The organism is Acinetobacter sp. MYb191 (assembly GCF_037572605.1).
Classification (GTDB): Bacteria; Pseudomonadota; Gammaproteobacteria; order Pseudomonadales; family Moraxellaceae; genus Acinetobacter; species Acinetobacter johnsonii.
Map to the genome: position 1 here is coordinate 57,672 of NZ_JBBGZP010000007.1, position 57,671 is coordinate 115,342.

General features: G+C 41.3%; 49 protein-coding genes, 1 tRNA gene and 3 pseudogenes (2 of these 53 cut by a window edge). 17 read left to right on the forward strand and 36 right to left on the reverse strand.

Annotated features, from left to right (window positions below; translation table 11 throughout):
• Nucleotides 1-866, forward strand: the 3' portion of a protein-coding gene (locus WH214_RS02825; RefSeq protein WP_279744882.1) for a lipopolysaccharide biosynthesis protein. Its footprint begins 64 nt before the window's first position; 866 of the gene's 930 nt are visible here — the last part of the coding sequence; the start codon falls outside the window, past its left edge; its stop codon occupies nucleotides 864-866.
• Nucleotides 867-903: 37 nt separating this feature from the next.
• Here WH214_RS02825 and WH214_RS02830 read toward each other — a convergent pair whose 3' ends face one another.
• From WH214_RS02830 to WH214_RS02845, 4 genes are read right to left on the reverse strand one after another with little or no spacing between them, the layout of a single operon-like run.
• Nucleotides 904-1,827 (reverse strand): glycosyltransferase family 32 protein, encoded by a 924-nt coding sequence (locus WH214_RS02830; protein ID WP_339422180.1) that lies wholly within the window; start codon nucleotides 1,825-1,827, stop codon nucleotides 904-906.
• 43 nt (nucleotides 1,828-1,870) lie between these two features.
• A complete protein-coding gene (locus tag WH214_RS02835) occupies nucleotides 1,871-2,629 on the reverse strand; it encodes a glycosyltransferase family 25 protein (protein WP_339422179.1) in 759 nt (252 codons plus the stop codon).
• On the reverse strand, nucleotides 2,626-3,609 hold the full coding sequence (locus WH214_RS02840) for a Stealth CR1 domain-containing protein (protein WP_339422178.1): 984 nt from the start codon (nucleotides 3,607-3,609) through the stop codon (nucleotides 2,626-2,628). Before WH214_RS02840 ends, WH214_RS02835 begins: the two co-directional genes overlap by 4 nt.
• Nucleotides 3,610-3,644: 35 nt before the next feature.
• On the reverse strand, nucleotides 3,645-4,415 hold the full coding sequence (locus WH214_RS02845) for a glycosyltransferase (RefSeq protein WP_279747004.1): 771 nt from the start codon (nucleotides 4,413-4,415) through the stop codon (nucleotides 3,645-3,647).
• A gap of 174 nt (nucleotides 4,416-4,589) precedes the next feature.
• On the opposite strand from WH214_RS02845, the gene WH214_RS02850 reads away from it, so the two are divergent.
• Nucleotides 4,590-5,759, forward strand: a complete 1,170-nt coding sequence (locus tag WH214_RS02850) for a nucleotide sugar dehydrogenase (RefSeq protein WP_339422177.1) — start codon at nucleotides 4,590-4,592, stop codon at nucleotides 5,757-5,759.
• 54 nt (nucleotides 5,760-5,813) lie between these two features.
• Here the strand turns inward: WH214_RS02850 and WH214_RS02855 are convergent, their stop codons facing one another.
• From WH214_RS02855 to WH214_RS02885, 7 genes and pseudogenes are all read right to left on the reverse strand, one after another.
• Nucleotides 5,814-6,740, reverse strand: coding sequence for a branched-chain amino acid transaminase (locus tag WH214_RS02855; protein WP_004697706.1), 927 nt, complete (start codon nucleotides 6,738-6,740; stop codon nucleotides 5,814-5,816).
• A 33-nt stretch (nucleotides 6,741-6,773) separates the two neighbouring features.
• Nucleotides 6,774-9,518 (reverse strand): bifunctional [glutamate--ammonia ligase]-adenylyl-L-tyrosine phosphorylase/[glutamate--ammonia-ligase] adenylyltransferase, encoded by a 2,745-nt coding sequence (glnE, locus tag WH214_RS02860; protein WP_339422176.1) that lies wholly within the window; start codon nucleotides 9,516-9,518, stop codon nucleotides 6,774-6,776.
• 81 nt (nucleotides 9,519-9,599) lie between these two features.
• Nucleotides 9,600-10,868: a sensor histidine kinase gene (locus WH214_RS02865; protein WP_339422175.1), complete on the reverse strand. Its 1,269-nt coding sequence runs from the start codon at nucleotides 10,866-10,868 to the stop codon at nucleotides 9,600-9,602.
• A gap of 502 nt (nucleotides 10,869-11,370) precedes the next feature.
• Nucleotides 11,371-12,606, reverse strand: a pseudogene (locus tag WH214_RS02870) (type I restriction enzyme endonuclease domain-containing protein); the annotation flags it as partial.
• A 170-nt stretch (nucleotides 12,607-12,776) separates the two neighbouring features.
• The gene (locus WH214_RS02875) at nucleotides 12,777-12,905 is read right to left on the reverse strand and encodes a hypothetical protein (RefSeq protein WP_339422174.1); all 129 of its coding nucleotides are present in this window, start codon (nucleotides 12,903-12,905) and stop codon (nucleotides 12,777-12,779) included.
• A 237-nt stretch (nucleotides 12,906-13,142) separates the two neighbouring features.
• Entirely contained in the window at nucleotides 13,143-13,535 is a 393-nt protein-coding gene (locus WH214_RS02880; RefSeq protein WP_339422173.1) for a DUF2750 domain-containing protein, read from the reverse strand.
• 212 nt (nucleotides 13,536-13,747) lie between these two features.
• Nucleotides 13,748-14,062: a hypothetical protein gene (locus WH214_RS02885; RefSeq protein ID WP_339422172.1), complete on the reverse strand. Its 315-nt coding sequence runs from the start codon at nucleotides 14,060-14,062 to the stop codon at nucleotides 13,748-13,750.
• Between the two features lie 189 nt (nucleotides 14,063-14,251).
• Here WH214_RS02885 and WH214_RS02890 point away from each other — a divergent pair, with 189 nt between their 5' ends.
• A complete protein-coding gene (locus tag WH214_RS02890; RefSeq protein ID WP_339422171.1) occupies nucleotides 14,252-14,521 on the forward strand; it encodes a hypothetical protein in 270 nt (89 codons plus the stop codon).
• Nucleotides 14,522-14,556: 35 nt separating this feature from the next.
• Here WH214_RS02890 and WH214_RS02895 read toward each other — a convergent pair whose 3' ends face one another.
• Both WH214_RS02895 and WH214_RS02900 read right to left on the reverse strand, forming a co-directional pair.
• Nucleotides 14,557-15,864: a tyrosine-type recombinase/integrase gene (locus tag WH214_RS02895; protein ID WP_339422170.1), complete on the reverse strand. Its 1,308-nt coding sequence runs from the start codon at nucleotides 15,862-15,864 to the stop codon at nucleotides 14,557-14,559.
• Between the two features lie 187 nt (nucleotides 15,865-16,051).
• Nucleotides 16,052-16,138 (reverse strand) — tRNA-Leu (locus WH214_RS02900).
• Nucleotides 16,139-16,322: 184 nt separating this feature from the next.
• Here WH214_RS02900 and queA point away from each other — a divergent pair.
• From queA to secF, 7 genes are all read left to right on the forward strand, one after another.
• Nucleotides 16,323-17,363: a tRNA preQ1(34) S-adenosylmethionine ribosyltransferase-isomerase QueA gene (gene queA, locus WH214_RS02905; RefSeq protein ID WP_184118594.1), complete on the forward strand. Its 1,041-nt coding sequence runs from the start codon at nucleotides 16,323-16,325 to the stop codon at nucleotides 17,361-17,363.
• Between the two features lie 9 nt (nucleotides 17,364-17,372).
• Nucleotides 17,373-18,401 carry a hypothetical protein gene (locus tag WH214_RS02910; RefSeq protein ID WP_339422169.1) on the forward strand — a complete coding sequence of 343 codons (1,029 nt, stop codon included), beginning with the start codon at nucleotides 17,373-17,375 and terminating at the stop codon, nucleotides 18,399-18,401.
• A 25-nt stretch (nucleotides 18,402-18,426) separates the two neighbouring features.
• A complete protein-coding gene (locus WH214_RS02915; RefSeq protein WP_004983531.1) occupies nucleotides 18,427-18,996 on the forward strand; it encodes a LemA family protein in 570 nt (189 codons plus the stop codon).
• Between the two features lie 315 nt (nucleotides 18,997-19,311).
• Nucleotides 19,312-20,442, forward strand: coding sequence for a tRNA guanosine(34) transglycosylase Tgt (gene tgt, locus WH214_RS02920; RefSeq protein ID WP_339422168.1), 1,131 nt, complete (start codon nucleotides 19,312-19,314; stop codon nucleotides 20,440-20,442).
• 104 nt (nucleotides 20,443-20,546) lie between these two features.
• Nucleotides 20,547-20,876: a preprotein translocase subunit YajC gene (yajC, locus tag WH214_RS02925; RefSeq protein WP_004697692.1), complete on the forward strand. Its 330-nt coding sequence runs from the start codon at nucleotides 20,547-20,549 to the stop codon at nucleotides 20,874-20,876.
• A 55-nt stretch (nucleotides 20,877-20,931) separates the two neighbouring features.
• Nucleotides 20,932-22,833 carry a protein translocase subunit SecD gene (gene secD, locus WH214_RS02930; protein ID WP_339422167.1) on the forward strand — a complete coding sequence of 634 codons (1,902 nt, stop codon included), beginning with the start codon at nucleotides 20,932-20,934 and terminating at the stop codon, nucleotides 22,831-22,833.
• A gap of 8 nt (nucleotides 22,834-22,841) precedes the next feature.
• The gene (secF, locus tag WH214_RS02935) at nucleotides 22,842-23,816 is read left to right on the forward strand and encodes a protein translocase subunit SecF (RefSeq protein ID WP_005401700.1); all 975 of its coding nucleotides are present in this window, start codon (nucleotides 22,842-22,844) and stop codon (nucleotides 23,814-23,816) included.
• A 32-nt stretch (nucleotides 23,817-23,848) separates the two neighbouring features.
• Here the strand turns inward: secF and WH214_RS02940 are convergent, their stop codons facing one another.
• The 20 genes and pseudogenes from WH214_RS02940 to WH214_RS03035 form a co-directional block, all read right to left on the reverse strand.
• Nucleotides 23,849-24,523, reverse strand: coding sequence for a 4'-phosphopantetheinyl transferase family protein (locus WH214_RS02940; RefSeq protein WP_339422166.1), 675 nt, complete (start codon nucleotides 24,521-24,523; stop codon nucleotides 23,849-23,851).
• 90 nt (nucleotides 24,524-24,613) lie between these two features.
• Nucleotides 24,614-26,023 carry a ribosome biogenesis GTPase Der gene (gene der / locus WH214_RS02945; protein WP_004697684.1) on the reverse strand — a complete coding sequence of 470 codons (1,410 nt, stop codon included), beginning with the start codon at nucleotides 26,021-26,023 and terminating at the stop codon, nucleotides 24,614-24,616.
• A gap of 169 nt (nucleotides 26,024-26,192) precedes the next feature.
• Nucleotides 26,193-27,339: pseudogene (bamB, locus tag WH214_RS02950) on the reverse strand (outer membrane protein assembly factor BamB).
• Complete coding sequence (locus WH214_RS02955; protein WP_005401704.1) at nucleotides 27,336-28,034, reverse strand: YfgM family protein; 699 nt, start codon at nucleotides 28,032-28,034, stop codon at nucleotides 27,336-27,338. The pseudogene bamB and the gene WH214_RS02955 overlap by 4 nt, the downstream one beginning before the upstream one ends.
• A 27-nt stretch (nucleotides 28,035-28,061) precedes the next feature.
• Nucleotides 28,062-29,357 carry a histidine--tRNA ligase gene (gene hisS, locus WH214_RS02960; protein WP_339422165.1) on the reverse strand — a complete coding sequence of 432 codons (1,296 nt, stop codon included), beginning with the start codon at nucleotides 29,355-29,357 and terminating at the stop codon, nucleotides 28,062-28,064.
• Nucleotides 29,354-30,469: a flavodoxin-dependent (E)-4-hydroxy-3-methylbut-2-enyl-diphosphate synthase gene (ispG, locus tag WH214_RS02965; protein WP_339422164.1), complete on the reverse strand. Its 1,116-nt coding sequence runs from the start codon at nucleotides 30,467-30,469 to the stop codon at nucleotides 29,354-29,356. The genes hisS and ispG overlap by 4 nt, the downstream gene beginning before the upstream one ends.
• Before the next feature lie 18 nt (nucleotides 30,470-30,487).
• Nucleotides 30,488-31,264 (reverse strand): helix-turn-helix domain-containing protein, encoded by a 777-nt coding sequence (locus tag WH214_RS02970; protein ID WP_339422163.1) that lies wholly within the window; start codon nucleotides 31,262-31,264, stop codon nucleotides 30,488-30,490.
• Nucleotides 31,255-32,010, reverse strand: a complete 756-nt coding sequence (pilW, locus tag WH214_RS02975; protein ID WP_279745532.1) for a type IV pilus biogenesis/stability protein PilW — start codon at nucleotides 32,008-32,010, stop codon at nucleotides 31,255-31,257. The genes WH214_RS02970 and pilW overlap by 10 nt, the downstream gene beginning before the upstream one ends.
• A 61-nt stretch (nucleotides 32,011-32,071) precedes the next feature.
• Entirely contained in the window at nucleotides 32,072-33,307 is a 1,236-nt protein-coding gene (gene rlmN, locus WH214_RS02980) for a 23S rRNA (adenine(2503)-C(2))-methyltransferase RlmN (protein ID WP_130235009.1), read from the reverse strand.
• 122 nt (nucleotides 33,308-33,429) lie between these two features.
• A complete protein-coding gene (gene ndk, locus WH214_RS02985; protein ID WP_004983508.1) occupies nucleotides 33,430-33,861 on the reverse strand; it encodes a nucleoside-diphosphate kinase in 432 nt (143 codons plus the stop codon).
• Between the two features lie 110 nt (nucleotides 33,862-33,971).
• A complete protein-coding gene (gene iscX, locus WH214_RS02990) occupies nucleotides 33,972-34,172 on the reverse strand; it encodes a Fe-S cluster assembly protein IscX (protein WP_339422162.1) in 201 nt (66 codons plus the stop codon).
• 90 nt (nucleotides 34,173-34,262) lie between these two features.
• Nucleotides 34,263-34,814, reverse strand: coding sequence for a phosphatase PAP2 family protein (locus WH214_RS02995; protein ID WP_004697666.1), 552 nt, complete (start codon nucleotides 34,812-34,814; stop codon nucleotides 34,263-34,265).
• A gap of 192 nt (nucleotides 34,815-35,006) precedes the next feature.
• On the reverse strand, nucleotides 35,007-36,287 hold the full coding sequence (locus WH214_RS03000) for a glycosyltransferase family 4 protein (RefSeq protein WP_339422161.1): 1,281 nt from the start codon (nucleotides 36,285-36,287) through the stop codon (nucleotides 35,007-35,009).
• Nucleotides 36,288-36,427: 140 nt separating this feature from the next.
• On the reverse strand, nucleotides 36,428-36,844 hold the full coding sequence (locus WH214_RS03005; RefSeq protein ID WP_004983505.1) for a hypothetical protein: 417 nt from the start codon (nucleotides 36,842-36,844) through the stop codon (nucleotides 36,428-36,430).
• Nucleotides 36,845-36,857: 13 nt separating this feature from the next.
• Nucleotides 36,858-39,161, reverse strand: coding sequence for a fimbria/pilus outer membrane usher protein (locus tag WH214_RS03010; RefSeq protein WP_114837677.1), 2,304 nt, complete (start codon nucleotides 39,159-39,161; stop codon nucleotides 36,858-36,860).
• Between the two features lie 20 nt (nucleotides 39,162-39,181).
• The gene (locus WH214_RS03015) at nucleotides 39,182-39,886 is read right to left on the reverse strand and encodes a fimbrial biogenesis chaperone (RefSeq protein WP_126035290.1); all 705 of its coding nucleotides are present in this window, start codon (nucleotides 39,884-39,886) and stop codon (nucleotides 39,182-39,184) included.
• Between the two features lie 73 nt (nucleotides 39,887-39,959).
• Nucleotides 39,960-40,472 (reverse strand): hypothetical protein, encoded by a 513-nt coding sequence (locus WH214_RS03020; protein WP_004983496.1) that lies wholly within the window; start codon nucleotides 40,470-40,472, stop codon nucleotides 39,960-39,962.
• A 1,003-nt stretch (nucleotides 40,473-41,475) separates the two neighbouring features.
• Entirely contained in the window at nucleotides 41,476-42,492 is a 1,017-nt protein-coding gene (gene ilvC, locus WH214_RS03025; protein ID WP_004983494.1) for a ketol-acid reductoisomerase, read from the reverse strand.
• Nucleotides 42,493-42,597: 105 nt separating this feature from the next.
• Nucleotides 42,598-43,089 carry an acetolactate synthase small subunit gene (ilvN, locus tag WH214_RS03030; RefSeq protein ID WP_004697653.1) on the reverse strand — a complete coding sequence of 164 codons (492 nt, stop codon included), beginning with the start codon at nucleotides 43,087-43,089 and terminating at the stop codon, nucleotides 42,598-42,600.
• The gene (locus tag WH214_RS03035; protein ID WP_339422160.1) at nucleotides 43,086-44,813 is read right to left on the reverse strand and encodes an acetolactate synthase 3 large subunit; all 1,728 of its coding nucleotides are present in this window, start codon (nucleotides 44,811-44,813) and stop codon (nucleotides 43,086-43,088) included. The genes ilvN and WH214_RS03035 overlap by 4 nt, the downstream gene beginning before the upstream one ends.
• Nucleotides 44,814-45,603: 790 nt before the next feature.
• Here WH214_RS03035 and WH214_RS03040 point away from each other — a divergent pair.
• From WH214_RS03040 to WH214_RS03070, 7 genes and pseudogenes are all read left to right on the forward strand, one after another.
• Complete coding sequence (locus WH214_RS03040; protein ID WP_445206346.1) at nucleotides 45,604-45,951, forward strand: DUF4124 domain-containing protein; 348 nt, start codon at nucleotides 45,604-45,606, stop codon at nucleotides 45,949-45,951.
• Between the two features lie 134 nt (nucleotides 45,952-46,085).
• Nucleotides 46,086-48,707: pseudogene (leuS, locus tag WH214_RS03045) on the forward strand (leucine--tRNA ligase).
• Nucleotides 48,708-48,854: 147 nt separating this feature from the next.
• A complete protein-coding gene (locus tag WH214_RS03050; protein WP_005401714.1) occupies nucleotides 48,855-49,364 on the forward strand; it encodes an LPS-assembly lipoprotein LptE in 510 nt (169 codons plus the stop codon).
• A 12-nt stretch (nucleotides 49,365-49,376) separates the two neighbouring features.
• Nucleotides 49,377-50,366: a DNA polymerase III subunit delta gene (holA, locus tag WH214_RS03055; RefSeq protein ID WP_005401715.1), complete on the forward strand. Its 990-nt coding sequence runs from the start codon at nucleotides 49,377-49,379 to the stop codon at nucleotides 50,364-50,366.
• 115 nt (nucleotides 50,367-50,481) lie between these two features.
• Nucleotides 50,482-51,816 carry a MacA family efflux pump subunit gene (locus WH214_RS03060; RefSeq protein WP_339422157.1) on the forward strand — a complete coding sequence of 445 codons (1,335 nt, stop codon included), beginning with the start codon at nucleotides 50,482-50,484 and terminating at the stop codon, nucleotides 51,814-51,816.
• 2 nt (nucleotides 51,817-51,818) lie between these two features.
• Complete coding sequence (locus WH214_RS03065; RefSeq protein ID WP_339992830.1) at nucleotides 51,819-53,810, forward strand: MacB family efflux pump subunit; 1,992 nt, start codon at nucleotides 51,819-51,821, stop codon at nucleotides 53,808-53,810.
• A gap of 9 nt (nucleotides 53,811-53,819) precedes the next feature.
• Nucleotides 53,820-55,229 (forward strand): efflux transporter outer membrane subunit, encoded by a 1,410-nt coding sequence (locus WH214_RS03070; RefSeq protein WP_339422155.1) that lies wholly within the window; start codon nucleotides 53,820-53,822, stop codon nucleotides 55,227-55,229.
• 24 nt (nucleotides 55,230-55,253) lie between these two features.
• On the opposite strand, the gene WH214_RS03075 is transcribed toward WH214_RS03070, so the two are convergent.
• The 3 genes from WH214_RS03075 to WH214_RS03085 all read right to left on the reverse strand — a co-directional run.
• Nucleotides 55,254-55,670 (reverse strand): hypothetical protein, encoded by a 417-nt coding sequence (locus tag WH214_RS03075; RefSeq protein ID WP_339422154.1) that lies wholly within the window; start codon nucleotides 55,668-55,670, stop codon nucleotides 55,254-55,256.
• A gap of 445 nt (nucleotides 55,671-56,115) precedes the next feature.
• Nucleotides 56,116-56,919, reverse strand: coding sequence for an enoyl-ACP reductase FabI (locus WH214_RS03080; RefSeq protein ID WP_004983469.1), 804 nt, complete (start codon nucleotides 56,917-56,919; stop codon nucleotides 56,116-56,118).
• Between the two features lie 144 nt (nucleotides 56,920-57,063).
• Nucleotides 57,064-57,671, reverse strand: the 3' portion of a protein-coding gene (locus WH214_RS03085; protein WP_004697636.1) for a Bax inhibitor-1/YccA family protein. 127 nt of this gene lie beyond the right edge of the window; 608 of the gene's 735 nt are visible here — the last part of the coding sequence; its start codon lies beyond the right edge, outside the window; the stop codon is at nucleotides 57,064-57,066.

The following is a 57,671-nucleotide window of genomic DNA, read 5'->3' on the forward strand; positions in this document are numbered from 1 at the left end:
ATAAAGTCGTTTACAAACTGAGTCATTCAAATCAATACAAACATAATCGCCGTTTTTGGCCGTATTATCAGGTTGAACGTGATACTGAAAATGGCTTACAAAAACTTTTTTTCAAACAGAAGTTAGTCGTCGATAATACGCAAGCCGTTTGTACAAAAAACAAGCTATGCATGATGATTGCAACTGGGCCATCAGTCCAACAGATCCCTCCCGAAGCTTTTACCCGCTCCGATATAGATTATGTTGGATTAAATGGCGCAATTTCGATGCCTAATGTTGTGTTTAAGCATTATGTCATTATTGACCACAATTTCGTTGAGAGCCGTTTTGATTTGGTGTTGAAAGTTCTCAATAGCAATTGTACGTTTTACACTACGCCACGTTGTTTAGATCTGATTTTACGAAAAGTTTTATTTCAGGATATCCAATGCAGCATTAGAGTCGTAGAACCTATTACTCGCGGTGAAATTGAACCAATCTTACAGCCTAAAAAAGCTGTCGACATGCAAAAAAATTATTTCTTTACCCACAATGAATTGGGCTTTTCAACTCAAATATATACCGCAATCTTTGATTATTTTACTGTGGCCTATGTTGCACTACAGATTATTCATTCACTCCGCTATCAAGAAATTTACTTAGCTGGCTTAGATATGAATAATTTTACCCAACCGCGTTTCTATGAGAGTGCTGAAAATAAACAACCAACCCTTTTAGACAGATCATTAGATTTCACCTTACCAGCCTTCGACTTAGCAGCACAGTTCTTTAAGGCTCAAGGAATTACCGTATATAACCTTTCCGAACATAGTGCTGTGGAGGCATTTCCAAAAGTAAATGCAAAGGATTTATTTAAATCCCCATAAAATACTTCAAATGTAAGGTTATTTTTACGAGTACTGACTAAAAATCTAAAAGTGAGTTCTCAAAATATTGCCCTCGAGTAAAATGCCTATCCAGTATTTTACGCTCTTTCCCTGCTAGCTTTATAAGATTCGGGTATTCCTCTGGAGCCTCACAAATAGCCAGATCAATTAGGGTCTTTTCCTTGACCCATTTATTCTTCACTTGATAGAAAAATGCATTCTCATCACAATTGATTAAAACCATACTCGGCGATATATCACGCATCACTTTCTGACATGCAACATAAGCCACGAGGTATTCTAAGCGACCTATATGCTGGAAATAATCTTGAGAATTATCATAGTTAGATTGAATATATTGAATATATTGTTTTGGCCCGATTTCAATAGCGCTAAAGAGTTCCTTAAACCATAATTGATAAAATGGATTGTGTGCTACGCTAGCCAGCAACCAGTTTTCGATTACTGGATAATCAGCTAATATGGTATTTTTTTTCCGATAATAGGCAAAACTTTGCGTTTGTGTTTGCTGGATGAGCTTTTCAATCCAATCTAATTTTTTATAAATAATAATACTCGCATCTAACCAAATCCCACCATAATGATAAATTAGGTCGAACCGAATTAAGTCTGCACGTTGTTGAGATGTTGCCTTCTGCAAAATAGGTGAAGTTAAATCAAAACTTATAAAATCCGCAACATTCTTTGGATTTAATAAATTCACGGTATAGTCAGGATGTAATTTCTCAATACGATCAATACAATGCTGAACCAAAGCTGGCATATTCCCTTCCCAATAGATCCATATCTTTTTAGGTAATTGAACGCCTTTATTCTCAGGCTTGGCCTGTAAAACAAGCAGATCTGCATAGTTGTCTATGTCATCACATTTATATCGTTGCTTTAAGTTAAGCAGTGTATAAAACTTTAAAATATAAAATATTTTTTTAAAAATTTTCATTTTAGTCGATCATTTAGCCTTGTACCAAAACACCCGAAGACAATTAAAAATATTTATGCTTCACCGCATAAAACTTATCACGCCACATCCGTTTTTGTTTTTTGATGCCATAAGAAATATCTCGACCTTCTTTTTCTTTGCGAGAAATGCCCTGTGCTGCCACAGTTCCTAAAATATCACTGTCTAAACCAGCGGGCCTTACCAAGGCTGGCCATACACTCAAACCTTTACCATTTTTACTGAGCCAGGTTTGGAAGAAAATATCGACAGGCATAGTCATTGTTTTTCCTACCTGTATAAAAGCTTGAGCACCTTGGCGTGACCACACCAAACCTAAACCACGGATGGGGAAATAATAAGCATGCCATAAACTCATGCCATCAATATCAGTAATATCTTTGCTCAATTTTTTCTTTTTGGCTGCAATGTTAATCAGATACCAATCCAGCTCTTTATGCTGATCGAGATACTCAATCATACCATTAAGTTTGTCTTTGAAGTCTTGGTTGATTTTCATATCATCTTCAAGTACCACCAAATAATCAGCATCCGTGCTTAAAAATTGTTCCGCACAGCCATAATGACTTAAATAGCAGCCCAATTCTGAATTCATCAATCTGCGACCGAGTACGTCGTTCGCCCCTTGATCATCGTAGTTTGCAAATTCAGTTAAATCTTTACCACGACCATCGACTGCAGAAAAGCGCTCAAAAGGCCAGTTGACTTGATTCAGCTGCTGCGTTGCTCGCTCAAGTCGTTCTTGACTGCCATCCAAATTAATCAAATAAGTAACAACTTTCATGATGGACTCTTAAAAGCAATAGATTTAGGTAAATAGTCTTTAAATTTCAAATTCAAAGCTGATGATATTTTTTGAAATTGTTTCTCTTCAAATTGATCTAAACTTTGGATACAACCAAATTTAACATTAGAATTATTCAAATTTTTTAAAAATAATTCAATTGATGTTTCATTTTTCAAATATGCAATTTCGATATCATTAAAAAGCTCAGCTTGTTTGTACTTAATTTTTAAATGATTATTGAGCCCTACAGGTAAAAACTGTAAGGCACTACGAAAACGATAAGAAATTTGCTTTTCTAAAACAGCTGGGTGGGCTTCAAAGTATTTTTGAAATAATATTTTATCTAAAACATGTGGACGATGATGAATCTCAAAATAACGGCTCATCCCACACAACTCCGCACTCAACACCTGAGCAATCGTATATTTAGGCATTAAGGGTTTAGCAAAATATTTATTCAGCTCTTTACGTATATTAAATTTAGTCTTAATTAATAAATTATTAGCCCAGTGTCCATAAATTTTAATACAATCATCCACCAAGAAATCACTGATTTTAGAAGGTGCATTAAAGAAAAAATCGTCATTTAAATAAATGAAATATTGCGATAAGTTTGGAATATTCCAAAGCATCGTTTCAATTGTCAGTGAATTGAACGTAGGTAAATACTGCTGGTAATTTCTAAAGATTTCTTGATGATCAACCACTTGAATTTGACCAGGGCTACAGAGTCCTTGTGCTTCAAATTCCCCAACAAAACTAGGTTGTTGATGATCCGTTATAATGTATATTGTCCCGCAATAAGGAACATATTTCAGAATTGAAGCAATCGAAAAATAGATTTCATCATTATGGGCAAATCGAGTGTCTTCCGCGGCACCTTTTACAACATTTTCAGGCTGAAATTTCTGACGTTTCAATCGATGACTTTCATCACTTCCATCAACCCAGGCAATAACAAAATCTAGTTTTTTCATAATTTTCTAATCAAAAGTAAACCAACATTGGGTTTTTAATGCCAAGCCTCTTTAATCCAATCTGATGGCAATACATAACGATACCATTTACCACCACCACCATTTACTGCATCAGGTGGGTTAATTTCCCCATGGAAAACAATAATTTTTGCACCTTCGGGTTTTACTGGTGCTTTAAAGTACGCCAAAGGTATTTTTTGCAAGCAATGATACTTATAACTTTTACACCAACTGTCAGGCCAGTAAGAGAGCTTTTTCTCTTGATCGACATACCAAGACAAATAAGCTTGCTCATTGCGGAACTTTTGACGAATTTCATCAAAATGCTCACGAAAATATGGCATCAATCCAGGAAAAGCACCCAACTTAAAACGGTAAACTGAACTATTCCCCGTAATACGCCAAGGACGCTTCCAGTCGTGAATAATCAGAAAATCCCCAGAATGGGTAAAGAAACTATCGATGTTATCAACAATCACGACATCCAAATCTAAAAAGAGCGCATTGCCTTGTAAACCATAAAGATCTGGCTCAAACGTAGACAATTTATTCCAGCCGCGTTCAGGACTCCCCTCTGGAAGTGCTAATGGAGGAATAGGAAAACACTGTACAGCAGGATCAATACCATCGGTACGGTCAGTTAAACACACCATTTTAAAGTCAATAGTAGTATGGCGTTTTACCATGTTATACAAACGATTAACGTAGTCCGAACCATATTTGGTTCCCCACTTCATACACAGCACAATATTCTGATTTTGTTGCTCTGTCGTATTTAAAACGTCATCATTTTCATGTAAAGACATGCTTGAAACTACCGATCTACATAGTATTTTGCATCATAACATAGTCTCGGTTTGATTAAAGATTAGAGCCATAAAATCCCAAGTAATTACACGGTAATTAAACTGAAATGTATTGTTCATTTACATGACATCTTGTTCCTGCACCGTAATAAAAAATAATTCAGAATCAACAGAATGAAAATTACAGTGGTCGGTTTAGGCTATGTTGGACTCTCTAATGCTTTGATTTTAGCGCAGCAGCACTGTGTCACTGCATTTGATCTCGATGAAAATCGTATTCATCAGTTAAATCAAAGAATCTCCCCAATTCAAGATAAAGACATCTCATTATTCCTAGAAAATGACAAGCTTCATTTTAAAGCAACATCAAATAAAATAGACAGTTACATCAATGCTGAGGTTATTCTAATTGCAACGCCCACCAATTACGACACCATTACCAATCAATTTGATACTTCAAGTGTGGAGCAAGTCATTCACGACATCCAACACACCAACCCGCTTGCGACCATAATCATTAAATCAACAGTGCCTGTCGGTTTTACACAAAGAATGCGACTGCGATTTAACACAAACAATATTATTTTTTCACCAGAATTCTTACGTGAGGGCAAAGCACTTCAGGATAATCTTTACCCTTCTCGAATTATTATAGGAGAGCAATCGGAACGTGCTGAAACATTGGCACAACTCTTTCTTAATAGTGCTATTAAAAAAGACTGCCCTGTACTATTTACTCACTCGACTGAAGCAGAGGCTATCAAATTATTTGCCAATACTTATCTCGCCATGCGTGTCGCTTATTTCAATGAACTTGACACCTATGCACAAGTTTTTGATTTAGATACTCGTCAAATTATTGATGGCGTGTGCCTTGATCCGCGTATTGGAAAGTTTTACAACAACCCTTCTTTTGGCTATGGTGGATATTGTCTCCCTAAAGACACTAAACAACTTTTAGCAAATTATGAGCAAGTCCCAAGTAACTTAATTCAAGCGGTTGTAGATGCAAATAGGACCCGTAAGGATTTCATTGCTGAAACGATTATTCATAAAAATCCCAAAGTGGTTGGTATCTACCGGTTGGTCATGAAATCAGGATCTGATAATTTCCGCTCATCCGCAATTTTAGGGATTATGCGCCGAATTAAGGCGCAAGGCATTAAAGTGATTATTTACGAGCCAAATATTTCAGAAAAAAAATTTGCTAATAGTAAAGTTATTCGCGATCTAAAAAAATTTAAGCAAGTAGCTGACTTAATTATTAGCAATCGTCAAACATCAGAACTAAATGACGTCCAAAATAAACTCTACACTCGCGATATTTTCGGTATCGATGACTAAACTACAGAGCAACAAAAAAGGGCTCCAAAGAGCCCTTTTTTTTCATCGAACCACTTATTTTACATAAGTCAACCAGTGTGCGTATTTCGGGTCTTTACCCTTAACCGCATTAAAGAATGTGGTTTGAATTTGTTCAGTAATAGGACCACGCGTACCTGAACCAATTTCACGGTCATCATATTCACGAATAGGCGTCACTTCAGCAGCTGTACCTGTAAAGAATGCTTCATCTGCAATGTAGAATTCATCACGTGTAATACGACGCTCAACCACCTCATATCCCAAGTCTTTTGCGATGGTAATAATGGTTTGACGCGTAATACCATCAAGTGCACCACCTGCAATGTCAGGTGTATGTAAAACACCATCTTTCACCAAGAATACGTTTTCACCAGAACCTTGGCATACATAACCTTGAGGGTCGAGCAACATTGCTTCGTCATAACCTGAATGTGCCACCTCTTGGTGAGCTAAAATCGACAAGGTATAGTTACCTGACGCTTTTGCTTTACACATCGTCACGTTTGGATGATGGTGAGTAAATGATGAGGTCTTCACACGAATACCTTTCGCCATTGCTTCATCACCGAGGTATGCACCCCAGCTCCATGCCGCTACTACTGCATGAATCGTATTGTCTGTTGCAGCAATACCTAATTTTTCCGATCCAATAAAAATAATTGGACGCAAGTAGCAAGACGCTAATTTATTTTCACGAACCACATCAATTTGAGCTTGCTCTAGTGTTGCTTGATCAAATGGAACTTTCATTTGATAAATTTTTGCAGAGTTCAATAAACGCTTAGTGTGTTCTTTTAAACGGAAAATAGCCGTGCCATTCGGTGTTTCATAGGCACGGACACCTTCAAACACACCCATGCTGTAGTGCAAGGTATGTGTTAGTACGTGAGTTTTTGCCTCACGCCAGTCAACCAATTGTCCATCTTGCCAAATAAAACCATCACGATCAGCCAAATTCATGACACACACTCCAAATTTATATATACAGTCATGTTACCCAATGCTCAAGATTGAGCTTGGATCAATTAATCTTTGCCATAATTTGCAAACGATCACTCGGGTATCGCGCCAGTCCGCAGCATTTACTTGCATGGATTGATTCGCAAGGGCTAAACGGTGGCTCTCGGCTCGTTCACTGAGATAAGCTTGAATCAATGCAGTCGCATCGTCACTGGATAAGCAACTGGCTTTTGCGGCATCTTCAAGGATTCGTACATTGTCGGAATAATGGGCAAGATCTGGATGAGATCCGCTCCATGCCAACACAGCATACTGTGCCATAAATTCGATATCGACGATACCACCTGCGTCTTGTTTTAAATGAAAAATTCCATCTTTTTGTTGTTCTTTAGAAGAACCCAAATGGTCTTTCATTTTTTGACGCATCTTCAGCACTTCAGCACGTACGTTTTCCTCATCTCGTGGCTGCGTCAAAATCCGACAGCGCAATACTTCAAACTTATCACGCAAACTTGGCTCACCCGCAATCGAACGAGCACGTACCAAGGCTTGATGCTCCCAGACCCATGCATTTTTCAACTGATATTGCTCAAAGGCTTTTAAACTGGTGACCAAGACCCCCGCTTCACCCGATGGACGTAAGCGCGTATCTATTTCATAGACCCGACCATCAAGGGTCTGCGTGGTCATCAACGACATAAATTTCTGCGCAACACGCATTGCAAACTCGAACCCACTGATCGACTTCAGCCCATCGGTATCGGCTTGCTCATCCATATAATGAATAAAGACCAGATCTAAGTCCGAGCCATAACCAAGCTCAATCCCACCAACTTTACCATAGCCCACCACAGCAAATGCCAAATGATCAATCGAACAGCGCTGCCCTTCAACATCGAGCGGATAACCATGTTTTTTTGCCGTCATTTGATAGGCTAAATTTAAAGTTGTACTGACCGAAACTTCTGCAATATCGGTCAAAGCATCGGATACTTTCATCAACGGACTTTCAGCCAAGACATCACTGGCTGCAACCGCCAATACATTGGATTTTTTAAATAGGCGCAGCACACGCATCAAATCCTCAACGTCATCAAGCTCAATGCGAAGCAACTGTTGACGCAACGAATCTTCCAAATCTTGACGGCGCGGCAGCTCAAAGTCCATGGACAAAAATTCATCCAATAGCACTGGATAATGGGTCAATTCTTCACAAATCCACGGACTTACGGTTGCCATTTTCACCAAGCGCTGTAACGCCCCTTTACTCTCAATCAACATGACCAAATATACGGTGCGCCGCATCACAGACTCGACCAAAGGCATGAGGCGAAGCAGCGCAGCTTGCGGCTTATCTGACTGTAAAATCGCTTCAATCAAATGCGGCCAAAACATTTTTAAACGCTGTACCGCTTTTGCAGGCAGCTTTTTCAGCGCATGACCATTCCAAAATTCATGAATGAGGTTTTTTGCATTCGCATCTAAGACCTCATTTAACCTCGCTTCTAACTGGCTAAAACTTTCTACGAAAGGGTCATGTTCTTTTTCTTTAATTAAATGCTCAAATTGGTAAATAACTTTGGCGCGCTTTTGGTTTAAGTGCTCAATAAATGCATCCCAACTGACAAAACCCAAGGTGTCAATCATCCTTTGTCTGAGCTCTGGTTCTGTTGGCAAAGACTGGGTTTGTTGATCATTTAAGGCTTGAATTGCATGTTCTACACGGCGCAGAAATAAGTAGGCATCTTCCAGCTCACTGACCGCTTGCCCATCCAGCAAACCCACTCCACCCAAATGATGTAAGCTCACTAAACATTGACGGTCTTGTAATTCTAATTTTGCCCCACCATAAATCAGCTGAAAAACCTGCACAATAAATTCGACTTCACGAATACCGCCCGCACCCAGCTTAATATCATCTTCGATATTGCGGCGTAACACCTCACGCTCAATCATGGCTTTCATTTCGCGCATGGCTTCAAAAGCGGTGTAATCGACATACTTACGGAACACAAAAGGACGAGTCATGTCCAACAACTCATCCCCCTCTTTACCCCCTGTCACAATCCGCGCTTTAATCCACGCATAGCGCTCCCACTCGCGCCCATGTTGGCTTAAATACTTCTCCAGCGCAGCATGACTAATGGCCAATGCAGAACCATCGCCCCAAGGACGCAAGCGCATATCCACACGGAAGACAAAACCATCAGCCGTGATATGGTCCAACAAGTAAATAAGCTTCTGACCCCACAAAATGCAAAACTGCTGTACATCGATGCATTTACGACCATCAGTTTCGCCTTGCTCATCAAAGGCAAAAATCAAGTCGATATCACTGGACAGGTTCAGCTCTTGTGCACCGAGCTTCCCCATCGCAACCACAATTAAATCTTGAATTTTATGGTTATAGCCCACAGGCTGACCATGTTTAGCCACCAATGGCGCTAAGGCAAATGCTTTTGCAACACAAATGGCCGCATCGGCAAAATCCGATAACTCTCGCGTTAGCGTCATCACATCGATCAGTTGATTGGCATCCTGCCAAATCCAGCGAAACATTAAACGCGCACGTAAAATTCGGATGGTGCGCATCCATGTAGTTTCATCACTGATCTCTTTTAAGCTATTTTGAACGACATCAAAAATTTGTTCGGTGGTCAATGGCTGAGCAAATTGATCAACTGCATAATCTTGTTCAAGATAAACCTGATGTATAGATAGGACTTGTTCCGCATATTGACTTGCGCGCAATGTCTTTTGCAATTGCTCAGCATTCATGATCGACTCTTTCGCATTGTTTTGGTTATTTATAACAGCAGATCATGAGATTAGGCGAATTATTTTATAAGAAAAGTATGATTATTCACTAAATTCTTGCTGGGATGTCGCGAGTGACAATGCTTGATGTGCACTGTTCGAACGTGGCAAGCTAACGATAAAAGTTGAACCGACACCTTCTTTGGATGTGACTGAAATTTCACCTTTATTCAAACCGACAAACCGCTTACACAGCACCAGACCTAGACCCGTACCTTTCTCCCCAGCTGTCCCCTTAAAACTAACGGTTAGTTTCGGTTCAAACAACGATTCGATTTGCCCCAATGTCATACCTAGACCCGTATCTTGAATGTAGATATCGATAAAATCATCACGTTGTTTGGCATCAATCGTCACAACACCTTCGCCATGCATATGGGTAAATTTCAGCGCATTTGAGACCAAGTTTTGGATCACCGAGGTCACCATATTGATATCTGCAAAAATTTTTAAATCATCGGGGACACGGTCAATCAGTTGAATATTTTTATTGATAGCCAACGCATGCAACACATCAAAAACGATTTGAGAGGACTGCTTAAGCTTGTAATGGATGGGGTGATAAACAAAGCGCCCGCCTTCTGCCATCGCCCAATTCAGTAAACTCTCCAACAAGCTATAAGTCGACTGTGCGGTATCATGCAAATAATCTGCAATGCTTTGCACACCAGACTCATCCAAACTTTTGCGCTCTTCAGCCAACACTTCTGAGAAACCAATTAAGCCATGAAAAGGCGCTCTTAAATCATGTGCAATAATTTGGAAAAATTTGGTTTTACTGACATTCATGGCCACCTGTTGCTCATACAACTCTTTGAGCTCCGCATTTTCCATGCGCAAATGTAGCAGATTGAGAAAACCAGAGGCCAGTTCATAGACATTTTCTACAGCATCCTGCGTAAAAGCGTCCAACTGTTCATCAAAGAAAATCACTTGCCCCACGGATTTATCCGATGCCTTTAAATCCAATGCGATGATCCGCTGATGTTTAAACCCTAGAGCACTCACCTGCTGAGAAAGATGATGATAATGGCGATGTAGGGTATCAATCGTGATATCCCCTTCAAAATGATTAGAAAAATTGGCTTCAGCGGGTAACCGAAAAGCATTGAATGCATGTTTGCCCGCATACCAACTATAAGGTTCATTGCTAAACGTTAAAATTGCGGCATGTGCACCTAAAATTTTTCGCGCAAATTTGAGAAAGCTTTTAATTTTATTGTCATTACTGTTCACGCCCAATAACAAAGATAAGTGACAAGCACTTAACTGTTCTGTATCAGATCCGACATCTAGCAATTGAATACCCATTTCTGCCTCATCTTTTGTGATTTTTTCGGCACAAACCTATTATTTACTTCTATTTATTAGCAAATTTTCAGCATTAAAACAATATAAAAATACAACAATACAAGCGTGGCATTTAACAAAAAAATCAATTATGTCAGACTTTTATCTTATGACTACTTTCTCTTTTTGAAAATTCGTTATTTATCAGAATGATTAAAACAAAATTTTGAATCCATCATATGAGGAAATAGTCAACCAAACCCACACCGAACATTCAATTGCTTTAAGCTACCCGTAAAGTTTTACGGCGATTTGATTCAAATCTTAAATTTCAGGCAATAAAAAACCCAAGACTGAATATGCTTGGGTTTTTTAATATCTGGTCCCCGAGGGTCGGACTCGAATCGACACGTCATCTATTTGACACATAAGCACTTTTTGTAGTGTAGCATAGGCTCAGGTACTCATCTAGGTACTTATTCGCAAAAATGAGTACCTAAAGTTATACCCCCAAACTACAAAGTTAAGCTGCTTCTGCGAAGCCCTCAGCTAGCAATTCTGCTTGTTCAAGAACAGTCTCTGTAGCCAACAATGCCATATCAGGCGGATAACCATACTTTTTCAAAAGTCGCTTCACAATGACTCTTAGCTTCGCTCGCGCAGCTTCTTTAATTGTCCAATCCAAAGTGACATTCTTTCGAATAGACTCAGTGAGCACTACAGCAAGTTCTCTTAGGATCTCTTTCTGCATTAGTTCTCTTGCACTGTCATTTTCAGCGACAGCAGAATAGAAGGCATATTCGTATTCAGTAAGGTTTAACTCTTGAGCCAACTTATCAGACTCTTGAATGGCTTTAGCTAACTTGATTAGCTCATCAATGACTTGTGCTGCTGTAAGGACTTTGTTTTGATAGCCCTTAATAGCTGAGCTCAACATATCCATGAGCTTCTTGCCCTGAGTAACACTGCGATGTCCACGCATCTTAATTTCATCACCCAGTAACTTCTTTAAAGTTTCTAAGGCTATGTTCTTATGCTGATAGCCTTTCATTTCTTGCATGAACTCATCTGAAAGAATTGAAATGTCAGGCTTTTGAATGCCTGCTGCATCAAAGATGTCAACGACTTGCTCTGTTACCAATGCTTCATCTATGGTTTGTTTTACCTTGGCTTCAAGCTCTGAATTACTTAAACCAGTTATATTGCCTGTGCCATCTCCAAACTTAGCTAAACGTGCTTTCACTGCTTGAAAGAATGCCACGATATGTGCAGCCTCCATTGCTGATGGGTGTGGTACTGCCAATCCAAATGCCTGAGACATAGCAGCTACAGCATTTAAAAAACGTGTTCTTCCCTGCCCTTGATCAACACCTAGAATGTGATCTTCAGCTTCCAAAATTATGCTGAGCTTTCGAGAAGTCGTTGCAGTGAAATATTCTCGATAGTCATAGCCGTGCATGATGCCATCTAGTACTTCCAACTTCTCTTGTAAGATAGTCGCTGCTTCACCTTGGATGAGAGCAGGATCACCTTTACCACCAGCTTCTGAATAAAAGGACAGTGCTTCTTTAAGGTCAGAAGCAATTCCCAAGTAGTCAACCACTAAACCACCAATCTTGTCTTTATACACTCGGTTTACTCGTGCAATGGCTTGCATGAGGTTATGACCTTTCATTGGCTTGTCGATGTAAAGCGTATGCATACTTGGTGCATCAAAACCAGTTAGCCACATATCACGAACAATGACGAGCTTCAGCTTTGCACGATGAAACTCTTAACCTTTATCGTGTTCGTAGTTCTAGTACTGATCTGTAGTTCAGCATACTAAGACTAGGTTAGGGCAGTTGGAGCTGCTCTAACTCCATAAATGTATACCAATTCAGAGCACGTACGTAAATGGATATGCAAGATTACCCGGCTAATTTCATTTCATTCACGTACAACGATGTTATAGCCCACGTTATCCAGTTGAATCTGTACTATTGGCTTATCACTTTGGATTGGAAGCCATGTCATAAATGGAATGACACATAGAATTACTTTGTACTTGCTTCTCATAACTTTACTGCCTTTGTTGTTTGTCCATCCTAATCATTCCAGTAATGGTGTTCTGGTTTGTTAGGTAAAATCGAGCCCTACAGGGGGTAACACCATTGAAACTGTTGCAGGCATAAAAGTTGAGTGGAACTGTTCCCATAAAAAACCACCTGCATTGAGGTGGAGTTTATAAAGATGATGGAAACAAGAAAAACAATGTGGCTTGTAAAAACTAATTAATACAAGGCTCTAAAGATTTCAGTATTTATCTAATTCATCACTGATGTCCCTAACAAATTGCTTAAGGCTAGGAGTTGTGCCTAGACCACTAGGTGTCATAAACACAGCAACCCCCATACCACCATCAGATAAGCTTTCTACATGGTTATGCATGAAATCCTCTAAACTAACAGCGATAGGTTGCCCACCATCACATTCATCTGCATATAACTGCGCATATTCTTTTGCAGGCCAAAGTGGGAGTAATTCACTTTCATCCTCATCACCAACTAAATACCAACCATCGTCTGTTCCTAAGACCCAAATTACATCATTACCAACTACTTCTTTTATGAAGTGTCGATAACGCTTTTCCCCATCAAGTGCAAGTACGGCCTTGATTTGTTGCTCAGAAATTTTAAAGTCACTCATAACTATTCCTCTTCAGGTCTCAATGACTGTTCTTATTTTTGGATCATTGTGCTGTACAACATTTAGTTCCTTATAATGCAATTTAGAGTGTTTATAAAGCTTCACTAAGTTGATGAGCAGCATAGAAAACTTACATTGGCATCGCACAGCCTATCAGCTAAAAATATAAAGAGAACTCCTTAGGCCTTAACGGACCTAAGGAGTAAAAGGCATCATTTCAAGAAGTAAAAGTTCGTATACTTTGCACCAACACTTTTCATGATCTTCTTTTCATCAATTAACCAATTTAGCCTTTCTCGAACTTTATCTGAATTCATTACACCCGAAAACTGATCATTTAGTTCTGTTGTGCTACGCCCCATTCGACCACCAGAAGCAATGAATGCAATAATGGCATCAAACTCTTTTTCAAGTTGCCGCTGCGCTATTGGGTATTTAAGCTCATACACAGATATAGAGTCTATCAACTTATTCAATTCACCAAAGACAGGATCAAGTAAAGCTAGCAAGGTTGTTTTAGACATCATAAATTTTCTCATGAAAAATTTAGGACTCGAAATTGTAGAAACAAAATACAAAAGTCAAATATTATTGTTTTTCAATATCTTAAGCAATTAACCACTTACTTACTTTCCACTAAAATGAAATTTGGTAGTCCAAATTTACCTATTGTAAAATAGCTTCACCTTAAATAATCAACATGGATGTTGAGCCCTATGAACACTTCAAACGAAGATGCAATAATACGCAAATCAGTAGCGGCAGCAATTGAAATCATTGCTCAGAATACCCCTCTCAGAGAGACACCAGTAAAATCTACATATGTAGTCAAGCCTGAACATCACAGGCATATAGATACGATTGGTAAAGTTACAGGACAAACCAAGCAAGACCTGTATTCATCAGCAGTAGATTACTATCTAAAACATCAACTATTTTTGGATGATATTCCTCTCGAACAAGTTAAAGCCCTTGCAGCTCTATAATAAACAAAGGCTCTCCAAATGGAGAGCCTTCTTATTTACGCGATCACACGTTTAAACTCTATAACATTCTCACCATTTACATAGGTATAAGGAGCTACATATCCATTAGCTTCTATATCTATCAAATACTGACTCCACCATTCCATCATGCGCTTACGCTCATATAAATACTCTGCAACATGCGTGTAAGCACTCACCACATTATTACGCTCTTGATGGCTCATCTGCTTCTCAATGGCATCTCGCTGAAACAAACCACACTCCCCTAATGCAGAACGTGCCATGGCTCTAAAACCATGAAAACAAAGTTCCTTCTGCGTGTCATAGCCCATACGCCGTAGTGCATAATTAAAAGTATTCTCACTAAGAAACGGCGTATGCTCATAAGCACTTGGAAATACAAGCTCAGAACTACACCCTAATTTTTTTACCTTAAGTAATATTTCTACAACTGGTTCAGACAAAGGGATGATATGGGGCTCTCTCATCTTAGAACCACGATCTGAATGTTTTACCCCCTTCACAATGTCGCGCTTTGCAGGTAGAACCCATTGCCTCTTCACCAAGTCTATTTCACCCCATCGTGCAAACCTCAACTCAGATGAGCGTATGAAGATATGTAAGCTTAGCTCTAAGCACAGTATAGTCAGCACATAGCCTGTATCAGCTCTAATCCTTTGGATTAACTCAGGTAGTCGTTGAAGTGGTAATGCTGGTCTATGATTTCTAGGAGCCGACAGGTCAAGGCTCTCCATTTCTCTTGCATGGTTTACCTCGATATAACCATACTGAACTGCATAACTAAAAATGAGTACAAGATCAGCCCTAATTCTTTGGGCATTATCAGCACTCTTCTCATAAATATGGTTTAAAACCAAACGCAGGTCTTTAGGTCTAATCTCATCTATGCAGCTTGAACCTAACATTGGAAACAGATGGTTTTCAAGTTTACGAATGCGCTTATGCTTGATGTGCTCTTCTAATGGTTTCCGCTTAGCATACTGTTCAAGCCATGCTCTGGATATTACTTCCAATGAGTTCGCTGCTCTTGAGGTATGCTCTCCTCGACCAAGAACCTCATCAAGTTCTTTGCCTTCAGCTACAGCTCGCTTGTACTCTACTCGCCTCTCTCGAGCGAATGCTAAAGTGATTTCAGGAAAAGTACCTAGCTTTAATTTATGAACTTTACCGAAGTTGTCTTTTATTCGAAGCATCCAAGTTTTTGTACCAGAAGGACGTATAACCAAGTAAAGACCATCACCATCAAATAGGTTGTATTCTTTTGCTATTGGTTTCGCTTTTTCAACTTGAGATGCTGTTAGAGGTTTAATTGTTCTAGCCATGAGATTCCATAATGAGTACCCAAACTAAATTCAGGTACTCATTCGGGTACTCATTTTCCGAAGTGACCACCTAAAAAGTGGCTTATGTGATCTCAAAGATGCAGACTAGAATTTCATGCAAGCATTTGTTTTTATGAAATAAAAAACCCCTTGAGTCTGTATATGCTCAAGGGGTTTCCTTTTCATCTGGTCCCGAGGGTCGGACTCGAACCGACACGTCATCTCTGACAGCGGATTTTGAGTCCGCCGCGTCTACCAATTTCACCACCTCGGGAAGGTGTTGATGCGTATATTAAACTTTTTGAAAAACTTGTCAACGTAAGTTGGTGGTGATTGGCTATTTTTAAGTCATATTTGATTTTTTAGCTTTATATTTGTGCAATTTCAGCGTTTTTCTGCAAAAACGCATATACTAAGCACAATTTTGACCTCCCTTATTTTGACGCTGCTTTCCCATCATGCAACTTTCTGATTTTAATTTCGACCTCCCTGATGAACTCATTGCCCGTTATCCTTTAGACACACGCAGTGCTTCTCGACTATTACACCTCGATGCTCAAGGTCAACATCATGACTTTCAATTCACCGACATTTTAGATTTGCTCGATGCTGGTGATTTACTGGTCTTAAATGACACCAAAGTGATGAAAGCACGTCTCAAAGGCAAACGTGCCAGCGGCGGAGCTGTCGAAGTTCTGGTTGAACGCATGCAAGATGCATTTATTGCACACTGTCACATCAAAGCCAGCAACACCCCCAAAGCCGGCGCTGAGCTCTTTATTGGCCCAGATGCCGTTAAAGTCACGGTGCTAGGTCGTCATGAAAATTTATTTATTGTGGAGTTTTCCCAGCCAATTTTAACGGTGCTGGATTTATATGGACAACTACCAATTCCTCCATACTTCAACCGTGAAGCTGAAGCCATTGATACCGAGCGTTATCAAACAGTATTTAATGATCCAACCAAGTTAGCCAGTGTCGCTGCACCTACCGCAAGCTTACACTTCGACCAAAAGCTCTTGGATCAACTCGAAGCCAAAGGTATTCAGAAAACTTTTGTCACTTTACACGTGGGTGCTGGTACTTTTCTGCCTGTACGTACTGATGATATTGCCAATCACATTATGCACAGTGAATGGTGTGATGTTCCAGAGCACGCCGTTGAGCTGATTCGCCAAACCAAAGCTCGCGGCAACAAAGTCATCTCAGTTGGAACAACCGCCACCCGTGCCGTAGAAAGTGCGGCTCAAGCGCATCAGGGTGAACTGAAAGCGTGGACGGGAGATACTCAAATTTTTATCTATCCAGGTTATGAGTTCAAAGTGGTGGATCGTCTTATCACCAACTTCCATCTGCCTGAATCGACCCTTCTGATGTTAGTTTCAGCGCTGTCAAATCGTGATAATATTTTGACGGCTTATCAACATGCGGTGGCCAACCAATATCGCTTCTTTAGTTATGGCGACGCCATGTTAGTCGACCAACTTCAACCCAAATAAGAACCTCACATGCCTATCGATACGATCAAACATTCCATTCATATTCGACGTAAAAAAAATAAAATTGTGTTTGATAATATCGATAGGCTTTGGGACATTGGTCGAGGGGCCGATTCGGCACAAGATATTCTTGACCGACTGCACCCTTGGAATGCCCCGATTACCCTCAAATTTGAAAATGTGCTGCCTATTCTACTTGGAATAGTCGGCATTTTTTTTATTGTGCCAGTGTTCTTTGCCGGAGAGCACATTTGGACCTTATTCAGCTTTTTATTCGGCTTAGGCTGTCTGCTTTGGGCCTATTTAAGTTATGAGCAAGATGATCCGCTTGAAGAGGTCACCGACTATCTCGAAAAACAAATTATTCATAAAAAATACCAGCTCAACGAGTTTACCCCTCCGCAGCATATTGGCGTGGCCCTACAACCTGCATTTTTTATTGCCCACCTCAAACAGCTGTTTCCAATTTTTAATCAAGGCACCATCAGCAATGATATTCCTTACTACGCCAGTACCACTTGGCAGGATGAAGCAGGACAACAACATCAGGTTTTGCTGTTTCAATACCACTTTGTCGATGAAATTCGCGTACGTGATAAAGATGGCAATGAGTTAAAAGTGAAAGAAGTGCATAAAGACTTATGGGGATGTTTTGTCTTTGAGGTACCCACGCAAGGACTCGCGATTACCGCATACAATAAAAAATTCTATTATCCCTATAGTTTTCCATGGCATAGCAGTGATATTCAGATTAACCATAAACTCAAATTTTTTGGTACTGACCAGATGCAGATGGCCAAACTTCTCTCCCCTGCATTTGTACTGCGTACTGCCGATTTTTTCCGTTCTCGTGAAGGCGATTTACTTTTTCATCCTGAAAAAAATATCTTGTGCTATATCAGCCCACAAAACCTGTTTGAAATATCCAGCAAAGCAAAAAAAATCAATGACATTTCTACATTACGTGGACACTTACGCACTTTTAAATTACCTTATCTAGAGCGCTTAGAATCTGATCTAACGCAATTTTTAAAATAATGACATTTTGCCGTTTGAGGACTGTATGGGGCTATTGATTTTCTTATTGATTATTATTGCGATCGTGTTTGGCGTAATCGTCATTCGCAATAATATTGTGCGACACCACAATGCAACCATTCGCGCATGGTCGGATGTAGCAACCTATGAGCGTCAGAAAATAAAAATTCTAGATGGCTTAGAACCTTTGGTCGAACAATACTCTAGCTTTGAAAAAGGCACCTTGGAAAAAGTCACTGAGCTCCGCCAGAACATTCTCAACCTAAATTTGAACAATACAGATGTCAATCAATTACAGCGTATCGAAGCATTGAACCAAGAGCTAATGCGTAGCCTCAATGTTGTGGTCGAAAACTACCCTGAACTTAAAGCCAATGATATTTATCTAAAGATGATGAATGAAATTGAAGAGCAAAATGAAAATGTCGGTGCTGCGATCAGCATTTTTAACCGCAATGTCGAACTGTTTAACAACCACATTCAAATCTTTCCGAACAACATTGTAAACACCATGACTGTCGGTAAAAAAGCTGTGCGTCCATTCCGTGACGCTGCTGCGCTGCAAAATTTTGATTACCGTCCCAATTTCAACTAAAAAGATCGCTTTAACACAAATAACACATCCAGGGCACTCAAAATGAGTGCCTTTTTAACCTCTACGTTCACAGCCTCGTCTAGGCGATCCACTCTTTTCATCCTAATCACGACTCACTCGCCACCATGACATAAATTCAAACCGAAACAGCCCTTACAGCAAACAACCTTGCTCCGAAATGCTTTGCGTTAAAAGTGTTACAACACTGGTGTTTATTTGCATAATCAAGGAAAATAGCCTCCTTTTAGCGGCGAACTGTTTTTTCGCTCTTGCACTGCAAGCAGAGCAGTGCTTTGCTCTTGTTCAGGATATTTTATGAAGTTTGAAAAATTAGGTCAGTCGGGTCGCGCCCGTCGTGGTCGTTTAACTTTAGAGCATGGTGTGGTTGAAACCCCTGTGTTCATGCCTGTCGGTACTTATGGTACGGTGAAAGGCATGCTCCCGCGTGATATTGAAGACATCAAAGCGCAAATTATTTTAGGTAACACCTTCCATCTTTACCTACGCCCTGGCCTTGAAGTGATTAAAGAGCATGGCGGCCTGCATAAATTCATGAAGTGGGATAAACCCATTCTGACCGATTCAGGCGGCTTCCAAGTCTTCAGTTTGGGCGCGATGCGTAAAATTAAAGAAGATGGCGTAACGTTCCGCTCTCCAATTGACGGCTCTAAAGTCTTTTTGTCTCCTGAAATCTCAATGGACATCCAACATACATTGAACTCAGACATCGTGATGATTTTTGACGAATGTACGCCTTATCCTGCAACGCATGAAGAAGCGCAAAAGTCGCTACAATTGTCATTGCGTTGGGCAAAGCGTTGTAAGACTCAGCATCATGATGTGCTTGAAAATAAAAATGCGCTCTTCGGCATTATTCAAGGCGGTATGTATGAAGACTTACGAGATGAGTCTTTAAAAGGCTTGCTTGAAGTGGGTTTTGACGGTTATGCCATTGGTGGTCTGTCCGTCGGTGAACCGAAAGAAGAAATGATCAAAGTGCTGGATTATCTTCCAGAAAAAATGCCAGCAGACAAACCGCGCTACCTAATGGGCGTAGGTAAACCTGAAGACATCGTGGAAGGCATCCGCCGTGGCGTCGATATGTTTGACTGTGTCATGCCTACACGTAATGCCCGAAATGGACATTATTTTGTGACCGACGGTTTAGTACGTATCCGTAACAGTAAATACCGTCATGATCAAAGTCCGCTGGATCCACACTGCGACTGTTATACCTGTACCAACTTTACTCGCTCTTATTTATTCCATTTGGAAAAATGTGGCGAGATGCTGGGTTCAATGCTCGGTACTATTCACAACTTACGTTACTACCAACGTTTCACTCAAGACATTCGTGATGCATTGGATAATGATCGCTTTGATGCCTTTGTTGAAGATTTTTATGCACGTCGTGGTTTAGAAGTTCCACCTTGCCCCCAAGATTAATTGTTGTGAGCATTTGCGCTTGGTAAAAAGACAAGGTAAATTGCAGAACAAGTCTATTTATGATCAATTCGTTGGTCACCGTTTTTTTAGTTTAGGAATTTGAAATGAGCCTTTTTATTTCTACAGCTCACGCAGCGGGTGAAGCTGCACAACAACCAAGTATGGTCGCAAACTTATTGATGATTGCTGTTTTTATTGCAATCTTCTATTTCTTAATTTGGCGCCCTCAAGCAAAACGTGCCAAAGAGCACCGCTCTTTGGTTGAAAGTCTTGGCGTAGGCAGCGAAGTGGTATTTGCTGGTGGCTTAATGGGTAAAATCACTAAACTCGAAGGTGACTTTGCAGTGGTTGAACTGAGCCGCGGTGTAGACGTAAAAATTCAACGCGCAAGTGTGATTTCAGTTCTTCCTGAAGGCACATTAAATAACCTTTAATCAAAAAAATTAGTCGTGCATCCGCACGACTTTTTTCATTTTAAGAAGAAAACAAATGCGTTACCCAGCATGGAAATATCTACTGATTCTCGTGGTTTTGACGATCAGTACATTATATGCCCTGCCTAGTTTGTATCCGGATGAGCCTGCGGTTCAAATTTCTGGTGCCAAAGCTGGTACCCAAATTGACCAAAGCATCGTACAAAAAGCAGAGCAGATTTTAAAATCTGAAAGTATTTCAAGCCATGACAACAGTTTTAGCAATAATGCTGCACTGTTACGTCTTGACTCTAGCGAAGCACAATTAAAAGCCAAAGAAGCGTTACGTCGTGGCCTTGGTGATGACTATGTTGTCGCGTTGAACTTGGCGCCAACCACGCCAGAGTGGCTACAAAAAATTGGTGCAAAACCAATGAAGCTCGGTCTGGACTTACGTGGTGGTGTCCACTTCTTATTAGAAGTGGATATGGATAAAGCAATTGCTCAACGCATGGAAACCTCTGCGACTGATTTACGTCGTCAGTTCCGTGACAACAAAATTAAATTTAACAGCCTTGCATTAAGCAACAACACCATTACCGTTCAGTTCGCCAACAACGATGATCGTACTGCGGCTCAAGACTACTTACGTAGTAATGGTAATGAGTTTAATCAGCAAGCCGTCGCAACTGCGACAGGTTCAACCTTACGCTTAACCTATACCGATGTTCGCCGCCAAGAAATTCAATCTTATGCAGTGAACCAAAACTTAACCACTTTACGTAACCGTATTAACGAGTTAGGTGTGGCAGAAGCCTTGGTACAAACGCAAGGCAATAACCGCATCGTGGTTGAGCTTCCGGGTGTTCAGGACACTGCTGAAGCAAAACGTGTCTTGGGTCGTACAGCAAACCTAGAGTTCCGTTTGGTCTCTGACCAAAATGACCAAGTGATTGACCCTTATACGGGCAAGAGCAATGGTCAACCGCTTCCACCAGGAACCGAGCTTTTTGCATATCAGTCTTTAGACAGCGGACGTGAATTACTTTTAAACCGTAACCGTATTTTAACGGGTGAACGTGTTCAAAATGCATCAAGTGGCTTTAGCCAAGACACTGGTGGTGCTGAGGTAAACATTACCTTAGACACAGCAGGTGGCAAACTGATGTCAGATGCAACCCGTAATGCGGTAGGTAAGCGTATGGCTGTGTTGTTCATTGAAAATAAACAGCGTATTAGCTATATCACAGACCCTGCGACTGGTGCGCAAACCGAAGTCCGTACACCCTATGCAGAGTCTGTCGTGATTAACGCTGCAACTATTCAAGCAGTCCTCGGCTCTCAATTCCGTATTACGGGTCTAGACTCACCTCAAGAAGCGTCCGAACTTGCCCTAATGCTACGTGCAGGTGCTCTTGCTGCGCCAATGTACTTTGTTGAAGAACGTGTAGTTGGTCCAAGCCTCGGTCAAGAGAACATTGATAAAGGTGTGCTATCAACTCAAATCGGTTTCTTACTGGTCGCAATCTGGATGGTAGTCTTCTTCCGTCTCTTTGGTTTAATTGCTAACTTTGCCTTGGTCTTCAACTTAGCCATGATTCTAACCGTCATGTCTTGGATTGGTGCCTCCCTCACCCTGCCAGGTATTGCGGGTATCGTGATTACCATTGGTATGGCGGTCGATGCCAACGTCTTGATCTGTGAGCGAATACGTGAAGAAATGAAGTGGGGAGCATCGCCCAAACAAGCGATTGTGGCGGGTTATGACCGTGCTTATAACACCATTTTCGACTCAAACTTAACCACATTCTTGGTTGCGTTTATCCTATTTGCTATCGGTACAGGCCCAATTAAAGGCTTCGCTGTGACCTTAATGATCGGTATTGTCTGCTCTATGTTTACTGCTATTACAGTAACACGTGCGATTGTACAGCTCATTTATGGCAAAAAACGTAACTTGAAAAAGTTGAGCATATAAGGAGATCGATGATGACTGATGTGACTCAACAAGATTCAAAAAAATACGGCCGTCCAGATGATGAACGTGTGATTGATTTTATGAAGATTGCGCTGCCTGCAGCCATTCTTTCTATTGTCTTAACCATTGGCAGCCTATTCTTTATTTTCACCAAGGGTCTCAACTTAGGTTTGGACTTTACCGGTGGTATTTCTGCCGAACTAAACTATAGCAAACCAGTGAAGTCAGCCGATGTCTCTGCTGCTCTGACCAAAGCTGGCTTTCATGACCCTGTGGTACAAACCATTGGTTCAGATCGTGATTTGATTGTGCGTATGCCTGTACAAGAAGACACAGCCGCAGAAGACTTAACCAAAACCATTACCCAAGCTGTACAGCTACCGGGTAACTCCGCTTCAGTCAACAAAGTTGATGTGGTGGGTGGACAAGTCGGCAATGAACTCTACATTCGCTCAGCGGGTGCTGTGGCTTTAGCGTTACTGCTGATGTTGGTCTACGTAACGATTCGCTTTGAGTTCAAACTGGCGATGGGTGCGGTACTGTCTTTGTTCCATGACGTGGTGGTCACCATTGGTATTTTTGCCATGATGCAGTGGCCATTTGACTTAACCGTCTTGGCTGCAATTTTGGCTCTGATTGGTTTCTCACTGAATGACAACATTGTTGTTTCGGATCGTATTCGTGAAAACTTCCGTAAGATTCGTGGCGCTTCGCCTTTAGAGATCGTTAACATCGCTTTAACTGAGACCCTACGTCGTACCATTCACACCTCAATGACTTTATTGTTGGTGGTGATCTCGATGATGATCCTCGGTGGTGATGGCCTTAAATGGTTCTCTGTTGCGATGTTTGTGGGTGTTTTTGTGGGTACCTACTCTTCAATCTACATCGGTACAGCTTTTGCTTTATGGCGTGGCTTAAACCGTCAAGACTTCATTGTTCAAGTGAAGCCTGAGTTTGAAGAAGAAAATGAAATTCCATAAATACTTACCATAGTATGAAAAAAGAAAGCCTCTCAATCGAGAGGCTTTTTTATGTCGGTGTGAAGATGTTGTACCAGCTCAATCTGAGGCAACGCATAGCCACGACAGGACTGCTCTGCCCGCCAAGCCACGGTCAACATCACATCTCCCAACTCAAAATTTTGATAGGCAAAACTTCCAATCAGCGAATGACTACACATGCCGCCATTATGCGTTGGATGTGCTTGGGTATTCAGTTCATTTAAGTTTAAACGAATGCCTAAACCTGATGCTTTAAGCACAGCTTCTTTGGTGGTCCAGACCTTAAACCAGTATGCTTTGTCCTGATCAAACTGGTGCCACAAGCGAAGTTCCTCTACGTGAAAAGCATGTTTAGCCAAAGCCTCAAAGCGTACTTTTCGGCTTAATTCTTCCACGTCCACGCCTAGATCTTGCATCCGCTCACTCGTAGCTAAAGCATAGTAATTTTGGCTGTGACTATGATTGAAATGAAAGGAAGGCTGATCAAGCAAATAAGGTTTACCTGTCTCACTCAGCACAATTGAGCGATCATCCACAACCATCTGCTGTTGTTCGGATAAGCATTGATTACGATATTGATAAATGGCTTGTTTTCGCTGCGTAATTTGCTCAACACGTGACAGGCTGTGATCCACCTGCACAATGTCCTCAATCTTTTTCAGCTCAACACGTATTGTCCTTGCCACTTTGCCTTCCTATCATAGTTTCATGCATCATAAAATAAAAAAGCCCAAAGATCACTTTGGGCTTTTCAGCATCAAAAACTTAATGCCTGATTAGCGTTTGAATTTCTTCTCAGCTTTCTTAAATTTCTGAACATAACGACGCTTACGCGCTGCTGTACGTTCATCCACCTGTGACTTACGTCCTTCAAATGGGTTTTCAGAGGTTTTAAACTCAATACGCACTGGCGTACCTTCAAGTTTGTACACTTTACGGAATACGTTTTCTAAATAACGACGATAATCCGCAGGGGTTTTATCAACTTTATTACCATGCACTACAATCGTTGGTGGATTTTGACCACCCATATGTGCATAACGCATTTTAATACGGCGACCACCGACCATTGGCGGTTGGTGCGCATCCGTAGCATCACTTAAAATTTGTGTGATTTTTGCAGGTGAAACTTTCAAATGTGACGAATCATAAGCACGGTGAATCGATGGATATAGATCCCCGACACCCGTACCATGTAATGCAGAAATTAAATGCACTTTCGCCCAAGGAATAAAGTCAAAGCGACGATCGACATCCAACTTACATTGTTTACGATCATACTCAGACATATTGTCCCATTTGTTAATCGCAATCACCATCGCACGGCCCGCTTCAAGCGCGTAACCAATCAGATGTAGATCTTGCTCAACCACACCTTCACGTGCATCAAGTACAACCACGATAACATGGGCATCTTTAATGGCTTGTAGCGTTTTCACAATTGAGAACTTCTCAATCATTTCATCGACTTTACCTTTACGGCGCACACCTGCAGTATCGATTAAGGTGTACTGACGGCCATCACGTTCATACGGGATATAGATCGAGTCGCGGGTTGTCCCCGGCTGGTCAAATGCAACTACACGCTCTTCACCCAACAAACGGTTCACCAGCGTCGATTTACCGACGTTTGGACGACCAATAATCGCTAAACGTAAGCCTGTGTTCTTGTCGTGCTCATCTGCATCTTCATCTTCAGGCACACTTGAAAGCACATCTTCAAGCATTTGCTGTACACCGCGACCATGGCTCGCAGCCACTTGCATGGGTTCGCCCATACCCAACTTGTAAAATTCAACAAGTGCAGCTTCGGCATGTACACCATCAACTTTGTTCGCCACAAGGTAAACTTTCTTACCCAGTGTACGCAGCTCACGCGCAATTTGCTCATCCGATGCGAGCAGGCCTGCGCGTGCATCGACTACAAATACAATAATATCGGCTTCATTGATGGCAGTTTTAGACTGTTCTGCCATGTAAGAGTCAATACCGCCTTCATTTTCGCCAATACCACCAGTATCAACCACAATGAAAGACTTATTTTGAAATACAGCATCACCATATTTACGGTCACGAGTCAGACCGGCAAAGTCAGCAACAAGCGCGTCTCGGCTTTTGGTGATCTGGTTAAATAGCGTTGATTTTCCGACGTTCGGACGACCAATGAGCGCAATTACGGGTTTCATAGATTAACCTTTATTCAAGATCAGCCAGTGAGACTGGTCTGAACATCAGAAACTGGAAGAAAAATTAGGTGAAAAACCTGAATAAAAACTCGGGGTTTTGACTAAGCAAACACCCCGAGGAATTTAAAAAAATACGAATTTCGACTAGTTTAACATAAGTCGAACAGAATTAACGATTCTGCCAAATGCTTAATGCACCCTTTCGTGTTGCAACATAGAGTTGATCATCAATCACACGTAAAGTACGCACTTCACCAGACGTCTTCGCACGACCGATCAATTCACCTGTCGCAGGGTTCAGCATGTGCAAAACGCCATCTAGATCACCAACAATTAGGTCTTGGCCCAACATCACAGGATTACTCAATTGGCGATTCAGCAGGCTGTCATTTTCCCAAAGCTTTTGCCCCGTGCTAATTTCATAAGCCACTAACTTGCCGTCAGTTTGCGCCACGAATACACCATTACCCACCACTTCAGGGCGCTGCGTACTACTCGAATCTTCACTCCACACCACTTGCTGTGAAGCCAAATCTGTCATGGTCACTTGACCTTGATAGCTGGTCGTAATCAAGTATTGGCCTGCTACTACAGGATCACCATCAACATCATTCAAACGTTGAATATCGGAACGACCATCCGACACAGCCACACGGCGCTGCATACGTGGCACGCCAGTGAGCACATCTAAAGCATAAACATAGGCATTAGCTGAAGAAATCAGTACTGTACGCGCATCGACAGGAACAGGCGCTGCGTTACCACGTAAGCTAAGTTGTACATTCGGTAAGTTATAGGTCCACACTTGTTGACCTGTGGCCAAAATCATGCGCAAAAACAGTGCCATCATTACTCACATAAATACCACGACCAGCTTGAATCAATGATGGCGCAAGAAGTGCACCCGTTAATTGTGCTGTCCATTTTTGCTCGCCAGTTGCCTGATCTAAAGCAAACAACTGACCTTTGGCGTTACCTACAATGACATGACCATCGGCAGCCTCAACACCTGAACTCAAGCCTGCTTTAGATACTTCTTTCTGCCATAGTTTTTGTTTACCTTGATATGCCGTCACTAGACCTTTAGGGTCAAGTGCAAAAACTACACCATTGTCTGCATCTAAGCGTAAACGTAAAGGATCAGCAGTCGAAGTTGAAGACACACTTTGAGAAAATACAGGAGTCAGGGTTTTCGCCTGCGTCAGTTTTGGAAGTGGATTCGGCTTAACTTCTTCTACTTTTCCGCTACTTGCACAACCCGCAAGTGCTAAAGTTAATACGGTTAATGCGCACGAAATTTTGTATTTTCTATTCATTCAGTTTCTTCCGCTGCTGTTTCTATAAGTGGACGTTCGATTTCAGGATCATCAACTAAAATACCAACACTTTCGAGTTTAATTTGTAAAATTTGGCGTTCTTGTTTACGTTCAACCAACTGATCCCATGCACTTTGGTAGGCTTTTTTCGCATTTTCGATGTCATTTTTAGCCACATAGACATCGCCCAAAGCTTCATCGGCTGTCGCTTTAAAAGCAGGATCTTTTACCAATGCGAGGTTTTTAATCGCATCATCAAACTTCTTTTGCGCCAATTGTGCATACGCTAAACGCAATTTCACAATTTGCACTAAGCCGTCGTCATCCACTTTCGAGTTTTCAACTTTCTTCAACGCTTTTTCAGCACTAGCATAATCCGCTTTGTCATAGGCCAATTTTGCCATTAACAATTGCGTTTGAATGGCCTGCGCCGAATCTGGTGCTTCTTTCACAATTTTGTCGGCAGTTGCTGACAAGGCAGTAAATGCATCACCTTGCGTTGCACGTGCTTCATCCATCAATTGCTGAACTTTAGCCGTGTTCATTTGGTTCTCGGCCAAAGTCTTCTTCTGCCAGTATTGCCATCCAAAAAAGGCAATCAGCGCAATTAAAATCCCACTAATAATGGCTGAACCATATTTCTTAGTGAAAGACTTTAAACTATCAAGTTGTTCTTCATCACTTAATGCGCTCATGTGACTACCCTTTCCTTATATTTTGGCTTATTTTGAAGAAAATTTTTCAATCATAAATGGCACGATGTCATCCACCGCAACCAAAGTTTGTTCAGCTGTTGCCAACTCTTTTACGGCAAACTGTGCAGCTTCCACCTCGCGCTCACCCAAAATAAGGGCAAACAATGCACCAGACTGATCCGCTTTTTTCATTTGTGACTTCATTGAACCATGTGAACCAACTTTCAAACGAAGCGTGCTTGATGCAGCATCTAACTGGTTACGAATTTGTTCTGCAAGCACCAAAGCTTTGCCTTGAGAAGCGGGATCTGCCAATAAAAACATTTCGCAGTCACGTACAGGTGTAGCGTCTTCGACTTGCTCAAGCAACAACAACAGACGCTCCATACCCATCGCAAAGCCAACTGCAGGTACAGACTGATCGGCCTTGCCTTTAAGCTGACCCACTAAGCCATCGTAACGACCGCCCGCACACACTGTGCCTTGTGAACCTAAATGCTTGGTGGTCCACTCAAATACAGTTTTATTGTAATAATCTAAGCCACGCACCAATTTCTGGTTAATCACAAAGCTTACACCAGCATCGGTTAAATACTGCTGCAAAGTTGCAAAGTGCTGTAGCGTTTCTTCCCCCATAAAGTCATGCAACTTCGGCGCATTTTCTAAAATGGCTTGAGTTTTGGCATCTTTAGAGTCAAGAATACGTAGTGGGTTGGTGGTTAAACGACGCTGTGAATCTTCATCCAAATCATTTTTATGTGATTCTAAGAACTCCACCAATGCCGCACGATAAGCTGCACGCTCATTAGACTCACCGAGAGTATTTAATTCAAGTTGAACTTTATCTGCCACACCCATGCGTTTCCACAGACGTGCCGTCATCAAAATCAGCTCCGCATCCATATCTGGGGTTGCAACACCAAAGGTTTCCACGCCGAACTGGTGGAACTGACGGTAACGACCCTTTTGCGGCTTTTCATAACGGAACATCGGCCCAATATACCAGACACGAGGCGTTGCACCGCGAAGCAAGTTATGCTCCAGCATGGCGCGTACACAGCCTGCTGTTCCTTCAGGACGCAAAGTCAAAGACTCAGGCGGATTACCTTTGTCCAAGAAGGTGTACATTTCTTTTTCAACGATATCCGTTGCATCACCAATTGAACGTTTGAACAAATTGGTTTGTTCAACAATAGGCAAACGAATTTGCTGGTAGCCATACGCATCCATCAATGATGCGAGATGCTGTTCAAGACGTCTCCACGCTGGTGTTTGCGTAGGAAGAATGTCATTAAAACCTTTGATTGCGACAATTGAACTCATGATGAACTACGGATGATCTCTTTAGATTTAGCTTCTTCAAGCTCTGAAACACGCTGACGAACCATCGTTTCGATTTCGTCAACCAACTGATTTGTGTCAATTAAATGGCTCTTTTCACCATTACGATACACCAGTGAGCGTGGACTTGCACCAACTACACCAATATCGGCTTCTTTGGCTTCACCCGGACCATTCACTTTACACCCAATCACCGACACATCCATTGGGGTACGAATATCTTCTAAACGGTCTTCTAAGGCTTGCATCACTGAAATCACGTTAAACTCTTGACGTGAACAGCTTGGACAAGCAATGAAGTTAATGCCATTTGAGCGAAGACTGAGTGATTTTAAAATATCAAAACCAATCTTAATCTCTTCTTCAGGTTCCGCTGCCAAGGAAATACGCATGGTGTCACCAATGCCATCCAACAACAAACCGCCCAATGCAATCGCAGACTTCACTGAACCCGTACGATAAATCCCAGCTTCTGTCACACCCAGATGTAACGGATTATCAATTTGCTGTGAAAGTAGGCGATAAGCATCCATGGTTAAAAACACATTGGATGCTTTCACTGAGACTTTGAATTCGTGGAAATCTAAACGGTCTAGAATATCAATATGGCGCATCGCTGACTCAAGCAATGCCTGACCTGTTGGCTCACCATATTTCTTTTGAATATCTTTTTCCAGTGAACCTGCATTCACTCCAATACGCATAGATATATCGTTATGGCGCGCTGCAGCTACCACTTCACGGATTTTAGCTTCAGAGCCAATATTTCCAGGATTAATCCTTAAACAGTCCGCCCCCAAGTCCGCAACACGCAGTGCAATCTTGTAATCAAAATGAATATCTGCAACCAACGGCACCGATGAACGCTTACGAATTTCACCAAAAGCCTCTGCCGCTTCCATCGTTGGTACAGAAACGCGCATGATGTCCGCACCTACATCTGCACAGCGCTGAATTTGCGCCAGCGTTGCTTCCACATCACAAGTTTCAGTATTGGTCATACTTTGAATGCTGATGGGTGCATCGCCACCGACATAGACTGAACCTACACGAATCTTACGAGTAGGCTTGCGTTTAATTGGATTTACAATCATTGCTTTTCCTTGATCCCATTAACGTGACAAGCGGAAATCTGCTTTTCCACCGACGGTATATGGTGACAATGAAATACTTTCATTATTTAAGCTGAGTGACACAGCAGCCGCATCATCGATACGAATCTGAAAAGGAGTCTCGCCAGCAAGCTCAAGTGTAGAAGCTTGACGCCCTGTTGCCAGTACTTTCCCAGTTGAATCGACAATATGTACAGACGTAGGACGATTGAACTCAAGTTTCAACTGATCCCCTGTAGTTGCAGCAGCCCCATTCATATTGATGATTTGTACATCAGATTCCGTCTGCGGAGTCGTAGCCTCATCTGTACTGCCTGACCAATTCTGAATCATGCCGAACAACGCTGCCAAAATCGCAATTACAACAATCACAATCAGTCCACGTTTCAACCATTTACGGTTACGGTCACGGTTAGAACCGGGTAATTTACCCATAATTTTAATCGGTGAATTATTCAATGCATGATTCGGCAATAGCCCCGTATCATTGGCATAGATGTCATCAAAACGCTGAATAATCGTAGTAGCATCCACTTTTAGGAACTTCGCATAAGTACGATAGTAACCCTTAATAAAAGTTGCTTCTGGAAGCGCCGTATATTCGTCCTGCTCAAGTGCAGTTAAAGTCTTGAGTGGAATATTCAACTCTTTGGCAACGTCGCTTAATTCACGTTTTTGTGTAATACGAATTTGACGAAGATAATCACCCGGACGTTGGATATTTCCTAAAGCATTGCTAGAACCATTCGATTGTGGTGAATTAGGATTTACTTCCATACGGCCTCAGTAGTGTACTGTAATTGCAAATAACGTTTGTATTCTTGACTGTCTGGATACAATGCACGTAGCTGGTTGACCAGCACTTGCGAACCCATCGTGTCATGATTTGCTCGCGCAATTCGGATCCCAATCCAAAGCGCACGTGCATCTAAGTTTTTCTCGCCAACCGCTCGCACAAACTGTTCATAGTACTGCGTAGCTTCAGCATTTTGCTGACGTAAATATGAAATTTCCGCCATTTCGATCATGGCAAGATAGGCACCTGAGTTTACCTGTAGAGCTTGTTTAAAAGCAGCTTCTGCTTCCGCCACTCGACCTACTTGTAGATACGCACGACCTAAATTTTCCAATGCTCGATAACGTTGATCATACCCTAAAGTTGAACCTGCAACTTGAAGTTGATCAATCGCGTCATTATAACGCCCAATTTGATATAAATACGTACCGTAGTTGTTACGAGCCTGTGCATTTTTTGGCTCAGCTGCAATTGCATGCTTAAAATAACGCTCAGCCTTTTCCACATTTTGTGGACTGCCTTCACGCTGTAACAACACGCCCATCATCATATTTGCAGATGCATCACGAGAGTCGATGTCTAATGCCTGATCCAATGTACGTTTCGCAGCATCGTAATCATTCGACTTAATATATTCAGCCGCCAACTGCGTTCTAACTTGTACTGCTTTACTTGGATCACCTTTCGTATTCACGGTTTGGCAACCCACTAAGTACCACACTGACATACCCAGTGTCAGCGCAAGGTAAAGTTTAGAAACGGGTTTTTTCAATTGGCATCCCCTTATATTATCCTTGTGAACGTAGAATCTCGTTTTTCTCTGCTACTTTCTTTTTCCACTGCTCAGCACGACGTGTTCGATCAGCCACTTGACCGACCAATTGTCCGCAGGCAGCATCAATATCATCACCACGCGTTTGACGAATCGTACACACAAATCCAGCGTCAGACAAAGTTTTTTGGAAAGAAATAATGCGGTTGCGACTTGAACGACCATAAGGCGCATGTGGAAATGGATTAAACGGAATTAAATTAATTTTACTTGGTAAGTTCTTCAACAGTTTAATCATCTGCTGTGCATGCTCAGGATGATCATTCACCCCATCCAACATCACATATTCAATCGTGACATGCTTACGCGCACTTTCATTACCGTCTTTAGCGATATAACGCTGACATGCTGCAATCAGCTGTACCAATGGATATTTTTTATTGATTGGAACCAATTCATTCCGCAATTCATCATTTGGCGCGTGTAGGGAGATTGCCAGTGCAACATCAATATCTTGTGCCAATTGATCAATTTTCGGCACCACACCTGAAGTTGACAAGGTCACACGGCGCTTAGACATACCATAAGCAAAATCGTCTAGCATAATACGCATTGAGCTCAATACGGCATCATAGTTGAGTAATGGCTCGCCCATCCCCATCATTACGACGTTGGTCACCGAACGCTCACGCTCAGCTACAGGCACATCTTCCATATAAGAATAGTTTGCGACCCATAACTGACCAATAATTTCATCTGGGTTTAAGTCGCGCTGAAAGCCTTGTTTACCGGTTGAACAGAATGAACAATCCAGTGCACAGCCCACTTGAGATGAAATACATAAAGTACGGCGCAAACCACTGCGATGCTCAGCAGGGATCAACACGGTTTCAACCAAAGAGCCTTCGCCCTCACCGACACGAAACACCCACTTACGCGTACCATCTTTAGAATAGTTTTTATGCACCACTTCTGGCGCTTTAATTTCACAGAGCTTTTCAAGTTTTTCACGCAATTTACCTGAGATATTAGTCATCTCAGCAAAATCAGTCACAAAAAACTGGTGAATCCATTTCATCACCTGTCCTGCACGAAACTTTTTTTCTCCCATATCTTCGAAGAATTTTTCAAGCTGCGGACGTGACATGCCAAGTAAGTTCACTTTCGCAACAGAGTTTTGCTGTGCAGGAGCGGATGGAGATTGTTGCTGTTCAGCCGAAACTGTAGAGACAGCGACCACTTCAGTACTCATGTGTATTACCTAAACCATGTCTAACGATGAAAGGAGAAGCTCAATAAACGAGCAGAAATTTATTCAGGGAATAAAAAAACCAGATAAGTATAATAACACTTATCTGGTTTGAATACTTCGAATTAACGAGTACGTGGAGCAATCTCAGTTTGAGCGAAGAAGTAGTTAACTTCACGATCAGCAGATGCTACAGAGTCAGAACCGTGAGCAGCATTTTCGTCGATGCTTACAGCGAAGTCAGCGCGGATAGTGCCTGGAGCAGCTTCTTTAGGGTTAGTTGCGCCAAGGATTTCGCGGTGAGCAAGAACTGCGTTTTCACCTTCAAGAACTGAAACAACAACTGGACCAGAAGTCATGAACGCAACTAGATCAGCAAAGAAACCACGTTCTTTGTGCTCTGCGTAGAAACCTTCAGCTTCAGTTTGAGTCAAGTGTTTCATTTTAGTTGCAACGATTTGAAGACCAGCTTTTTCAAAACGAGCAAAGATGTCACCGATGTGGTTTTTAGCAACTGCGTCTGGTTTTACGATAGATAAAGTACGTTCAATAGCCATGATTGGCTCCTTAAGTCAATGTAGACATGAAAATTTTGGCGCATTATACCGACATAATGCACAATTTTCTGCTTTTACTCTGTAAAAAGTTGCTTTTTTCGATGCAAGGATTATCGCGCTTCGTCAATCCATGCCATTTGAATTGCTTCAAGCAAACTTTCAGTCGACTTGGTCGGATCATCACTAAAGTCTGGTAAGGCACACACCCAAGCATGTAAGTCTGTAAAGCGAATCCACTGCGGATCGACATCTGGATGAGCTTCATACAACTCAATAGCAATATCAATAGTGTCTGACCAACGTAAGCCCATGGTGGAGTCTCATCACAATGTAGAAGATGCTGTACTGTAGCAAACTCTGAAATTTAAGCGCTAGTTTGTTTGAGATAAAATTGGGCTTTTTTACAACACGATATTTAAAAATGGTGCACTACAAATTAAAGCGACGGCTACGACTGCACCTATAGCAGCTCCAACCAGCACATCACTTGGATAATGCAGCCCTAAAATCATGCGTGACGCAGCAACCAAAACAGTAAAAGGCAACATGAGCACCAATAAAATTGGCTGTACAAAGCCCAATAAAGTACTGACCATCACTGCATGTAAAGTATGACCTGAAGGAAAACTAAAATGGTCAAGCGGTCGCTCACCCATTCGAATCACTTGATGTACTTGATAAGGTCTTGGGCGAATAGTTTTGATTTTTAAGACTTTATAAATTAAGGTCCCGCACAATGAACCAAGAACCAAATACACGATTTGCAAACTGTAGACCAATCCTTGCAACAACCAAGTCAAAGCCAACATCGTGTACCAAAAGATGCCATCTCCCAATCGACTGATCCGCTTAAAAAAATTGGCTACAGCATGCGAATGGGAGAAATGATTGAGATAGACACAGCCTTTTAAATCTAAATCTAATATTCTTATTTTTGCAGTTTTAAGATTCATACCACTTCTCCTTAACAACAATGTTGAAAGTTCAGCTGGAAAATCATTGTTATATGACGATTTAATTCATCAAAATCGCTTCTCGTTAAGCTCATATTAAAGGGTATTTTTGACAGTTTGATGATTTAAGTTAAAACCCATCAAAATTACCCAACTCATTTTTATCACTGACGCTTTTAATACAGCTATTGGTTAAGGTACTGCCTTAATATTTGCCGCGTGATATAAGGCTTGCTCAAACTGTTTCACAGGATACTGCCAGCCCACACTTTCAATGTCTTGACGTGCTTGAGTTCCCATACACCTAAGCACCTTTTGCTCTGGCAACTGAATAATAGTTTGCATAAAGTGTGCCACTTGTCCAAAAGGACTCAACCACCCTGTTATACCTTGCTTGATATAGCGCTGTGGACTGGCATAGTTATAGGCCACCACGGGCAAGCCACTGGCCATGGCTTCGAGTACCACATTGCCAAAAGTTTCTATTTGGCTAGCAAAAACAAAAACATCCGCACTGGCATAGGCTTGAGCGAGTGACTGTCCTGTTAAGCTGCCTGTAAAAATAACATCTGAGCCATTTGCTATCTCGGTTAAGCGCTTACGATCTGGCCCATCCCCCACAATCACCATTTTCAACTTGCGTGATTGCTGCTTCTTGATATTCAAATAACTTTGAATGAGCACATCGACTTCTTTTTCTGGAGATAAACGCCCCACATATAACAGCACCGTAGTATTGGCATCTGCTTGCCAACGCTGACGCAATTGTTCTGAGCGATGCTCTGGATGGAAGCGAGTTGTATCTACCCCTCGCCCAACCTCAACTAAAGGACAAGTCACTCCAAAGGCCTGAAGTTGATTTAACGTGGTTTGACTCGGTACACAAGTAAGTACCGTATGGTTATGAAACCAGCGGAGATAGCTTTCAATTGGCTTAACCAGCAAAGCCAAATCAAAGAAGCGACTAAAGTCATGAAAAGTTGAATGAAAGCCACTCGACACTGGAATTTGATGTGCTTGAGCAGCATACAGTGCCGTCAACCCCAACGGTCCTTCCGTCACAATATGGACCACATCTGGTGCGAAGCGTTCAATCGCTTTGCTGACTTTAACATACTGAGGCATACCAAATTGCATGTCAGCATATTTAGGAATGCTCTTTGCCCAGACCAAACACTCCTGCTCTGCCTGAAAGTCGGTACATATGGTTTTTTGTATTGGGCGGATGAGCTGAATACGATGTCCCAGTGTCTGCAAACCTTTACACAGTTGTAACAAAGAGTTCGCCACACCATTGATTTCTGGTGACCATGTTTCCGTCACGATGGTTATTTTTAACTTGGGCTTGAGTGTTTCTTGAAGGATAAAGAGTTCTTGCTGAAGATTATGCCGATGTTGTTGTTTGAGGTAAAACCGCTGTGTTTCTGGAAAATTGTGCTGTTTGAATAATTTTGTTGTCATTGAACCTATCATGTTATTCCAAACTTTTCTTATTTTCCTCCAAGTTTAGTTAAACTTTTTGACAGTTTTATGATAATGAATGCAATAAAATAAAAAGACACCTATGATTAGTAGGTATCTTTTTACATATTAATAGTTTAAATGCCTAAAATTTAAAACATCAAATTAATATACAAGCTATCCTTATACACACCTGCTGGGGTTAAGGCAGTTGGGCGTTCCATCAATTGCACCAAGACTACAAACTTATTTTGCTCAGTTGCTGGTTGAGCAATAGGGCTATTCCAACGTGATGCACTTGCTCCTGAAATATTCATTTGAGTTCTCAATTTATAGTTCTTCTCATTGACTAAATAACTACTCCCTGTTGCATTAGTTAAATTACGCGAATTGAATTTAATCGCGTAATTACTATCACAAGCCACTGAGAAAGAAGTTGCAGCTTGACTAAGATACGATGAACTTAGATTCAACTGGCTTGAAGTTAAACGCTCAATTTGACACTGTTTTGCATAAGCTATTGGGGTAGCCGCCACACAAAACAGCAGTATAATAATGTTCAGTTTCATGGCTCTACTCCATTTATTTACACTGAAGATCCAGTACTGATGAGTTGTCATCATTCTTAGTATCTGTAATTGTAAGTTCTGCCGAACAACTGCGTGCTTCTTTAGTTTTAATTTGTATCTTATATGTTCCCGGAATCAAACCATAAAGCGTTACGCTACCATCGGTAGAAATCGGATAAACCTCTCCTTCACCATTATTATCAATATAAAGCTCTGAACCAGCAGCAAAAGACCGATTGTTACTATCTACTGGCTTAACAGTGACTTGTTTCGCATGGAATACTGGGAAATTGATTATATAGCCGCGTTGATTTAAAGCTGTTAATTGTTTGCTTGAATACTGTATTTTATCTTCGATAGGTAGTTGATTTTGATCAAATGCAATGTCGTATTTAACATAAGGAATAACATCATGAATAAAGGCATACCCCTTTTTATTGGTTTTATCAACATAGGTCAGCGATCTTAAAATATCAATATCTTGGTAATCCCCTACTTTGACTAGAGTAAATGCATTATCAACCATTTTAGTAAAACTGATTTTATTACCCAACCAAACAACTGCTCCTCGATAATTTAACTGTGATTCACGATCTTCACGACCTTGCACATGATAGAAATCTAAATCTCCTACATCTGTTTTAACAACACCATTAAAGTTAAACATCGTGTCTTCACTACGACGGTTTACTCCAAGAGAATAATCGAAACCGACTTGATTGGAGTCATATTTCACTAACTGGAGGTTTGTATTTTGGTCAGCTGATTGACTAAAGTAAACGGACTTATTATCAAAACTGTAGCTAAGTGAAAGAATGCCGCCTGAGTCTTTCCTGTCACCAAAAGAGTTGAAATAGCTTAAACCAAATGAAATTCGACGACCAAAATTCCGATTAAACCCAACATTTATTACCTTTTGGTTACTATTAGGAAACTCAGGATTTTCATAGTATTTTTGTTCTGCATAGTTAATATTTAGATTATGTAAATAGGGCACATTACTCATACCAAAATATGCAAGATTTTCAAATTTCGGATAGTTAGAATTGGCACCTAACTCATCTCCTAAAAATTTAAAATCTTTTTCTGTATATTTTGAACTCGCCCCCATTGAAAATCGACCAAAGTCTTTACTTGCGGATAACCCATAGGAATAATTAAATTGGTTTTCATCATCATGAGAAGCAAGAACAACACTATCGAGAACAAAAATATTACTAATCGCTTGTGTCCACATGAACCCTATATTTTGTATATCTTTACTGTAAGATAAATTGCTTCCTAACGTAGTTGAGTTTGACATACCTCTGCGAAAATAAGTATTCACAAAGAAGTCCCTATAATCACTGCTATCCAAATTATAGTTGTAACGAAGTTTACCTGCTGCAACACTATATTCATTCAAACCAGATCGTAATAGTCTATTGGTCACCATAATAGGAAAGCTTTGTACACTTCGATTCCCGAGTACATCCTCAACTACAATTTGCGCATTACCTGCTTGTTGGATTTGTGCCCCCATCAGTAAGTTATAATCACCAGGGCTCACCTTTTGATTATAAATATTTACGCCATTTATATATAAATCAACAGTAGAAGGAACGCGTGCACTCCCTTGTAAACTTGGCATATTCCAGTACACAAAATTTGGTCTTTCAGTGTAATTCGTCCCCCAATTTAAACCTGCAAAACGTAAAGAATTAATCAAAGGGTTATATGTAGTTGTAGTATCCCCTATCGTTAAGCGGGTCATATGTTTAGGAAATTCAAAATCGACACTACTACTTAGGCGAACCACCCGCTCATCAGTGGGGGTATTCTGATACAACATAGAGTTTTTCATGATCCAATAATCTTTGAAAACCCCTAGCTCCATAAGTCCACTATATGAGTTATTAGAATTACTAGTTGCATAAAGAAAATCATAATTTATGAAACCACCAAAACTGGCTTTTTCTGGAATAACACTTCCATTTAAGTTATTAAAATCAGATTCAAAAGAGTCTGTAGGAATAGTCAATTTAATGGATTGTGATGTGTCATCAAACGCTGACTGAATTACTCCTGATGACACTGAACAAAACTCTGGCCGAGAGGAGAGCGTTTTTAATTGGCTTGTTGTAATTTGACGTTCTGCCAGTATATTACATTCAATATAGTATTGATCGCCTTCTTTTAATAAGGCAACATCCGTATGATGATCTAAATCATTAATCCATAAATTTGCAATATTTTCTTCCAGCACAGCTTCACTGGCATTCACATTTAGTGCAAAAAAAATATGAATAACGATAAGTATTCTTATTTTCGTATTCATCGTAAACTCCCCACCTCAGACTAATCCGAGAATTTGAGTTCCACCATTTTATCGTTCTTATCAGTAAACAATTGAACATAATAATTTTTAGGATTTGATATTCGTGTATTGTTTAAATCATAGGACGTGCTTTTATTTGCAAGCAAATAACTCATAGTCTCCGTTTTAAAAACTTCTTTTTTATTAGCATCGACAATCTTCAAATTTGCAATTTGAATATGGGAATTCGCGTTATTTTTAACAACGAGTTTATTATTTTCTACATTAAATTTGAGTTTAACATCTTCTTGCTTTCCAACAAAGAGTGGCAAGTTAAAACTTACAAGAAAATTCACAGATGACTCTTTCACTGCCTGCGGAATCTCATCAACCATCACACGCCATGTCCCTTCTTGCTGTCCACTTAAAATAGACTCAATGGGACGGTTAAAGCCCACACGAATAGTCTGTTTACCATTCGGCTGCAAAATAAAGTTTTTAGGATTAATAATTAAGGAGTTATCAGGCTCCAGTACGTTTTCGCCATTTTCTTTTTGCGTCCACTTAAATGCTTTTACTTCAAAAATTCTCTTCTCAGTTTCATCTTTAGATTCTAAGGTAAGTGTTGTGGTTCTTTGTTTTGTTGGATTTTGAATATACATTTGGACTGGATCAACTGAAACACCAGCATTTGATACCGACATATAAAACATCGAAGACACCAAAATCGCTATTATTTTTTTCATGTTACACCGCCTTATTATAATTTATATAAAAAACCTAACCTGATGCTGTGATCAAGTTAGGTTTAGTAAAAAATTAGTAATAGACTTTGATACGATAAGTATCAGTATATGTACCCGCACGTTGGAATGCACCAACTGCTGCATTAGTTACCGAAACAGAATATTGATCGTCAGCTAGACCATTATGATTTGAATTACCGAATGGAATTACACCGCCACCTGTTTTATTTGTAACAATTGTTGTTGGTACACGAACACTGCCATCGTCCTCATGTTTAACATAAGTACTTGCACTTGTACCTGTGTTCGCTGTTTGAATGTTAAGTGTATAGTGCGTATTACTACGTACAGTGTAATTTGAACTTTGTGTTCCACCATTTTTATTCAGCGTAATGGCACTACCGCCAAGCACTTCACATTTTTTAGGGATTTCTAATTTAATAGGAATATCTTTTTCACAACCTAGAGAAGTACAGTTCCCCCAGTTATAACTAGGGCGTGATGCTGTATCATCCTCTGCATAAAGGGCTGTAGAACCTGCACCTAATAGTGTTGCAACTAGTGATGCTTGAAGTATTTTATTCATAGCTACTCTCCGAGATTTTTCTTTTAAACCTGATTAATTGTTATGATCACCCTTAATCAAAACTGGACCTTGCTTGGCTACCAAGCTTTTCTTAAGTGTGTTTTTATTCTAGTTATTCTGTATAAAAAACCACCTATGTAGCCTTTTTCACTCAAATAAAGAACCAACGTTAAAACCCCAGTAAAGTGAAATTAAGATTTTGTTTTTATTTCTATTTTAGTTATTAATTAATTTTATGAATCCCTAAAAACAGTTACACCACTTTCAGTGATGCACAATTTTAGTGCTTTTTTATATTTTAAATAGATCTCTGTTTTATATTAGAAATTCACTTTTACATTTCATTACATCTTCAGTTGAATAATTTCTTAAATCGCTAAAAAATTCATTTTTCATCTTTTTTTAACTTTACATTTCCATCAATTTTTCAATTCAGGTCGATCATCTTGCTAAAATCCAAAGTTTATTCACATGCTATTTACCCAGTTTTAGGGATTGAATAACATGACTAAAATCACATAATCAAGCCTTAAATTTACATGACCTACTATTTTAGAAATCTAAATCTCACACTAAAAACTCAAACGTAAGCATAAGTACACTTTTTGAGAGTTGCATTTATTGCAATAAAGCCCATGGATATGTTATTAATCCAATAGTTTTTTGAAAATATATGCTACCCATGTATCTAGCACTGAAATGGAATTCTCGTTGACTCCATCTAACCATCTTGAACACGGGTAAGATCAACTTATAGCTGTGTACCGATAGCCATATCATGGCCCTATTTATACTCACATCTTTTTAATTAATAACTTTGCCCTACATAAAAAATGATAGTAGATCAATAAAAAAACCCTGCCGAGGCAGGGTTTTAGTACTTAAAATCAGCTAGATTAGAAACTTAGTTCTTTTTTATCTACAATTTTGTTTGCTTGAATCCAAGGTACGAAAAAAATGGGAAAGCATTGCTTTCCCATTTTTAAAGGCACGTAACGTAACCTTAGTTCTTCTCTTTATCTACGATCTTATTTGCTTGAATCCAAGGCATCATCGCACGCAACTTACCACCTGTTACTTCAATGCCATGCGCTGCGTTTTGACGACGACGAGCAGTCATTGATGGGTAGTTCAACGCACCTTCGTTAATGAACATCTTCGCGTATTCACCAGATTGGATACGTTTAAGTGCATTGCGCATCGCTTCACGAGACTGTTCATTGATTACTTCAACGCCAGTTACATATTCGCCATATTCAGCGTTGTTAGACACTGAATAGTTCATGTCCGCGATACCGCCTTCAAACATCAAGTCAACGATTAACTTAAGTTCGTGTAAGCATTCGAAGTAAGCCATTTCAGGTGCATAACCTGCTTCTACCAAAGTTTCGAAGCCCATTTTCACAAGTTCTACCGCACCACCACAAAGAACTGCTTGCTCACCAAATAAGTCAGTTTCAGTTTCTTCACGGAATGAAGTCTCGATAATACCTGTACGACCACCACCTACACCTGAAGCATAAGAAAGTGCTAGGTTACGTGCATTACCAGACGCATCTTGATGAATCGCGATTAAGTCAGGAACACCTGAACCACGTTGGTATTCAGAACGTACAGTATGACCTGGTGCTTTTGGTGCAACCATGATTACGTCAAGGTCTGCACGTGGAACAACTTGGTTATAAAGAACAGAGAAACCATGAGCAAATGCTAATGTTGCACCTTCTTTGATGTTTGGTTCAATCACATCACGATAAAGTTGTGATTGGAACTCATCTGGAGTCAAGATCATGACAACGTCAGCTTGAGCAACTGCAGCAGGAACTTCAGCAACTTTAAGACCTGAATTTTCAGCTTTTTTCCAAGAAGTAGAACCAGCGCGTAGACCTACAGTTACGTCTACACCAGAATCTTTAAGGTTAAGCGCGTGCGCGTGACCTTGTGAACCGTAACCAATGATCGCTACTTTCTTAGATTGGATGATAGATAAGTCGCAGTCTTTATCGTAAAAAATTTGCATTGCTGTCTCCGCTAAAATGCTTGGTATTCTGTAATTCCATCAAGGGGTTTATTGTTTGATGAAATCCTCCTTTTTCTCAAAAGGAGGTTGAATCGTGTTAAATAATTAAATGGTTAAAACTTTTTCGCCGCGCGCGATGCCTGAAACACCAGAGCGTACAACTTCAAGAATGGTGTTCTCTGCTAATGCATCAATAAAACCATCAATTTTTTCAGTCGTACCTGCGATTTGAATGGTATAGGTCGTTGGAGTGACATCAACAATTTGCGCACGGAAAATGTCCGCAGTTCGTTTGATTTCAGCACGTGCCGAGCCAAGTGATTTGACTTTAATCAACATCAACTCACGCTCAATATGCGCACCTTCAGACAGATCAACCACTTTCACCACTTCAACCAATTTGTTGAGCTGTTTGGTGATTTGTTCAATTTTATGGTCATCGCCATAAGTCGTTAACGTCAAACGAGATAAGGTCGGATCTTCGGTTGGTGCAACATTTAAAGTCTCAATGTTATAACCACGTTGAGAAAATAAACCCACCAAACGAGAAAGCGCACCAGCTTCGTTTTCTACAAGTACAGAGATAATGTGTCTCATGACGTGCGCTCCCCTTTACCTAACCACATATCTTGCATTGACTGACCTGCAATAAGCATTGGATAAACATGCTCTGTACGGTCAACCATCACATTAATAAATACGCATTTATCGTTGATCGCCATTGCTTCAGCAAGCTTCGACTCTAGCTCATCCGCATGGTCAATTTGGATGCCAACATGACCATATGCTTCCATTAATTTAGGGAAGTCAGGCAATGAATCGATATAAGAACTTGAGTGACGTCCTTCATAGTTCATATCTTGCCACTGCTTCACCATCCCTAGAGCTTGGTTATTCAAGCAGAGGATTTTTACGTTTAGACCATATTGCTTACACGTCGAAAGCTCTTGGATGCACATCTGAATCGATGCTTCACCCGTGATACACACCACTTGTTGATCAGGGAAAGCCAATTTCGCCGCCATCGCATAGGGTAAACCTACACCCATGGTGCCGAGGCCACCTGAGTTAATCCATTGGCGTGGACGTTTATACTTATAATAGTTCGCACCAAACATTTGATGCTGACCTACGTCAGAAGTAATGATCGCATCACCATTGGTGATTTTATCCAACGCTTCCACCACTTGTTGTGGTTTCATTACCCCATTTGCACCTGACTCATAACGCATGCCGTGAACTTTACGCCATTCATTAATTTGCGCCCACCAAGCAGCCATGTCTTCAGGATTTGGTTTAGACACATTCATTTGTTTCAACTGTGTCAACATTTCTTGAAGGACAGGTTCTACCGCACCCACGATCGGGATATGCGCCATGATGGTTTTTGAAATCGTCGCAGGGTCGATATCAATATGAATCACTTTGGCATTTGGACAGAATTTTGCTGGATTATTGGTTACACGGTCATCGAAACGCGCACCGATACACAAAATCACATCAGCATTGTGCATGGTCATATTCGCTTCATAGGTACCATGCATACCCAACATGCCAATAAACTGCGGATCATTGCCTGGAAATGCACCAAGCCCCATCAAGGTATTGGTTACTGGGAAGCCCAAAATGTGCGCCAGTTCAGTTAGGTGTGCAGAAGCATTCCCTTGAACCACGCCACCGCCTGAATAAATCACAGGACGTTTAGCGTGAATCAGCTCTTCAATCGCTTTACGAATTTGACCTGAGTGACCACGATGCGGCGGTTGATACGAACGCATCTTCACTTTTTCTGGGTATTCGTAAGCAAATTTCTCAGCAGGATTGGTTGCATCTTTTGGAATATCGACCACAACTGGACCCGGACGGCCTGAAGCAGCAATATAAAATGCCTTCTTAATAATCGAAGGAATTTCGCTGGCATGGCGCACTTGGAAACTATGTTTTACGATCGGACGAGAAATACCGACCATATCTGTTTCTTGGAATGCATCTTCACCAATTAAATGTGACGCAACCTGACCTGACAAAATCACCATTGGGATTGAGTCCATATAAGCCGTTGCAATTGGAGTCACAGTATTGGTTGCACCCGGACCTGAAGTCACGAGGACCACACCCGTCTTACCTGTTACACGTGAGTAAGCATCTGCCATATGGCCAGCAGCTTGTTCATGGCGCACGAGGTAATGATTGATTTTGTCTTGTTGAAAGAACGCGTCGTAGATATGTAAAACTGCGCCGCCTGGGTATCCAAATACATGTTCAACGCCTTCGTCCGCCAATGCGCGAACGAGCATTTCACCACCAGATAAAAGTTCCAACGTGATTCACCCTAATCTTTATCACTGCAATGGTGGAAGGCACCAGCAGTGTTTCATTCATTGATTGTCTGCACTGTTATAGCACACATATTTCTTAGTTTTCATAGCAATAGGAAAAAATTCTGATCTGTATGCTGTTTGAGCAATATGAGATCTAAAACGTGTTGGGATAAACACATTTTTTTACTTTGTTCACGGTCTCGGCTAGAAAGCGTGTCCATTGCATGAAATGACACTTTATCGAAGGGTGATCGAGTAAAGGCATATAAAACTAAAGACAGCATTTTTAGGAGTTTCGTGACTAAAGTCAAGTTTAAAAATTAGCTTTTTTTTGTTTATTTACAGAGCGTTTGTTTTTTATTCATCGCGAACAAAGAAAACTGAGTCGCTTTTTCTTAGTTTTTTAGTGCAAAAACAAATAGATTTCTATTTCACTGAATTTATTAATAAAAAAACATAATAAAACCCATAAATAAGTTTAATAAGATATTCACTAAAATTTAAATCCAACATCTATCTCAGGTTTTTTCATTTTTAAGTGTAGATCAGCATTTGTTCATCAGGTTTTAGCATAACCTTCTTATTTTCATACTGTGCCATAACGCATATTTCACGCATTAAACTGAGGATTTGACCTGCAAAATATTTCAAAAACACAGATGAAAAAATGCATCAAACAATGCTTATTGCTCTAAAATTGGCATAAAATAACGACAACGATAAACCCGATAAAATCCAATGATTACGGATATAAAAAGGACAATGGTAGATGAGTATTCAGTTTGCAAAAATGGCAGCATGTTTGGTGGGGATGGGGCTTGCAATGGGAAGTACACAAAGCTTTGCCAAGACGTATTATAAGTGGGTCGATAATCAAGGCTCGACACATTACACCACGACACCTCCACCCAAAACAGCAAAGAAAAAAGGCAAAGTCGATACCTATGGTTGGAAAAATTCGCCACAAGCTGCGTCATCGGAAGCACCTCCACCTGCCAATATGCCAAATACCGTACCAGCTCCCTCCAATGCTGTACCAAGCGCTGCCCCAGCAGCACCAGCAGTTGATTTAGAAAATCAACGACGTGAAGCGAATGAAGCACTTCAACAAGGACAACAAGTCCGCCCTGCGGTTTAATCATTCCGTACGGTTCCAGATTTATTTTCTGCTTCTTTAATTTCCTGCACAAAACATAGCGCAAAATTCACTTTTATGTGCATTTTGCGCTATGCTGTGCAACAAACTTTTTAACCATTGTTCTACATACGTATATGACTACTCACATTGACCCTTAATATCAAGCGAGCGCTATTGAACCTACCGTCCAACACGACTGGGAAGCTCGTAAAGCCTTTAAAGTTGCCGACTCTGTAGAAGGTCCACGTCGTTATATCCTCTCGATGTTCCCTTATCCAAGTGGCAAACTGCATATGGGTCATGTGCGTAACTACACGATTGGCGATGTGATCAGCCGTTTCCACCGTCTCAAAGGGGAAACTGTCTTGCAACCTATGGGTTGGGATGCTTTTGGTTTACCTGCTGAAAATGCTGCAATTGCACACCAAGTTGCACCTGCAAAATGGACCTTTGAAAACATCGCATACATGCGTGACCAATTAAAAAAATTAGGTCTATCAGTCGATTGGGATCGTGAATTTGCGACTTGTACCCCTGAATACTACCGCTGGGAACAGTGGTTGTTCGTGCAACTTTATAAAAAAGGCCTTATTTACCGTAAACTTTCAACAGTAAACTGGGATCCTGTGGATCAGACTGTACTTGCTAATGAACAAGTTGAAAATGGTCGTGGCTGGCGTTCAGGTGCATTGGTTGAAAAACGTGATATTCCAATGTATTACTTCCGCATTACCGACTATGCACAAGAATTATTAGACGATTTAGATACCTTAAAAGACGGTTGGCCACAACAAGTCTTGACCATGCAACGTAACTGGATTGGTCGCTCACAAGGAATGGATATCACCTTCCCTTCAGCGAATCCTGACGTGTATGCAGAAGGTTTAACGGTATTTACGACACGTGCTGACACCTTAATGGGAGTGACTTATGTTGCTGTTGCTGCTGAGCATCCAATGGCACTTAAAGCTGCAGAAAATAATGCTGAACTTAAAGCATTTATTGAAGAATGCCGTATGGGTTCAGTAGCAGAAGCTGACCTTGCCACTGCTGAAAAGAAAGGGATGGCAACAGGTCTGTCTCTGAAGCATCCTGTCACTGGTGAAGAAATTCCTGTTTGGATTGCCAACTACGTGTTGATGTCTTATGGTTCTGGCGCAGTGATGGCTGTACCTGCACACGACGAACGTGATTTTGAATTTGCCAATAAATATGGCTTAACCATCAAACAAGTGATTGATGCTCAAGGTGCAGACGATGCAGACTTTGATGCTGCACAATGGCAAGAATGGTACGGCTCTAAAGACGGTAAATTGGTCAATTCAGCAGAGTTTGATGGCTTAGACTTCCAAGCTGCTTATGATGCGTTCCTTGCGAAATTAGAACCAACAACTCTTGCAAGTACGAAAGTTCAGTTCCGTTTACGTGACTGGGGTGTATCGCGTCAGCGTTATTGGGGTTGCCCAATTCCAATGATCAACTGTGAAAAATGTGGTCAGGTTCCTGTCCCTGAAGAGCAACTTCCAGTGGTCTTACCAACTGATGTCGTACCTGATGGCTCGGGTAACCCATTGAACAAGATGCCTGAGTTCTATCAAACCACTTGCCCAAGCTGTGGTGGCGAAGCACGTCGTGAAACCGATACTTTAGATACCTTTGTAGAGTCATCTTGGTACTATGCACGTTATGCATCTCCTGATTTTACTGATGGTTTAGTTAAGCCTGAAGCTGCTCAAACATGGCTTCCTGTAAACCAATACATCGGTGGTGTTGAACACGCGATTCTGCACTTACTTTATGCACGCTTCTTCCACAAGTTAATGCGTGATGAAGGTGTAGTGCAAGGCAATGAACCATTTACCAACCTGTTAACTCAAGGTATGGTTTTGGCAGACACTTATTACCGTGAAGCTGAATCAGGCAAAAAAACTTGGTTTAACCCTGCGGATATCGACCTCGAACGTGATGAAAAAGGTCGTATTCTGTCTGCGAAATACCAAGGTGATGGTCAGGACGTAATTGTTGGCGGCCAAGAGAAAATGTCGAAATCGAAAAATAACGGTATCGACCCACAAGCCATTATTGATCAGTACGGTGCAGATACTGCACGTGTGTTTATGATGTTTGCAGCGCCACCAGATCAATCTCTTGAATGGTCTGATGCAGGTGTGGAAGGCGCAAACCGTTTCTTGAAACGTGTATGGCGTTTGGTTGCAAGCTTCCTTGAAAAAGGCAATGCAGCCTCTGCAATTGATACTGCTCAACTGTCTACAGAAGCACAAGACTTACGTCGTAAAACGCATGAAACCATCCAAAAAGTGGGTGATGACATCGAACGCCGCCATGCCTTTAACACGGCCATTGCAGCGATGATGGAACTGTTAAATGCGAACAACAAGTTTGAAGCGAAAAATGATAATGATGTTGCGGTTGCTCGCGAATCGATTACAACGCTTTTAACTTTACTTGCGCCATTTGCACCACATTTAAGCCAAACTTTATTGGCTGAATTTGGACTGGACTTAACCAGCGTGTTGTTCCCAACTGTGGACGCATCTGCCCTCACACGCAATACGCAAACGATTGTGGTTCAAGTGAATGGCAAACTGCGTGGCAAATTAGAAGTGTCTGTCGATACATCGAAAGATGAATTGCTTGCACTGGCTAAAGCATTGCCAGAAGTTCAACAATTCTTGACGGGTCAAACCAAGAAAGAAATTGTGGTGCCAAATAAATTAGTGAATTTGGTGGTTTAAGGCCTTTAAGCCTCCCTTTTATAAAGGGAGAAATGAAAAGGAATAAACAATTCCCAAACAAAGCCCGTTGCCAGTCAACGGGCTTTGCACATACAATCACGACATATTATTTTTCTTTTATCAAAAAGAGCAAACAGAGGACAACACATGCATTTAGGCAAACGTTTGGCAGCTATTGTTTTAACTTGTGGCCTAAGTGCTGGCTTGGTCGGGTGTGGCTTTCATTTAAAAGGCACCAATCCAAGCGCAACACCGATTGCTTATTCAAAAATGAATTTGGTGCTTCCGAAGAACACCGATGAATTGCATGAAAAATTGGCAATTTATTTGGGTGCGTCGGGTGTACAGCTGAGCAATGGTTCAGATGCCTATGTGCTTCGCGTGCTAGATTATAAACCGCAGCGTTTAGAGCTGAACGGTAAACTGATTGAAGTATTACTACGCCTCAATGTAACCTTCCGTATTGAAGACGCACAAGGCCGTCCAATCACTGAACCACGCACCGTAGTTGCATCACGTAGTTATCAATACAACGTTGAAACCGTCAATACCGATGACCAAGAGAAAAACTATTTGAATCAAGTCATTGTGGATGATGTCGCACAACAAATTGTGCGTCAAATTTCATCGAACCGTCTACCACCTGCACAGCAGTAAGGTTTATTAACAATGAAACTTGACTATCTGCAAGCCCTAAAACGTGTCGACGAAGCTCGAGGCGCGTGGATTATGCAAGGTCAAGAACCATTACTTGAACAAAACTTACTGGATGCATTTCGAGCAAGTTGGCAAAAGCAAGAGATTGAACGACAACGGCATGACATCAGCAATGTCAATGACTGGAAAAATGTCTTTAATGCGCTCAATAGCTTGTCCTTATTTTCAAGCCAGCTTGCCATTGAAGTTCATGGCAATATTAAGCCCGATGCCAACGCTTTAAAGTTGCTAAAAAGCTATATCCAAAGCAATGAACAGAACTTGCTTTTGGTGGTGATGCCAAAACAGGACAGCGCCAGCCTAAAAACGGGCTTTTTCCAAACGGTTGAAGCCAATGGAGTGCATGTTGCCCTGACCGCAAATTATCCGCGTGACCGTCAGCAGATTTTAAGCATTGAAGCAGATAAGCTTGGAGTTAAACTGAGTCAGGATGCATGGCAGTGGTTAGAACAACACCATGAACACAACTTACTTGCAGCTAAAAATAGCTTAATGCGTGTTAGCGATACCTTTGCTGAGGTTGAGCTGATTCAAATTGATCATTTACATGCCTGCTTACAAGATCAGTCCCGCTATAGTACTTTCGATTTGAGTGATGCTCTACTCGAAGGCAATCTGGCGCAATCGATTAAAATTTACCAATACCTGATTGCCTCAGGTGAACCCCTCAGTCTGATTTTGTGGAGCATCAGCAAAGAAATGCGTTTACTCATGCAACTGTTTGAGCAACCGCAAAATGCACTGCAACTGGGGATTTGGAAGAATAAAGTCAGCGTCTATCAACACGCCTTACGTCGACTCAACCCACAGTGCTTTTTAACGTGGCCCAGTCTCCTGCTTCGCATTGATGCTTCGATTAAAGGTTTGGGGCATGAAAATGCTGAACATGTCGTGATGCAAGCCATTGCAACGCTGTGTGGAAAGTCACTCTTTCCCGCTTAAATTACCGCAACGAGTCTTTTAAAAATAATAATCATTTCTATTTGTTCAAAAAATTCACGATTTATCCGTATTTCGCTTTTATACTATCTGCAATTCTGTTTACTCCCTGATTCCAATGCAAAAAATAAAAGCTGTCAAAATGGTTATCGCGGTACTGTGTGTTGCCGTACTTGCTTATGTCGCGTGGACATATTTCAAACCAAAACAAGAACAACCACAATATATTAGCGAATCGGTCACTCGTGGTGATCTTGAAAATACGGTATTGGCGACAGGTACTTTAGATGCAACCAAACTGGTGAGTGTCGGCGCACAGGTCTCAGGTCAAGTACAGAAAATGTATGTGCAACTGGGCGATGAAGTTAAACAAGGTCAATTGATTGCGCAAATTGATTCAACCACCCAAGAAAACAGCTTCAAAACAGCAGAAGCTAACATTAAAAATTTGCAAGCGCAGCGTCTACAACAAGAAGCGAATCTTAATGAAGCGCAACTGGCATATAAACGTCAACAGCAAATGTATGCACAAGATGCTACATCAAAAGCAGAATTAGAATCGGCTGAGGCCAGCTATAAAACAGCGCAAGCACAGATTAAAGCGATTGATGCACAGATTGAATCTGCAAAGGTGACTAAGTCGACCGCACAAACCAATATCGGTTATACCCGCATTGTGGCACCTACTGATGGTACCGTGGTGGCGATCGTGACTGAGGAAGGTCAAACTGTAAACGCCAATCAAAGTGCCCCGACCATTGTTAAAATTGCAAAATTACAAAACATGACCATTAAAGCGCAGGTCAGTGAAGCGGACATCATGAAAGTTGAAAAAGGCCAACAGGTGTATTTCACCACTTTAGGTGATGACAGCAAGCGTTATGCTAGCCTACGTCAAGTTGAACCTGCACCAGACTCGATTACCGATGAAAGTACCACCAGCACATCAACCAGCACTGCAATTTACTACAATGCGCTGTTTGATGTACCCAACCATGATGGCAAGCTACGTATTGATATGACCGCACAAGTCTACATCGTGCTCGATTCTGCAAAAAATGCGTTATTAGTCCCTTCTTCTGCGATTTCCACTCGTCCTGCAAATGCAAAGCGTAACAGCAGTTCAAATATGCAAGCTGCTTCATCTACACAAACCAAATCGGACTCAGACCGACCTCAAGGTCCACGTCTTGAACGTCTGAATTTAAATGCAGCACAACAACAATTGGTTAAAGAAGGCAAAGCTACGCTGAGCGTGGTTCGTGTCTTACAAGCGGACGGCTCAGCTCAACCAAAACAAATTCTGGTGGGGATCAATAACCGCGTCAATGCACAAGTGCTTGCAGGCTTAAAAGAAGGCGATCAAGTAGTGATTGCAGACAGTTCAGAGAACTCTGCGGCTTCTGCCAATAGCAGCAACCGCCGTCGTAACAGTCCACCAATGGGAATGTAAGCATGACCAAAAAAGCCTTGCTTGAAGTCAGCAATTTGGTGCGAGAGTTTCCCGCTGGCGAAAGTACTGTCCAAATTCTCAAAGGCATTGATCTGACCATTTACGAAGGTGAATTGGTTGCCATTGTCGGCCAGTCGGGTTCAGGTAAATCGACCCTGATGAATATTTTGGGCTGTCTCGACCGTCCAACTTCAGGGAGTTATCAGGTCAATGGTCGTGAAACCGGTAAACTCGAACCGGACCAATTGGCCGAATTACGTCGTGAGTATTTTGGTTTTATTTTCCAGCGTTACCACCTTTTAGGTGATTTAACTGCGGAAGGTAATGTTGAAGTCCCTGCGGTTTATGCAGGTGCAACACCGTATGCGCGTAAACAACGTGCCACTGCTTTACTAACAGAATTGGGACTGGGCAATAAAACTCAAAACAGACCAAGTCAACTCTCAGGTGGGCAGCAACAACGTGTCTCGATTGCACGTGCGTTGATGAATGGCGGTGATGTCATTCTCGCTGACGAACCGACAGGTGCCCTTGACTCGCATAGTGGCGTGGAAGTGATGCGGATTTTGCGTGAGTTAAATGCCGCAGGCCATACCATTATTTTGGTCACCCACGATATGCAAGTGGCAAAAAATGCCTCGCGGATTATTGAGATCAGTGATGGGCAAATCATTGCAGACCGCATCAATCAACCTGAGCATGACACTGAACTACATAGCGATCCTGATGCAGAAACTGCGATTTCTGCCCAACAAGAAAAAAATAAAAGTGTTTCTGCATGGCGTTCTCTGCTTGATCGTTTAGGTGAAGCCTTCCGTATGGCACTTTTGTCGATGAATGCACACCGCATGCGAACCTTTTTGACCATGCTTGGTATTATTATCGGGATTGCCTCCGTCGTGACAGTGGTGGCTTTGGGAAATGGATCACAACAGCAGATTTTAAGTAATATCAGTAGTTTAGGCACCAACACCATTACGGTGTTCCAAGGTCGTGGTTTTGGTGATAACTCCAAAACGGCCAACTTTAAAACCCTTGTTCCTGCCGATGCTGAAGCGCTCGCCACCCAACCGTATGTGAGTGCGGTCAGTCCCATGGTGAGTTCATCTAAAACGATTCGCTATCAACAAAGTGAAGCCAATGCCACCATTAATGGTGTCGGTGGCGATTATTTCACAGTGAAAGGCCTGACCTTAAAAAATGGACAAACCTTTGACCAGCGAAGTGTCCGCGACCGCACCCAAGACGTGGTCATTGACACCAATACACAAAAACAGTTTTTTAGTGATGGTAGCAATCCAATTGGGCAAGTCGTACTTTTGGGCAGTGTCCCTGCACGAATTATTGGTGTCGTCGAACCGCAAACCAGTGCTATGGGTTCCGATGATACTTTGAATGTATATATGCCCTACACCACGGTCATGAGTCGTATGCTCGGTCAAAGTAATGTGCGTAATATCGTGGTGCAAATCAATGATAAGTACTCCACCAGTGCGGCTGAAAACGCAATTGTGAACTTACTCACCTTGCGTCATGGTCAACAAGATGTGTTCACCATGAACAGCGATAGTATTCGCCAAACCATTGAAAAGACCACCAGTACCATGACCCTATTGGTTTCTGCAATTGCCGTGATTTCTTTGGTGGTGGGCGGTATTGGTGTAATGAACATTATGTTGGTTTCAGTGACCGAACGGACGCAAGAAATTGGGGTTCGGATGGCAGTGGGTGCGCGTCAAAGTGATATTTTGCAGCAGTTCCTGATTGAAGCCATTTTAGTCTGCCTGATTGGTGGGGTGTTAGGGGTATTGCTCTCGCTGGGTCTAGGACAAATCATTCAAAAATTTGCTGGGGGTAATTTCGGGGTTGCTTACTCAACCACGTCTATTATCGCCGCATTTGTATGCTCGACTTTAATTGGTGTGGTGTTTGGTTTCTTGCCTGCAAAAAATGCAGCCAAACTCGACCCTGTTGCAGCACTTGCCAGAGAATAAGGAAAAAATATGCCTTTTTTATTAACGCGCCTTTGTACCGCGATGCTGCTTGGCAGCACTTTGGTTGGCTGTGCAGCTGTGGTTAAAACACCTTATCAAGCACCAGCAGTACAGACGCCGACTCAGTTTCAATACGACAAAGCAACCTCACAACAACGTCAACAAGCCCTGTATACCGATCAATGGTGGACGTTATTTGGCGATGCACAGCTCAATCAACTAGTCGATGCTGTGCTCGCAAAGAATGCCGATTTGGTCGTTGCAGGGATGACTTTAAAGCAAGCACGCTTACAAGCAGAACTGGCCGAAAATCAACAAAAGCCACGAGTGAACTCTACGGTGTCTACAGGTCATCAGTTTGACTTGAACTCAGGCAATGACAGCTCAAGTGGCCTGTCTTTGGGTGCTGGCTTAAGTTATGAAGTCGATTTATTTGGTAAATTGGCCCGTCAAACTGAAGCAAAGAGATGGGAAGCACTGGCAACTGAGCAAGATTTGCAAGCCACTGCTCAAAGCTTAATTGGCACCACGGCGAAGTTATATTGGCAGTTGGCCTATTATAATGAAAGTCGTACAACAGCCGAGCAAAGCCTTGCAACCTCACAAAAACTCTACGACTTGGTTAAAGTCCAGTATCAAGCTGGGGCTGTATCAGGACTGGACTTAACTCAAGCTGAACAGTCAGTACAAAGCCAAAAAGCCAGTCTGAGTCAAATTCAGCAAAGTTTGGTCGAGACCCGTACCGCAATTGCCGTGTTACTGCATATGCCTGTACAGCAGTTGAGTATTGATGAACCTCAGCGTTTACCACGATTAGCTTTGCCTAGTATTGCTGCGGGTTTACCTGCCGACATCTTGTCGCGCCGTCCAGACTTAAAAGCGGCTGAGCTACGTTTACGAGAGAGTTTAGCGACCAAAGATGCCACCACGGCGAGCTATTATCCTTCGATCAGTTTGACTGGGAATCTTGGTTCAAGCAGTACCTCGCTAACGCAACTGCTCAAGAACCCTGCTCTAACCTTAGGCGCAAGTTTAAGTCTACCGTTCTTGCAGTATAACGACATGAAACGCGACCTTGCGATTAGTCAATTGGACTATGAAAAAGCTATCGTGCAATATCGTCAAACCTTGTACCAAGCCTTTGCCGATGTGGAAAATGCCCTGTCTGCGCGAACTGAGTTGAGTCAACAAGTGCAATTGCAACAGCGGAATTTGGAACTTGCTGAGAAAGTGGAACGGTTGACCCAAGTGCGTTATCGCTATGGTGCTGTGGCTTTGAAAACCTTGTTGGATCAACAAGAAACCACGCGTACTGCGCGCTTAACATTGGTCAATACCAAACAAAGCCAATACAATGCCTATGTGACGTTGATGCAAGCACTCGGTGGAAGCCCTATAAAAGAACTACCAAAACAATAGTCCGAGCACTATTGTTTTGTTCTCTTATTCTTTCACCAGATCTGGATTATTCTGGATCTGGTGAATACGTTTAATATTGTCTTGATCATCAAAAACAACTTCATACGAAAGTTGCTGACCATCGAAATACATCTCGGCTGGAGAGCCAATCACTTCCCATAGACCAATCGAGGCAATATCCGCAGTCGTGTGCCATAACGTACGACTGATTCTGGCTGCTTTTGAGTAGCCTTGTTGGAAAGTATAAATCTCTTTACGTTCTCCATTGATGTTTTCTGAGGTGACTGGTGCACCCAATTCAGAAATCACATAATTACGATGTTTTCCAACCTCTAAAACCGTCAAATTCTTTTTATGCGGCTGGTTACTCGCCATCACTGCGGCACAACCTTGAAGTGAAAGAACAATGACTAATCCTAAAACAACACTTATTTTTTTCACGCTTTAACCTACCCCGAAAGCTCAAAATTATATTTTTATCGACATTATCTTTAGAGTTTTAATTCAACAAAAACTAGGATTTATTAGCATATAAAATATTCGATGACAAATAAATAATTATACTTTTTGATAAACCTTCAACTGATCAAACATTGCTTAACGGAATATCAAGTCAAAACAATCACTATACAGCTCAAAGCATATGGATTAATAAATACTAAATATACTAAAACAACAAAAGGTGGAATGGCTCTTTTTTGGACATTAACTCCCAAAGGCGAGCAGTTAATGATTGAAAGTCGCGTAATTAAAAGTAGTGCTTAACAACGTAAGCTCAATAGACTCAATTATGCTTCACCGCACTCACTGATTACGAAGCAACTATCCTTTTCAAAAACAAAGCCGCTATAAAAGCGGCTTTATCAAATAATTTAGATAAATCTAATTATTCATCGAGCATCAAGTCTGGGCTCATGCCTACCGTATTGAAACCTGCATCGACATACATGATTTCACCGGTAATACCATTTGCCCAAGGTGAGCAAAGGAATAATGCAGCATTACCCACATCTTCAATGGTCACATTACGTTTAAGTGGTGAAATTTTTTCGTTGACGTCTAACATTTTACGGAATGATTTAATACCTGATGCCGCCAAAGTACGGATTGGGCCTGCTGAAATCGCATTCACACGAATCCCTTCTGCACCCAAGCTTGAAGCCAAATAACGTACGCCAGCTTCTAGCGACGCCTTCGCCATACCCATCACGTTGTAGTTTGGCATCACACGTTCAGAACCTTGGTAAGTCAAGGTCAATAAGCAACCTTGACGAACTAAAAGTAAGGGCTTCGCTGCACGCGCCATAGCAATGAAACTATATGCACTGATGTCATGTGCCACTTTAAAACCATCACGATCCGTTACATCGGTAAAGTCACCGTCCAAGGTATGCGCAGGCGCAAAACCAATCGAATGTACTACACCGTCTAACCCATCCCAGTGTTTTGCCAATTCAACAAAAGTTTGTTCAATTTCAGCATCGACAGCCACATCACATGGTAGAACAATCGTTGAGCCAAATTGTGCTGCAAATTCATCTACACGTTTTTTCAGTTTTTCATTTGGATAAGTAAACGCAAGTTCCGCACCTTCACGGTGAAGTGCTTGAGCAATACCAAATGCGATTGATAATTTACTTGCAATACCTGCTACTAAAAAACGCTTTCCAGCCAATAGTCCTTGTGCCATGTGACTCTCACTCAAAATAATTTATCTGCATAATGCCAAGTTTAAGTTGAAACCGAAATTGCATAATGCGCCTTTTTTCAATTCATCAACATTCAATAACAAATACGCCCCGATGAAGGGGCGTATTTGTTAAAACTGTGGAACTTAGTCATCGCCACGCAGCATACTGAGTAGACGTAGGAATGAATAGTACATCCACACCAGAGTCGCTAGTAGCGCAATACCACACAGCCATTCCATCGCTTTCGGAGCGTGTTGAGCCGCAGCACTTTCAATCAAATCAAAATCTAGAATTAAGTTCAGTGATGCAATCACTGCAACAAAAGCGGCAAAACCTAGACCTAATAAGTTGTTTTCAAATAAAAATGGAATACTTGAACCAAAAGCCAAACGCATGACCATCTGCACCACAAACACAATCGCGATGGCAATTGATGCCGACATCACTACAGATTTGAATTTTTCAGTGGCACGAATAATTTGAAAACGATACAGGCCAAACATCACTAAAGTGGTGACAAAAGTTGCCAACAACGCTTGTAAAGGTACACCCGGATATTTCAATTGGAAGATAACCGACACCCCACCTAAAAAAGCACCTTCAAACAAGGCATACGGAATGGCAAGGGTACGTGCGGTATTTGGTTTAAAAGTTGCAATCAGGCCTAAAATTAGACCACCAATCGCACCGACTAAGGTTGCAGCATAGGCCAGCGAAATATTTAAGGTCATGAAACAGTATAAAAACAGTG

Excerpts from the sequence above, each read along its gene's own strand:
- WH214_RS03020 (WP_004983496.1), bottom strand. The coding sequence starts at position 40,472 with ATGAATAAAATACTTCAAGCATCACTAGTTGCAACACTATTAGGTGCA.
- WH214_RS03015 (WP_126035290.1), bottom strand. The coding sequence starts at position 39,886 with ATGAAAAAAATAATAGCGATTTTGGTGTCTTCGATGTTTTATATGTCG.
- pilW (WP_279745532.1), bottom strand. The coding sequence starts at position 32,010 with ATGTCAGTGTGGTACTTAGTGGGTTGCCAAACCGTGAATACGAAAGGT.
- WH214_RS02890 (WP_339422171.1), top strand. The coding sequence starts at position 14,252 with ATGAACACTTCAAACGAAGATGCAATAATACGCAAATCAGTAGCGGCA.
- secF (WP_005401700.1), top strand. The coding sequence starts at position 22,842 with ATGATGACTGATGTGACTCAACAAGATTCAAAAAAATACGGCCGTCCA.
- WH214_RS02915 (WP_004983531.1), top strand. The coding sequence starts at position 18,427 with ATGGGGCTATTGATTTTCTTATTGATTATTATTGCGATCGTGTTTGGC.
- WH214_RS03065 (WP_339992830.1), top strand. The coding sequence starts at position 51,819 with ATGACCAAAAAAGCCTTGCTTGAAGTCAGCAATTTGGTGCGAGAGTTT.
- WH214_RS02835 (WP_339422179.1), bottom strand. The coding sequence starts at position 2,629 with ATGAAAGTTGTTACTTATTTGATTAATTTGGATGGCAGTCAAGAACGA.
- WH214_RS02955 (WP_005401704.1), bottom strand. The coding sequence starts at position 28,034 with ATGAGCGCATTAAGTGATGAAGAACAACTTGATAGTTTAAAGTCTTTC.
- tgt (WP_339422168.1), top strand. The coding sequence starts at position 19,312 with ATGAAGTTTGAAAAATTAGGTCAGTCGGGTCGCGCCCGTCGTGGTCGT.
- WH214_RS03000 (WP_339422161.1), bottom strand. The coding sequence starts at position 36,287 with ATGATAGGTTCAATGACAACAAAATTATTCAAACAGCACAATTTTCCA.
- queA (WP_184118594.1), top strand. The coding sequence starts at position 16,323 with ATGCAACTTTCTGATTTTAATTTCGACCTCCCTGATGAACTCATTGCC.
- WH214_RS02865 (WP_339422175.1), bottom strand. The coding sequence starts at position 10,868 with ATGGGTATTCAATTGCTAGATGTCGGATCTGATACAGAACAGTTAAGT.
- WH214_RS02885 (WP_339422172.1), bottom strand. The coding sequence starts at position 14,062 with ATGATGTCTAAAACAACCTTGCTAGCTTTACTTGATCCTGTCTTTGGT.
- WH214_RS02970 (WP_339422163.1), bottom strand. The coding sequence starts at position 31,264 with ATGGAAGTAAATCCTAATTCACCACAATCGAATGGTTCTAGCAATGCT.
- WH214_RS02850 (WP_339422177.1), top strand. The coding sequence starts at position 4,590 with ATGAAAATTACAGTGGTCGGTTTAGGCTATGTTGGACTCTCTAATGCT.
- rlmN (WP_130235009.1), bottom strand. The coding sequence starts at position 33,307 with ATGAGTACTGAAGTGGTCGCTGTCTCTACAGTTTCGGCTGAACAGCAA.
- WH214_RS03070 (WP_339422155.1), top strand. The coding sequence starts at position 53,820 with ATGCCTTTTTTATTAACGCGCCTTTGTACCGCGATGCTGCTTGGCAGC.
- ispG (WP_339422164.1), bottom strand. The coding sequence starts at position 30,469 with ATGATTGTAAATCCAATTAAACGCAAGCCTACTCGTAAGATTCGTGTA.
- WH214_RS02845 (WP_279747004.1), bottom strand. The coding sequence starts at position 4,415 with ATGTCTTTACATGAAAATGATGACGTTTTAAATACGACAGAGCAACAA.
- WH214_RS02910 (WP_339422169.1), top strand. The coding sequence starts at position 17,373 with ATGCCTATCGATACGATCAAACATTCCATTCATATTCGACGTAAAAAA.
- ilvN (WP_004697653.1), bottom strand. The coding sequence starts at position 43,089 with ATGAGACACATTATCTCTGTACTTGTAGAAAACGAAGCTGGTGCGCTT.
- WH214_RS02995 (WP_004697666.1), bottom strand. The coding sequence starts at position 34,814 with ATGAATCTTAAAACTGCAAAAATAAGAATATTAGATTTAGATTTAAAA.
- ndk (WP_004983508.1), bottom strand. The coding sequence starts at position 33,861 with ATGGCTATTGAACGTACTTTATCTATCGTAAAACCAGACGCAGTTGCT.
- WH214_RS02895 (WP_339422170.1), bottom strand. The coding sequence starts at position 15,864 with ATGGCTAGAACAATTAAACCTCTAACAGCATCTCAAGTTGAAAAAGCG.
- WH214_RS03005 (WP_004983505.1), bottom strand. The coding sequence starts at position 36,844 with ATGAAACTGAACATTATTATACTGCTGTTTTGTGTGGCGGCTACCCCA.
- secD (WP_339422167.1), top strand. The coding sequence starts at position 20,932 with ATGCGTTACCCAGCATGGAAATATCTACTGATTCTCGTGGTTTTGACG.
- glnE (WP_339422176.1), bottom strand. The coding sequence starts at position 9,518 with ATGAATGCTGAGCAATTGCAAAAGACATTGCGCGCAAGTCAATATGCG.
- der (WP_004697684.1), bottom strand. The coding sequence starts at position 26,023 with ATGAAACCCGTAATTGCGCTCATTGGTCGTCCGAACGTCGGAAAATCA.
- WH214_RS02830 (WP_339422180.1), bottom strand. The coding sequence starts at position 1,827 with ATGAAAATTTTTAAAAAAATATTTTATATTTTAAAGTTTTATACACTG.
- WH214_RS03060 (WP_339422157.1), top strand. The coding sequence starts at position 50,482 with ATGCAAAAAATAAAAGCTGTCAAAATGGTTATCGCGGTACTGTGTGTT.
- WH214_RS03080 (WP_004983469.1), bottom strand. The coding sequence starts at position 56,919 with ATGGCACAAGGACTATTGGCTGGAAAGCGTTTTTTAGTAGCAGGTATT.
- ilvC (WP_004983494.1), bottom strand. The coding sequence starts at position 42,492 with ATGCAAATTTTTTACGATAAAGACTGCGACTTATCTATCATCCAATCT.
- WH214_RS03050 (WP_005401714.1), top strand. The coding sequence starts at position 48,855 with ATGCATTTAGGCAAACGTTTGGCAGCTATTGTTTTAACTTGTGGCCTA.
- WH214_RS03010 (WP_114837677.1), bottom strand. The coding sequence starts at position 39,161 with ATGAATACGAAAATAAGAATACTTATCGTTATTCATATTTTTTTTGCA.
- hisS (WP_339422165.1), bottom strand. The coding sequence starts at position 29,357 with ATGAGTTCAATTGTCGCAATCAAAGGTTTTAATGACATTCTTCCTACG.
- WH214_RS02855 (WP_004697706.1), bottom strand. The coding sequence starts at position 6,740 with ATGAATTTGGCTGATCGTGATGGTTTTATTTGGCAAGATGGACAATTG.
- holA (WP_005401715.1), top strand. The coding sequence starts at position 49,377 with ATGAAACTTGACTATCTGCAAGCCCTAAAACGTGTCGACGAAGCTCGA.
- WH214_RS02875 (WP_339422174.1), bottom strand. The coding sequence starts at position 12,905 with ATGAGAAGCAAGTACAAAGTAATTCTATGTGTCATTCCATTTATGACA.
- WH214_RS03040 (WP_445206346.1), top strand. The coding sequence starts at position 45,604 with ATGGCAGCATGTTTGGTGGGGATGGGGCTTGCAATGGGAAGTACACAA.
- WH214_RS02840 (WP_339422178.1), bottom strand. The coding sequence starts at position 3,609 with ATGAAAAAACTAGATTTTGTTATTGCCTGGGTTGATGGAAGTGATGAA.
- yajC (WP_004697692.1), top strand. The coding sequence starts at position 20,547 with ATGAGCCTTTTTATTTCTACAGCTCACGCAGCGGGTGAAGCTGCACAA.
- iscX (WP_339422162.1), bottom strand. The coding sequence starts at position 34,172 with ATGGGCTTACGTTGGTCAGACACTATTGATATTGCTATTGAGTTGTAT.
- WH214_RS02880 (WP_339422173.1), bottom strand. The coding sequence starts at position 13,535 with ATGAGTGACTTTAAAATTTCTGAGCAACAAATCAAGGCCGTACTTGCA.